Below are 53,286 nucleotides of genomic sequence, written 5' to 3'. Positions count from 1 at the left end.
AAATTATTATATTAACGTCGCGGGGTGGAGCAGTCTGGTAGCTCGTCGGGCTCATAACCCGAAGGTCGTAGGTTCAAATCCTGCCCCCGCAATAAAACAACCGTATAATAAAAAATCCTTAGGATAGCCTAAGGATTTTTTATTGTACAGGAAATTATAAACGAAATAGAGTTGTGGATAACTAAGCAGTATGGTCTGCGTCCAGCTCCAGCGCCTATCGCCTATCAAACTTCAGGTCATCTCCCTACGATAAGTCAACATCGATTCGCTTACGCTCATCGTGTTTCCTTTATCTCAGTCGAAGCCCTTCCAGTTTGTACGGCGATGATCAAGGCGCTTGCGCTTTTGTTCTTGTATAGGAAATGATAAAATTGCTTGTTATGCATCATTTTGATGAAATGTTTGCAACATAACATACAGTAAAAAGAATTTGCGGCAGTTTCACTTTATGCTATTTTCATGCAAATTATATAAATGAAACAATAAAAGCTTATTCTTTCTTTAGACTGACAAATGAATTGAGTATAATAAAGCATATGACTAAAATCGATAAAATTAGGTGGTCGTACATGAAAAAATATGAATGGATTGCAATGAACCCAGAGGATACAATGATAATAGCAGAAAGACTGGCAGCGTTATTACAAAAAGGGGATGTCATAACGTTGGAAGGCGATTTAGGTGCCGGAAAAACAACCTTTACAAAGGGGCTGGCAAAGGGCCTGCATATAACCAAAACCGTAAACAGCCCTACTTTTACTATAATTAAAGAATATTTTGGAAATCTCCCACTTTATCATATGGATGTATACCGGGTAAAGGATTCATTTGAAGATTTAGGGTTTGATGAATATTTTGATGGCAATGGTGTTTGTGTGGTAGAGTGGGCCCATTTAATTCAAGATCAACTCCCAGAAGAATATTTGAAAATTTGTTTATACTATGACAAAGAGACTGGAAGAAAAATTGTTTTTTCTCCAAATGGAACAAGGTATATGCAATTATGTGAGGAGCTATTTTAATGAAAGTACTTGCGATTGATACTTCTAATTTTGTCTTGGGAATATCGATACTAGACAATGGAAAAGTAATAGGTGAATATATAACCAATCTAAAGAAAAATCATTCTGTCAGAGCAATGCCTGCGATTGAACAGCTTATGAAAGAATGTGAGATCAAGCCGAAAGAATTGACTAAAATTGTAGTAGCCAAAGGGCCAGGATCGTATACTGGAGTTAGAATTGGCGTTACAATTGCTAAAACATTAGCGTGGACATTAAAGATTCCTTTAGTAGGCTTATCCAGTCTAGAAGTGCTGGCTGCATCTGCCGGCAGGTATTTTGATGGAAATGTAGTGCCGCTATTTGATGCAAGAAGAGGTCAAATCTATACAGGTGTCTATTATTTTTCAGGGGGAAAATATAAACAGATAAAACAAGATCAATTGATCTTAACGACAGATTGGGTAGAGCAGCTAAAAGAAGATCAGAAGAAGCTATTATTTGTAGGTAATGACCTTCCTTTACATGAGGAAGTTATATTATCCAGTTTGGGAGAACAGGCAATACTGGCTGATCCAATAGATTATAATCCGAGACCATCTGTTTTAGCTATGCTGGGAAAGGATAAAGAAGCTGGAGATATACACACTTTTATTCCTGAATATATTCGAATGGCAGAGGCAGAAGCAAATTGGTTGAAGGCAAATAAAAAAGAAAAAAAGGAAGATAGGGGTTAATGGGTAATTTTGATTTTCGTTATATGACAGTTGAAGATATTGAAGAAGTATATAAAATTGAAACAATGTCTTTTACTACCCCATGGAGCAGAGAAGCCTTCTACAATGAATTAACACAAAATCGTTTTGCTACATATGTGGTAATAGAGCATGATAATTATTTAGTAGGATATTGTGGAGTATGGATTGTGGTGGATGAAGCACATATTACAAATATTGCGATTTTACAAGCATATAGAGGGAAAAAATTAGGAGAAAAACTGTTAAAAAAAATTATGCATGAAGCGAAAATAAAGGGTGCTGTTACGATGACCTTAGAAGTTAGAGTATCCAATAAGATCGCTCAAAATCTGTATAGAAAATTGAATTTTCAAGATGGGGCAATAAGAAAAAATTATTATACAGATAATCATGAGGATGCATTAGTTATGTGGGTGAAGATATAATGACAAAGGATAAGTTGATTTTAGGAATTGAAACTAGTTGTGATGAAACAGCAGTATCTGTAGTTAAAAACGGGTCAGAAATACTTTCAAATATTGTTGCTTCTCAAATTGAAAGTCATAAGAGATTTGGCGGAGTAGTCCCTGAAATTGCTTCAAGACACCATGTAGAACAAATTACCTTGGTCATAGAAGAAGCTATTGCTCGTGCCAATGTTGGATATGAAGACTTGGATGCTATAGCAGTAACCGAAGGACCTGGACTTGTGGGAGCATTATTGATTGGTGTGAATGCAGCAAAGGCGATCAGTTTTGCACATGATATCCCCATTGTGGGAGTTCATCATATTGCAGGACATATTTATGCGAATCAGCTTGTGGACAAGTTGGAATTTCCGCTATTATCACTGGTTGTATCTGGTGGTCATACAGAGTTAGTTTATATGAAGGAACATGGTCATTTTGAAGTGATTGGGGAAACTAGGGATGATGCTGCAGGGGAAGCGTATGATAAAGTGGCGAGAACATTAAATTTACCTTATCCTGGCGGGCCGCATATTGATCTGTTAGCCCAAAATGGCAATCCAACGATTAAATTGCCTCGTGCCTGGATCGAAGGGACGTATGATTTTAGTTTTAGTGGATTAAAATCAGCAGTTATCAACACTGTGCATAACGCAGAACAACGTGGAGAAACAATTAAACCAGAAGATCTTGCGGCAAGCTTTCAAGCAAGTGTTGTGGATGTGCTTGTTTCGAAAACAGTGCAGGCTGCAAAAGAGTTTGAAGTGAAACAAGTTCTGCTGGCTGGAGGAGTGGCTGCAAATAAAGGACTTAGAAATACACTGGAACAAGCTTTTCAGACATTGCCAGAGATTAAACTAAGTATTCCGCCATTATCTTTATGCACAGATAATGCAGCAATGATAGCTGCTGCAGGAACTGTATTTTATCAAAAAGGGCAACGGGCAGCCTTAAATTTAAATGGCAATCCAAGCTTAGATATAACTATCCACAATTAAATAAAAGTAGGACAAAATCCCTGTATAATACAGGGTTTTTTGTGTGGATAATAGTAAAAAAAATTTAGAAAACTGTGGATAATGTGGATAATTTATAAATAAAATGTGGATAATGTGAATAAACATGTGGAAAGCTAATATAATAACTATTATCTTGTGGATAAAGTTGTGGAAAAAAAGTACTGGATAGAATTCTATCCAGTACTTTTTACTTATCTGATAATTCTGTCCACTCATCCATAAGCATCTCTATCTGATTTTTAAAAGTTTCTATTTCCTTATTGAGTTCCAAAACCTTCTCATGATCTTGAAAAATAGAGGGCTCACATAATAGATGTTCATTGTATGTTACCTTTTTTTCTAAATCCTCTATTTTTATTTCGATTTCTTCAATTCTTCTTAATCGCTGACGCTCCAGTTTTTTTGCTTCCTTATCTAATTGATAAGAACTTTTATCATTTTCAGGAGAAGATGCCTTCTTGGTTTCAAGGGGAGATCCTAGTTCTAATAATTCCTCTTGTTCCAGTTTTTTCTCTACATAATAATCGTAGTCGCCTAAAAATTCGGCTGATCCTTCCTGCTGTAATTCTATTATTTTTGTGGCAATACGGTTAATAAAATAGCGATCATGTGATACAAAAAGAATTGTTCCGGGAAAGTCAATTAATGCATTTTCTAATACTTCTTTGCTGTCTAAATCAAGATGGTTTGTTGGTTCATCCAATATTAAAACATTGGTCTGTTCCATCATCAATTTAGCTAACGCGAGTCTGGCTTTTTCCCCTCCGCTTAAGGAACTTACCGTTTTAAGAACATCGTCTCCCGAAAATAAAAAATTTCCTAGTACCGTTCTTATTTCCTTTTCAGGTTTTAGAGGAAATTCATCCCAAAGTTCATTTAATACTCTCTTATTGGAAGAAAGCTCTGCTTGTTCTTGATCATAGTAGCCAATCATAACATTGGAACCAAATGATATAGAACCAGAAAAGTTTGGAATTTTAGAAATGATAGTCTTTAACAAGGTAGATTTACCAACACCATTTGGTCCAACTAATGCAATGCTGTCTCCACGATTAATTTGGAAATTAATATTTTCAGCAATAATATTTTTATCGTAGCCGATTGATAATTCCTTGATTTTTAATACATCGTTACCGCTTTGTTTTGTGATAGTAAATCCAAAAGAAGCTGACTTTTCTTCTCCATCTGGACGATCCATTCGATCCATTCGTTCTAACTTTTTGCGTCTGCTTTGTGCTCTTTTTGTAGTGGAGGCACGTGCCAAATTTTTTTGGATAAAGGATTCCAGCTTTGCGATCTCATCTTGCTGTTTTTCAAAAAGCTTCATTTCACGTTCATAATTTTCAGCCTTTTTGTCAAGATAAGCGCTGTAATTTCCGATAAACTTCTTTATAAAATGCCTCGATAATTCGTAAACTTGGGAGACTACTTTATCCAAGAAATAGCGATCATGGGATACAATAAGCACAGCGCCTTTATACCCTTGTAAATATTGTTCCAGCCATGATAATGTTTCTATATCTAAATGGTTAGTAGGCTCGTCCAATATTAAAATATCCGGTGTTGTTAATAACAATTTTGCAAGGGCTAGTCTTGTTTTTTGCCCTCCGCTTAAACTGGAAATCTTTGTAGAATAATCAAATGCGCCGAAATTTAAACCATGAAGTACAGAACGGATATCTGCCTCATATTGATACCCTCCGCTTTCTTTAAAATCAAATTGTAATTTATCATATTCTTTTAGTATTTTTTCAAACATACTTTTTTGTGCGATAGTATTTGGGTCTGACATCTGTTGTTCTAAATTTCTAAGCTCCGATTCCTGTTTTTTTAATCCTTTAAAAACTGTAAGCATTTCATCCCATATGGATAATGTGGATTCAAGTCCCGTATTTTGGGCTAGATAGCCAATTTCAACTGTTTTCGGTTTTATTATTTCTCCAGCATCATAAGATAAATGACCAGCGATCATTTTTAAAAGGGTTGATTTCCCAGCGCCGTTTCTTCCGACAAGTGCAATTCTATCCCTTGTTTGCACTTCTAATTTTATATTTGATAAGATGAGATCAGCTCCAAAGTATTTGGATAACTGATTTACTTGTAATAAAATCATTTGCTTCACCTCAGACGATATGTATATTAAGTGTAACCCAAAAAAGAGTAATACTGCAATAAAGTGTCATTTCCTTGATCACATTTTGAGCATTATCTTATTCTTTTGGTTGGCTATGCATCTTTTTACTCTTTCTAACATGTTAAAAGAGAAATAGATAAAAAAGGATAATAGTTACACATTGGATGAAAAATAGTGTATCATTTTCCATAGAGGTGTTGTATTATGAGTGAATTTACACATTTTAATGATGAAGGAAGAGCAAAAATGGTGGATATAAGCGGAAAAGATGAAACCGCTCGCACCGCAATAGCGAAATCTAGCATAAAAGTTAATCATGATATATATGAAAAGATAACAAAGCAAACATTTAAAAAGGGAGATGTATTAGCTGTTGCCCAAGTTGCAGGAATTATGGCAGCAAAGAAAACATCGGATATTATTCCAATGTGCCATCCTATTCAATTGACTGGTGTTGATATTTCTTATACGTGGCAAGAAGAAGAATTCAACTACTATACATTGATAGTTACGGTAAAAGTGAAAACAGTAGGAAATACAGGTGTGGAAATGGAAGCATTGACAGCTGCATCTGTTACAGCGTTGACCGTCTATGATATGTGCAAAAGTGTTGATAAAGGGATGATAATAGGAAAAACATATTTAATGGAAAAAACCGGCGGCAAAAATGGCGATTTTAATAGAGAGGATGAATATTCATCCTGATGTTCTGTCTCTAATGAGACGGGCCCTTTTTTAGGGGAGAAATATACTTTATAAAATTAGATAAGTGTCTAGCGCGGACTTACAGGACGTGCAAGTGCCGGTGTAGTCACAGGCTCGAAGGATGCGAGTAAAGAAGCGACAAAGACATAAGGCTGTGGCGCAGTTAGTCGTTATACCTTCACTGCGTACATAATATGCAGCCCGGACGGCAATTACCAAGGCGGCGCTTACGCTTTTCTTATTAAAATAACAGGTAGGGGATAAGCATGAATAATGAGGTAATGAAGATTCCGCAAGCAACTGCTAAGCGGCTGCCATTATATTATCGATTTTTGAAGAACCTGCATTCTTCCGGCAAGCAGCGTGTTTCTTCTGCAGAATTGAGTGAAGCAGTTAAGGTTGACTCTGCTACAATTAGAAGAGATTTTTCCTATTTTGGTGCATTAGGGAAAAAGGGATACGGCTATAATGTTAATTATTTGCTTTCTTTTTTCCGTAAAACATTGGATCAAGATGAGCTGACAAAAGTTGCGTTAATAGGTGTAGGTAATTTAGGCGTAGCCTTTTTGAAATATAATTTTCTGAAAAATAATAATACAAAAATCGAAGTAGCATTTGATATAGTGGAAGAAAAAATAAACGAAAAAATTAGTGATGTCACTATTTATCATATGGATGATTTAGAAAAAGTTATTAAAGAGAATGATATTCAAGTAGCAATTTTAACTGTTCCGGCACCTGTTGCCCAAACCATTACAGATCGTTTAGTTAATAGTTCGATAAAAGGAATTCTTAATTTCACACCTGCTCGATTAAGTGTACCCCCAAGTGTTCGTATTCATCATATCGATTTAGCCGTTGAATTGCAGTCGCTTGTTTATTTTTTAAAACATTATCCAACAATAGATGTAGAAGAATAAATAAATAGAGGCGCACCTAAATGAGGTTGCGCCTTAAAGTGTTGATAACAGAGACCTGCTGTAAACAGTTATTTATCTTTTTTCTTGTTGATAAAATGAAAAGCAATAATTCGAATTCCGGAACCTATATCAAAGGTTGCCAATAAGATTAATACATATGTAAGAAAACCCCATCCATTATTTGTTTGGATATTCTGAATTGCAAAATAGGTAAACACTACTCCTAAAAGGAGATAGATAAAACCAGAAAATAAAGCTGATTGCCTCATCTAAAATCCTCCAATAAAATGTGAAATCTGATTTGCCTGTTCCATCCATTTTTGTAGATGCTCCTGATTTAATTGAATGATCACCACTAAGGTATTCATAGAAACATGAGCAAAAATAGGTACAAGTATTCTTTTTGTTTTTACATATAAAAAAGCAAAGATAAATCCCATACTTGTATATAAAAGAATATGAACAAGCTCACTGTGTGCTATTGCAAAAACAACAGAACTGATTAATGCGGATAAAAAGAAATTTAAGCGCTTATACAGCGCACCAAAGATAATTTTTCGAAAAACGATCTCTTCCAGTATCGGTCCAATAATACTGATAACAATGATGACAACAGGAGAATACTCCACTATTTTCATTAAATGTTCTGTGTTTTGGGAACCAGCCTCTATACCAATTAGCCTTTCGATCATTCCTGCAATACTTTGTGCAAATAAGGAAAGAAAGATGCCTCCTATAGCCCAGATTATGGAAGAATTTATCGGAGCAGCTTCTTGCCGCATCGGATTTTTTATTTCATGGCGCAATAAAAGCAATACAATCAATAACGTGACTGCAAAGCTGAATACGAGCCAAATTACTAATGAGGGCAACTGAATGTCTTGCTGTTTATAGCCTGCTGCTTCTCCAATTAAATAGATAAAAGGCAATCCAATAAGAGAAGAAAACTGCATGGCGATATAGGCAAGCAAAATAATCCAATATTCTTTTTTCACTATATTATGCTCCTTTGTTAACGCGTTCTTTTTAGAATATAAAGCAAGAGCATTAGATCATGCCATTGCAATGGTTGGAAATGTCCGTACTCTTTATTGTACTAATAAGTGGCTATATGTTTCAAATGGAAGCACTTAAAAAGAATAATGCATAAAACAAAAGAACAAGTATATACTCTTAAAGGTGAAAATTGTTAAGGGAGAATGAAATTTGTAAAAAATAGAGCATGACTCTTGCAAAATGAACGAAGATTAATTAATATAATACTTGTGTTAGCACTCGAGGTAAACGAGTGCTAATAAAAAATAATTACATATAATTTGAGGAGGTTGTTTCACTTGTTAAAGCCATTAGGAGATCGTGTTATTATTGAGCTTGTTGAAACAGAAGAAAAAACTGCAAGTGGCATTGTATTGCCAGACTCTGCTAAAGAGAAGCCTCAAGAAGGCAAAGTAGTAGCTGTAGGTACTGGTCGTGTATTAGATAACGGTGAACGAATCGATCTAGAAGTTTCAGTAGATGACCGCATCATCTTCTCAAAATATTCTGGAACTGAAGTGAAATATGAAGGAAAAGAATACTTAATTCTTCGTGAAAGTGATATCTTAGCGATCGTAGGCTAATACATTTTCATAAACTTATTTTGATCAAAAATGAACGAAAAAATATGGATAAAAAATTTGAGGAGGTTTTACAAAATGGCTAAAGACATTAAATTTAGTGAAGAAGCTCGCCGTGCAATGCTGCGTGGTGTAGATGCACTTGCAAATGCTGTTAAAGTAACACTTGGACCGAAAGGGCGCAACGTTGTATTAGAAAAAAAATATGGTTCTCCCCTAATTACAAATGATGGTGTAACAATTGCAAAAGAAATTGAATTAGAAGATGCATTTGAAAACATGGGTGCAAAACTAGTGGCAGAAGTTGCGAGCAAAACAAATGATGTTGCAGGGGACGGTACAACAACTGCAACAGTGCTTGCGCAGGCAATGATTCGCGAAGGATTAAAAAACGTAACTGCTGGTGCTAACCCAATGGGTATCCGCAAAGGAATTGACAAAGCAATTGCAACTGCTATTGCAGAGCTAAAAGCAATTTCAAAACCAATTGAAGGAAAAGCATCTATTGCACAAGTTGCTGCAATCTCTTCTGCTGACGAAGAAGTTGGACAATTAATTGCTGAAGCAATGGAACGTGTTGGCAACGATGGTGTTATCACTATTGAAGAATCAAAAGGTTTCACAACAGAATTAGATGTAGTGGAAGGTATGCAGTTCGATCGTGGATATGTATCTCCTTACATGGTAACTGATTCAGATAAAATGGAAGCTGTTCTTGAAAATCCATATATCTTAATTACAGATAAAAAGATTTCTAACATTCAAGAAATCTTGCCAGTACTAGAACAAGTAGTACAACAAGGAAAACCATTATTAATTGTTGCGGAAGATGTAGAAGGTGAAGCAAATGCTACATTGGTAGTAAACAAACTTCGCGGAACATTCACTGCAGTAGCAGTTAAAGCACCTGGTTTTGGCGATCGTCGTAAAGCAATGTTAGAAGATATTGCTATTCTTACTGGCGGACAAGTGATTACAGAAGATTTAGGCTTAGACCTTAAATCTGCAACGATTGATTCTTTAGGTAAAGCTGCAAAAATTGTTGTAACAAAAGAAAATACAACAATTGTAGAAGGCGCTGGCGAATCAGAACAAATCGCTGCCCGCATCAACCAAATCCGTGCGCAAATGGAAGAAACAACTTCTGAATTTGACCGTGAAAAATTACAAGAGCGTCTTGCTAAGCTTGCAGGCGGAGTTGCAGTAGTAAAAGTTGGAGCAGCTACTGAAACAGAATTAAAAGAACGTAAACTACGTATTGAAGATGCATTAAACTCTACTCGCGCTGCAGTTGAAGAAGGTATCGTAGCAGGTGGTGGAACAGCACTTCTTAACGTATACAACAAAATCGCTGCTATTCAAGCAGAAGGCGATGAAGCTACTGGTATTAACATCGTACTGCGTGCAATTGAAGAACCAGTTCGCCAAATCGCACACAATGCAGGTCTTGAAGGATCTGTAATCGTAGAACGCTTAAAACATGAGCCTGTTGGAACAGGATTCAACGCTGCCAATGGCCAATGGGTAAACATGATCGAAAGCGGAATTGTAGACCCAACAAAAGTGACACGTTCAGCACTTCAAAACGCTGGATCTGTTGCAGCTATGTTCTTAACAACAGAAGCAGTTGTTGCAGACAAACCAGAAGAAAATGCTGGCCCTGCAATGCCTGACATGGGCGGAATGGGTGGAATGGGCGGCATGATGTAATAACGCCCTCAAACCCTTGATATAAGTGGGTTTTTGAGTAAGGTGAGAGTGAAATGCTAACATTTTGCTAACATTGAGGTAAATTAACGGAGGCTTCTCATGAGTTCAGCGAACTTTTGAGAGGCTTCTTTTTTCATTTCTTGGGTTACGTGGAGATACACATTTTTTGTGATTTGATCATCTGAATGACCAAGGCGATCCATAATTTGTTCTAGTGAGACACCAGCTTCAGCAAGAAGTGACGTATGAGTATGCCTTAAACTATGCGGAGTTAACTCTTCATTTAAGCCAGCTAACCTAAGCAACCTTTTCATTCGGTCTCGCACATTTTTTATGACGATGGGATAACCGAATTGACGCTCCATCTTAGCGAAGATAAAGTCTTTGTCATAGTATTGGTTGCCTAATTTTTCAATGACTTTATTCTGAATCACTTTATGTTCTTTCAAAGCGTTGATAACATCTTCATCCACTACAATTTTCCTCCTTGATTTTCTTGTTTTGGGTGGGAGCAATTGATACACCAAGGTATTATTGTTCGGGTTGTAATACGTCTTGGTTATGCTTATCGTATAGTTAATGAAATCAATATCTTTCCACTTGAGAGCAACCAGTTCCCCTACCCTAATCCCGGTATAGGCCAGAATTAAAAACATCAGAGCATCATGCCCCAGACCATAATCTTTGGCTGTTTTTAAAAATAGGGCTAGATCTTCTTTTTCAAGATAATTGGGAATTTCCTCTTCTTCCAACTGTTCAATCGTTTTCTTATCTTTCTTTACATAAGCAAACTCAGTCGGATCCTTTTTGAGCAGCTCCAATTCTAATGCCTTACGAAAAATCATTCTACCTGTACGGTTGACTCCATCTCTTGTACTGTCTGAGTATCCTTGTTCTTTTAGGTCATTTAGAGCATCTTGATACATTTTTCTGTTAATGTCTTTTAATTTCAACTGTGAAAAATAAGGTAACAACTTACTAATTTCATGTTCTCGTACTCGGATTGTTCCGGGTTTTACGTCTTTTGCTTCGCTGTAGACAGGAAGCCACTCTTTTGCAAAATCGCTAAAAGTCTTATCTGTTTCCTCTAGATATGTTCCTTGGTTCAATTCATGAACTAGAGTGGTAGCAAATTCTTCAGCTTCTTGTTTAGTACTAAAGCCGCTTTTTACTTTCTGCTTTCTCTTACCGGTGATTGGATCAAATCCTACATCAATGGTGAAAGCCCACTTTGAACCACAAGTACATTTTTTCTTCTTGCAAGTGCAGTTCCTCCGGTAGAAATGACCTTTCATTTAATTCAATAACCTCGCTTTCTTAATGAATTTTGTTACAGCCATCATTATTCCCACTTTGCAATTGGATAACCCTTCCGCTAAAATTGAAGAAAAATGAAGTAGATTAAGCTCAAAAAAATCACTAGGAGAAGTGCAAATTAATTTTATATATTTTAATGATACTGGTAGAGAGGTAAAGGTACATCCAGCGACTTTCATTAATGGATGTACAGGTTTGAAAGAGCCAATTAAACATTTAGAGCAAAGACTTTTTGAATTACCAGAGGGTACTTTTCCTTGGGTTAAGATGTGGGATTATGGAGAAGTTGGGTTAGTATTTTAGTAACACCAATGAAAGAAGTTGAATGAAATAGCTGTTAGCTTAAAATATAATGAACAATAATTCTATGTAAATGAAAGCAAATGGTAAAATTTGCTTTCGAAGAAGTGAAAAACCTCACTCTTCTAATAAATCACTTAATTTATCTGAAACTGCCCTTTTCACTTCGGTTGTGAAATGAAGATATACTTTTCTAGTTACCTCTTCGTCATCATGACCTAAACGATCCATAATCTCTTCTAGAGTCGCCCCAGCTTGAGCAAGAAGGGACGTATGTGTATGCCGAAGTGAATGTGGAGTAAGTTTTGTGTTTAGTTTTGATAAGTTTAATAACCTATTCATTCTGTATTCAACAGTCTTAATTAAAAGGGGAAATCCCGGATATCGGTGGAAGTTAGCAAAAACATATCCGTAGTCTGAGTACTTCTCCCCTAAACGTCGTATCAATAACTCCTGCTCTGTTTTGTGTTTTTTTAATGCTTTTATTACTGTTGAATCTATCGCTATTTTGCGACGTGATCTTAAAGTTTTTGGTGGAACAAGTTGATAGTTAACAGTATTGTTTTTCTTGTTATAGTAAGTTTTGGTAATTCGAATTGTTTTAGCCTTAAAGTCAATATCTTTCCATTGGAGTGATACCAGTTCTCCGACACGCATACCAGTTCGGGCTAGAGTAGTAAATATAACATCATCCATATATAGTCCCTTTTCTATAGCGGTATCTAAGAATTTTAAAAGTTCTTCTTTTTCAAAGAACTTTGGCAGTTCTTCCTCTTCCTCAATGATTATTTGTTTATCCTTTCTAATAAAGGCATTTACTGCTGGATTTTCATCTAATAGTTTTTTATTTTTGGCAAATTTTAATATCATTCCCCCTGTAGTATGAATACCTTCTAACGTACTTTTAGCTAAACCTTTACTCTTTAGGTCATCCAATGCATCTTGATATTGTTTTTCTTTAATATCTTTTACCTTTAGATAGGCAAAGTAAGGCATTAATTTACTAATACTATATTCCCTATTATCTATAGTACCGGGCTTAGGGGCATTTCTATCAATATAGTATGTTAACCACTTCTGAGTAAAATCTTTAAAGATGATATCTTCATCAATGAAATCCCCGTTTTTTATTTTTCTTAGATATGCTTCAGCAGCCATACGAGCATCTTGCTCTGTCAAAAACCCCCCCTTAGTTTTTTGTCTTCTATTACCATTTTCAGGATTAATACCCACATCAATGACGTAAGTCCACTTCTTGTTACAAGTGCAATTTCCTAAATTGCACTTGCAACCTCTTTTAAAAAAATAACCTTGCAAAGTAATAACCTCTCTTCCTTGTTTTATATAAATAAATTTATTTATCTGTTTTTCAATTGTATAATCCACTGATTAAAGTCTGATTTATCGACTCTTATAGAAGCACCAATTTTGAAGTGTGGGATGCCTCCATCATCTAAGTGTTTTTGACATAACTCGTAAACTCTTCTTCTAGAGATATCTAGATATGAAGCAATGTGCTTTGCTGTAATGGTGTCAGGTAGTGATTCCCAAGTTGTAAATTCTTTTGTTTTTTCCATTATTGTTTTCTCTCCTTAATTTGGTTATTTAATTAATCTTGTTGTTTTGTGAATCTTTGGGGTAATTCTGAAACATTATACTAGCTGAAATTCTCCGTTTTAACCCCAACGATAGACATTTATTAAAAAGTTTTAAAAAAAATTAAGTAATCTAAAAATAAGCTCATCAATTCTCTCAGTCTTTCCCAATAGAGCAGACTGACTATTGAATTGCGCAGTAAACTTTATACTGTGCAGTAATAAGTTTATGAAAGTACGTACTTGAATTATAGATATGTACAGATACAAGTTCCTGTTGTAGTTATATAAAAAAGGTTAATCGGATAAAAAAGTTATGAAGCTTTTCCCCTTCTGTTTTTATTATTTGGCCAAAGGTTGGGGTTGATTAAAGAATTATGAATAACATAGGTCGTTAGGTTTGTGTAAAATAGAATATATAGATAAATCATAAATACAACTAGAAACAGCAATTTGGCATTAAAATTAAGTGATGGAAGATAAATTAAGTGGATCGAGCTTACTCGACCTCATACAAATAGCTTTTATTTACTAGTAATTCAAATAATCACATAGAAGGAAGGTCACGTTTTGACAAAAGATAAATATTTCAAAATTGCATTAAATACTAGCACAAGTAAAATATACAATGAATTAAAAAATATAAAAGAATCTGATGAGGCAAAGAAAAATGAAATTCGACGCAGATGGATATGGGAATTAATTCAAAATGCTTCAGATTGTACACCTAGAGACAGTTCGATTAACATATCTTTAGAAATTGCGGATGGTAGAATATCCTTCAGTCATGATGGAACACCTTTTTCATATGATAATTTATTCTCGTTAATAACTCAGTGTTCTGAAAAACAACTATCTGAAGAAAAATTGACAGGGAAATTTGGTACAGGATTTATGTCTACTTTTTTATTATCAGAGATTGTTGAAATTGAAGGGACTTTTATTTGCGAAAATGGTATCTGGACTGATATGAATTTTACCATTGATCGTACTAATGGAGACTATCTCGATATTAGAAGTAAAACAGAAGAAATGTTAGGTAAGTTGGATATTTTAAACCGTAGCACTAATGAAGCTGTGGAGAAAACAAATAAAACAAAATTCATTTACAATCTAAACGGAACCCCTGAATCACTAGCAGCAGTAAAACAGGGGGTAGAAGATTTAATAGCAACATTACCCTATCTTTTGGCATTTAATCAAAATATAAATTCAATAAATTATAATGGCCAAATTTATGAAAGAGAAACTACCAATTCTTTCCCTTCTCCGTTAGATAGAATTATTTTCTCTATAAAGACTAACAATGTTGATAACGATACTCCGAAGTATATTCTCTATCTAAAACGGAACAACGTAACAATCGCTTGCCCTGTTACATATAATTTCGATACTAAATTATTATCTTTCTTAACTACTCCTGAGAATATGCCTAAGTTATTTTGTAACTTCCCATTAATAGGAAGTGAGGAATACTCATTTCCTATCATTGTGAATTCTGATCTTTTTGATGTTGAAATAGATCGAAACGCTATAAGAGATGGTAACGCAGAGAACAAAAAAATAATTGAAGAAGCTGTTTCTTTATATAAAATACTGATAGATTATTGCACTGATAATGTAAACACTAGAAGTGAATTCAACATATGTTTATTAAAAAATCGCCAGTATTCTGGTCTCCAAAAATATTGCTATGATGAAATTACTGGTTATATAGAGAAAAAGCCGCTTATTCCGATTAACAACCCTTCTTCTGATTACGAAAGAATGTCTTATTTAGATGATTCTGGGGACATTCAGATTCATCTACCGAAAGCAAAAAAGGGAGGCAATGACCTTTTATTTTGGGAATTATTTACTGATGGTGGGTACGTTAATATACCTACAAGAGAGACCTTCTTAGGTTGGAGAAAGGTATTTGGTGGTAACTACTATTTAAAACAGTTTAATTCGATGCTTAAAGAAATGAATATTACGGAATTTAACGGGTATTTCAAAGACGAATTTAAAACATGCGAATGGTTAAATAGATTTTATTCGTTATGGGTTGATGATGAGAGTATGGAAGAGGTAATTATATCTGCATTTGTTCCTACGCAAGAAAAGAATTTTCAGATGATCACCAATGTCTTTTACGATTCAAATATCAATGAAGAAATAAAAGCGATTTTATTTGAGTTAGATTCATCCTATAAAAAGAAGTTATTGAATCGTAACATTTCAGCATTTGATTCCTATTATCAAAATAATCCTTTGAAACTGAAAGATACAAAATCATGTGCTGACATAATAGAACTTAAAGTCACTGCTATTCTTTCAGAAGAGACTGTTAATCAAGCAGAGAGAACCAATGAAGTACAACTGACTTTTAATAAACTGACCGATTTCTTTTTGCAGGAACCTAAATTATCCGAAGATTTCCTTCCTAAGAGTCTATCCAAAAGAATGCTGTTATCTACACCTGAAGAAACTTTAAGAAGAATGAAAATTGCTGAAAAGGTTGAACGAAATGGAATAGATATGGAAGGTTTAGATGAACTCATAAGCAACCACCAGCAAATTAAAAATATTTTAGCAAACCCACAATTAGATCTCGAACAAATAAGAGCTTTATTAAAGCATGTTGTAACCTCTACGCCTGAAATGCGAAAGTATTTCGAGGCCTTATTAGAAAGAAGTGTTTCGAATGTCTATAGCTACTTAAAAAAATCACAGCGATATAGTCTTCCAACAACTTTAGATGAATGGAAAGCTAACCAATACACTGAAACGATATTCCCTATTAAAAAAGATGAAGAAGAACTAACAATTGTCATTCGTCCAACTGATGGTGACCAAATTATTTTTTATGATGAAGGAGAATTAGAAGTTCTTGATAGTACGGAGTATGAGTTATGGACAGATAACGGTACTGAGCAAAAGAACATAACATTGGGTGATCTTCTCAAAACAACAGGTATCTCAAAGATTCCTCTTAGGAAATTATAAAAGTCTGAGGTGTAACAATATTGAGAACAAAAGATGAAATTATACAAGCTATAAGAAACAGCGATAGAAATAACAAAATCTATATACACCCAGTTTTAACTACTGAAAAAGCAGCCAAATATATTGCTGCTTTCTCAAATGAAAACGGGGGCGATATTATATTGGGTGTACATGATGATGGCCAGACGCTGAGAGTTAAAAATTATTCAATCCCTTTCCAAGTAGAAAAAGCGTTAAAACTTTTAAATGTCAACGTAAACTATATATTTGAACCTTTTCAATTGGAAGGCAAGAAACTTGGTTATATTTCTATTGAAAAATCTATGGAGTTAGTCAAAGTAAATGGTACTCCTTATAAAATTCACCCGAATGGAGAATTAGCAGAAATGAAAACAAAAACCGTATTCCTTTCATATTGTCATGCTGATGCTGACCTTGCAAATATTGTTGAGGAAAGTTTAAATAAACATGATGATATTAGCGTAAGTAGAGACATAAACATAACTCAATATAGAGACGATTTGGATGAATTTATGAAAACAATTAGAAATCATGATTATGTCGTTTCAATTGTTACTAGTAAATATTTAGAATCTTTAAATTGTATGTATGAAATTACAGAGTTGATGAAGGATCATAATTTTAATGAAAAGCTATTGTTCATTATTGTTAACAAAGATGACGTTAAATATTATAGGGAAGAGAATGTATATGCAAATTTTGAAGCGGATATTTATAATTTTAATAAGCGTTTATCTTACATAACGTACTGGAATAATAGAGGGAAGGAAATGGAGAATGGCATTAAAAGTGCAGAACTTCCATCCGAAATGATTGCCGAATTTGCACTTGAAAAAAGAAAGTTGGTATCAATAATTCCCTCAACAAGTAGCTTTATGAGCTTATTACAAAATAAAATAGGCAGGTCATTTAATGATATTAAAAAAAATGATTTTAAGGATATTTTAGATGTAATCAAAGATTGATTATTGTAGATAAACCTAACTTAAAAAAACAACGAATCTCTCATACAAAGTGAAATGAAGTAAACCTTATTCTAAAAACTAATTAAAACTAATGTTCAACTAAGTTTTTCTCTTATTTCTATATTCAGATAAATAACTTCCAGTAAGTGACGAGTACCGTGTATATGCTCCAGTGAGAATGCTACTGAGTCCAGTGGGTGATGCTTAGGTCTTATATAGTAATCCAATTATATTTTTGTTTGACTGCTATCATTTACCCCTTTTATATTAAAAACCGCAGGACTACCAAGCCATTATCTTTGACATGGCTTGGTAACATCTGCGGTTTTCGCTTTTTATTTACAATATAATTCATCTTGATATTTTCATATTTGAATACTTTTAGTGAAAAATTATAAATTTATCTTGTGTTTAAAGTTTCGGTTTTTTGACCATAAAGTAAATATATAGTTCGGTTTTTTACCCATCTAAGAATTCTTAGATGGTCAGTTAACCGAAAGGCTACTCCCAAAAAGCGTTGATATCAAGGATTTTTGAGAGTAGGTGACATCAAACGTAGACGTTTAAATTTATTGTTGATATAAATTTCGGTTTCTTACCCAGTCCAATTCTCTCTTTTGCCAATTTATTCGGTTAGCTGACCAGTGGTCGCTTCTAATGTAACAAAAGGCGAAAGACGATAGCTGATTTGGATATCGTTGTTCTTTTCAAAATCAATAATGACTTCATCGAAGTACATGAGGAAGAAGACACGCAACTCTGTATCTGCAAAGTCGTAAAAGCTTTTTTGTATCAATTCTTTCATAAATATAGCAAGATAGTCATCTTCTTGTAACCGATTGATTTCATCCATTGTACTATTGATATACGCGATTTCATCTTGTAAGTGCTTTTGTGAGACAGTAAATGCTTCAGCTAAGAGCTTATTGGTAGCTATATCAGATTTAAGCATATTCTCATTATAAAGAGCTTTATCCAGAAGCTGTTTCAATTTATTTTTTTCCTTATGAAGTTTGGCAGACCAGATCTTCAGCTGCTCTCTGGCACTTGTTGCAAAGGTTGTTGATTGGTTAACCCACTTCCGTTGTAAATCGTTTAAGACAGCTTCATGAACCGGAATAATAGATGAAGTTTTTTTGCATTCTGTACAACGATAAATCATATATTGGCCCTTTTTGCCTTTTGGAGAATTGTCCTTAGCTTGAAGCAAGGAGCCACATTTTTTGCATTTTGCTATACCACGAAGATAATAAGGTGTACTCATTGTACCGAATCGTGCCTTCAATTCGCTGATTTGATTTACTAAATGAACAAGCGTTGGACTCACAATGGGTTCATGGGCATGTTTCAAGAGATCAATCTTGCTCTCTGGTTTGGGTTTGCTGATTCCATAGCTTGTTCTAACATTCCAAACTAGATGACCAGAGTAAACACGGTTAGATAGAACATATCCGATGGTGCTGCTATTCCAAAACTTAATGTTTTTAGTTGTTATCTTGCATTCGTTTAAATACTCGGCTATAAGATCTTGCGAGTGTCCTAGACTTGCAAGATAAAAGATGAGTTCTACAATGGGTGCATCTTCATTAGGATATAGTACTCCTTCTATCATGTTGTAGCCAACCGGTTCACGTGAGCCGGGGCGTTGGTTTTTACCTAGTAGAGTTCCGTGAGCGTCCTTTGCACGAACCGATTTTATTTCTGATTCTTCTGCAGCAAAAACGAGCTTAGCTTGAACAATAGGGTCATTTGGATTCCACTCACCGTCATATTGAGTGCTGAAGAACCTCACATAAGGGTACTCATCTTTAACGGGGATATAGACTTCATTATAGAAGTCAGTGATACTTCGGGTAATTCTGGATTCTTCATAGAAACAGACTGCCTCTGCTCCCTTCTCAATATCCTCAAGAATCAATTGGATTCCTTGACGTTTACTTGCATTATTGTGAAAAGCACTTGTGGCTTTGTCTGTGCGCCAAGCTACAATCTCCAGATTTTCTCTTTCAGCCAAGAGTAGTATTTGGCTTTTCTGAATTTCCAAAGAATGATTACCGTCTTGTTTTTTGTCTGAATAACGTCTATAGCTTGTTGAGGTTGTTTTACTCATGAAATTTCCAATTCCTTAGCAAAAGTTGATAGGAATAATTCAATACCAATATAATCTTCGTGAACAATAACCTCATGAACAAGCAATTCTACTAAGCGATGAACATCTTGTTTAGACAGATTGAGTTTTCCCTGTGACAAAATAGTATTCAGACTTTTAATCTCCTTACTTAGAGATAGTAGATCAACTAAATCTTGCCCTAGCTCTTTAGAGTTGTCCTTTAATAGTTGAATCTGATCCAAGTGTTTTGGAATTGCCGATTTGCCATCTTGGCCTAGTGTACATATCGCAAGTGAAGTATCAAGATATTTAGTTGTGATAAATCCCCTTTCATGTTCCAATCGTTTCTTTGCTTTAGCAATATATTTGGACATGACTTTATTGGCGAACTGTGCTGAAATAAATTCCGTGTGATCAAGTACAACATTGTTTACCGCTGCATTCAATTCATTAATGGTAATCATTATTCTTTTATGGTTAGCACTACATACGAAGTAACCTTCATCAAGTGCATTTTGCTGACGATGTTTCATTTCTTTTCCGCATTTGCCACATAATGCTGTTGTAATGAAAAGGTTACTAACCTCAATAAGCTTTTCTTTATAGATAGTTAGAAACTTATCTATCTGAGCCTTCGCCCCCAAATAAAGTTCCAGCCTAACCATAGGTTCTATATGCGCTAGTGGTTGCAATCCATTTTTCGATTCGTAATGTGCAGCGTAAAATGCATTTGTTAATATTCGCAGTAGTTTATCTGGTTGGTTTAACCCTTTACGACGTTTCATTAGGAAATGAAAGAATTCCTCTTCGTCTTTAACCTTACTAAAATCGGTAAATAACGTAATAATGGAATCGCGCTTTTCTTCATTTACGACATAATACACCTGTTTATCTTCTTTCATCCGTTTATAGCCAAAGATGCTGGAAGGATATTGTTTGCGAGCGTCATTGATACGAGTTCGAATATTTTCGCCTTCCATCTGCCCAAACATTCCATAAAACGCTTCTAGTGCTAACTTGTTACGGAATGGTGGTTCATTACTCGCTGTATAAATAACTTCTACGCTATATTTAATAAAAATCCGGGTGATATCAACGAATTCATAAAAGTTTCTAGCCAAGCGATCTCGCTTATATACAATTACCTTTTTAACTTTTCCTTCTTGTATTAAGCGGAGTAACTCCATTAACTTTAGTCGATCCTTCATTTTCAGCTTTGTAGCTGAAACGTCATGATCGGTTAGCTCAATCACAAAGTCCTCATTTCCATTTAGTCCTTTTGATTCAAGGTATTTTTTCGCTGCAGATAGCTGCAGTTCAAGACTTTGTGCAGCGGAACTTACCCGACCATATTTTGCAATTAAATTGTAATCCTCCATTTTTATTTCCCTTTCTATTATTATTTCTTACTAATAAATAAAGCCCGAAGTCTATAATCATCTCTGGTAATATGGTCCAACAAAGCCTTCTCAATAAAACGTTTGAACCATAGGTCCGAGTCTGATGATAGTTCCTCAGAGTAACTGACTCTTACGACACGATACTTCTCGGTCATACTTTCCCCTCCCATCAAGTATTTGCTAATCATCATTGACGGGAGGGGAAGTGTTTATACTTTACTTCTTTGAAACTTGCTTAATTGATTCCAGTTCTATATCAAGTGATAATTGAATGCCAGTCGGCACCTTTTCAGTTTGAAATTCTGCATTCTTCCGAGGTGCAATTATCATTTTTGTTTCATATCCGGGAATTTGAAGTTTTTTTATTATCTTGTTCATGCTTTTGTTCCTGTAAGTGGATGAACACATTTATGATAGATTTTGAGATTCCTAGTGATTCACAATGCTCTAGATATGGTTTTATCCAGTCCATATTTGATTTGAATTTCTTGTTCTCCACCTTGGGAGTCCTCCTTTCTGCTTGTTAATAGTGCAAATGGCCATTTACGAAATACATAATAGCTTGGGTTTTTCACCATTCAAAGACCTTTTAAGGCATTTTTTTAAAGATATTAATATTTAATGAGGTTAAAAGAGAATTTCCATTAAAACTTTTTAGTCAAAGCAAAGAGGATGATATGTGGGAGGAATTTCTCACTTTTCATTGGTCAAGTATTGAACAAGAAATAAAGCTACGAAGAGCAGAAATTGAAGAGAGTCAAATCGATGAATTATAGGTTTGTATATTGAAGCGGGGATTGATAATGAGTTTATTACTAATCCCTTTATAGAGAACCTAAAGCATTTTTTGTTAAAGGAAGTAGATGGTTAACGGTTGAAGCAATTGTAGATCTAGTACGAACCTACTCACAAAATGAGAGACAGGAACTTTTTGAAGAGGTAAAAAGTTATATCTAATATATAACGACGGATATGTAATGAATAATACAAAAAACAGAAGGAGTATTTTTATCTCCTTCTGTTTTTTTGACATACAAATTGCGCTAACAATTATGTTATTGTCAAATCTTGATAAAATTATACAGAAATCCACGTTTTTTATATGTGTGTAGTATTTAAATGGTATAATATTCCTATCAAATAAAACCAAGATAAAATGATAAACAACTTTAGCATAAACTTTGAGCTAAAGGATGATTTTGACCCTAATGAGTAGAAAAAGAGACATAAGTTGCGAAGATAATTTGTATATAAAGAAAAGCAAGAACCTAGTAAAATAAAATGCTAATAACTTATAAGAATGGTGGTTAATTTGGATTTAGAATTTATTCTTAGTGAATTACAAACACAAATTTCTGAAAAAAACGTGAATTTTTTAATTGGTTCGGGTGCATCTGTACCTTATTTTCCTTCACTTGGTAATATAGAAAAAGTATTAACAGATAAAGAGTGCAGTAACTCCGTTCGACAATTGATTTATTTACACTACTTTAATAACGTAATTGAGAAAAATTATGATTTAATAGATGACTCTGTTAAATGTGAATACCTTGTTACTAGTAACTATAAGAGGTTTATCAGAGGATTAATGAACACTATGAATTATAGAAATTCAAGATTATCTCCTAAACGAGCTAATATTTTCACGACTAATTACGATATGTTTTTTGAAAGAGCTATTGATTATGAACAGAGGAACAATTCATCGATAATACTTAATGATGGTGGAAATGGATACTTTTTAAGAACTTTGAGTTCGGAAAATTTCCACAAAACTGTTTCGCGTAATGGTGTATTTGATAATTATCATAAGGAACTACCTACTATTAATTTGATTAAATGTCATGGTTCAGTAAATTGGCTTAATCAATTGTCAGGAAGTCACGAAGTAATAGAAATTCGTAATGATTTAAAATTATTGGAGATAATCAGGAACGCTGCTAATAAGATAACTTTAGAAGAAAAAGATAAGAATTGTATAGATGATTTTCTCTGGGCAGATGAAATTAATGAGAGTTTAGATCTAAAAATCCATGAAATTGCTGAGATGAATTGGAGAACACTGGATTCATTTTTTAATGAATATAAAAAGCTTATGATTATTAATCCGGAAAAAAGCAAATTTAAAAATACAGTTCTGGATGAGTATTATTATAGTATGTTGCGGTTGTTAAGTTATGAGTTGGAAAAGCCCCAGACTATTCTAATAGTTTTTGGCTTTTCATTTGCGGATGAACACATCAGGAATTTAATTAAGAGGTCTTTTCATAATCCGGAATTACGAATTTATATATTTGTGTTTAAACATGGTTCGGGTAAGGGAATTACCCAGTTGTTAAACTGCGAATATCAAAAAAATGTTGTAATTATTGAACCTTCAGAAGATATGCCTCCAATAGACTTGTCGCAATTGAATAAACTACTATTTGGAGGTTAAGAGAATGACAATGTCACTTGAGGTAGGAAGTGTTATTGAAGTTAAGGGAACTAGGGTAAAAGTTCAAGTCTACAAAGAGATGAATCAATCATCCTTTATTTTTCAAGGTGAAGTAATAAGTAATATTTCTGTAAATGCATTTGTTATTATCAAAAAAGGATTTTTAGATTTGGTTGGTAAAATTGATGCTGAATATATTGAGGATTTATTAAATAATAAGAAGAGCCAAGAAAAAGATTATCGATATAACAAAGGTACAATTTCTAGAATACTTGAAGTGCAAATTTTAGGTTACTTGGACAGAAAGTCATTTTATAGTGGGGTAAAACAGTTACCTATGATTGGCAACCTCGTCTATGTACCTACTAAGCAAGAAATCTTAGATATATATGCAGGAATCAAGTCAGATATGTCAATAGGTAGTGAATTTAATATTACAATAGGTCAATCAATTTACGAAGATATTCCAGTGTCTTTTTCAATTAATTCTTTTTTTGCATCGCACATAGGGATTTTGGGTAATACAGGGAGCGGAAAATCAAATACTTTGGCTAAATTGTTCTATGAGCTAATTAATACCGTTGGTTCCGAAAGGTTAAGAAATAAAAGTTCATTTCACCTCATTGATTTTAATGGTGAGTATGCGCATAAAGGTGTTTTTGGATTAAGTGAATATGAATTAAAACTAATTGATCTAAGTAACAATGAAGAGGATAGAAGAGATAAATTAAGAATTATTCCAAGTTATTTTTATACTCCGGAGGTTCTTTCTGTCTTATTTAGTGCTAAAGAACAGACTCAAAAACCCTTTATTAAGAGACTTTTAAAAAGGATGAGTTATGCCCAAGAGAAAGGTTGGGGGTTGAAAAATTACTTTCCTAATTTATTTGCAAAATCCTTAGTACATTCTACAAAAGAGGTCTTTGAATTTATCAAAGAAGTAATTGAATATTTATCAATTGACTGGATGAGCGATGAGCACGAAAGCTTTCTAAACAAAATGAGAGCAATTGAATGGAATTCTAAATATAATAAATATTTTATTGGGTCATGTTATTTCGATACAGTCGATAATATTAAGAATACCTACAGTGATGAATCGGGGTTTGATTATCTAGTTCAATGGTGTACTGACATAGACGAGAAGGGCATGGGATGGTGTGATGATTTTATCATAAATTCCAAGCTACAGTTAGTAAATGATTTGTTAAACCGTTATGCACAGTTTGATCATATAAATCCTTTAATTCATAGGATTGAATCTAAAGTTAAGGAACTAGAACAAATTATAGAAATTACTGAAGAGGATAGAGATGAACATACTCCTATTATGACAATATACTCATTTAGGGATTGTAATTCTGATATTAAAAAAGTCATCCCCTCGTTGATTGCCAAAATGCTTTTTGATAACCAAAAGAAGCAAACTAAACAAGAAAAAATTGATAAAACGGTGCATTTAATTATTGATGAGGCACATAATATTCTTTCTAATCAGATAATGAGTGAGGGAAAAGGTTGGCAAAATTATCGTTTAGAATTATTTGAAGAAATCATAAAAGAAGGCAGGAAATTTGGTTTCTTTCTAACTATATGTAGCCAACGACCATTTGATATTTCACCGACAATTATTTCGCAAATTCACAATTATTTCATTCATAGACTAGTTAATAATAAGGATTTAGAAATGATTGATAATACTATCCCAACCCTAGATAGGGTCTCAAAGGCAGCAATCCCTTCTCTCGCAAGTGGAACTTGTATAGTTTCCGGAACAGCATTATCTATGCCGGTATTTATTCAAGTAGATCGTGTGCAAGAAGTAAAAAATAGGCCGAGAAGTGAGAATGTAAATCTTTACACACTTTGGGAAGTAAATTAGAAGTCCAGAATATAAGTTAGAGAATAGCTTGAATTTTAAAAGGAAAAGTTAAATATGGCTGAGGTAGAGATATATGCATGAGCAATTAGAATTAGATTTACTATTCAACAAGATAATAAGTAATTATAAAAGTTTAAGCGATAATGAATTAACAAGGCTAGTCCAATTAATTAACTATAAGTATTCGGGTAATGATCTTATTTTAAGTCAATTAACGAGAGTCGAATTGATTAGCTGCCTTGATGCCATTACTCGTGCAACATACGAGTTAACAAAGAGGAAAGGACTGTTTGATACATCATCAAAACACTACATACTATCCAATCTTGCAAAAGTAAGAGTGGGGTTAGAATCTTCCTCACGCAAAGAAATCTTTGCCAAGAACAATTTACTTATTGAGAATGAAATTGACTATAGAGGGACATATATCCTATTTAAGTTTTTTAATTTAGATGCAAAGCCAATACTTCTATTAAAACATGCTTATGGTTACGGTAGTATTACAAATTGGATAGAAAAAATACTGAAAGAAATAGAAGAAAATTATCTTACTAATATCGGATACAATATTATTCAAGACAATATTTCTATCTACTACAGAGATATACAGATAAGCGGGATGAATCCAATGTACGACAAAGTGATAGTTGAAGAGGATCTGAAAAATCCACAATGGGAAACTATAGATTCCGATTGGTTTGAAGAGATTTGGGCATCTGTAAGTATGGATCCTCCTGCAGCAGAGCCTATTTTCATACAAAAAAACCATCCCTACACTGCATATAAAAAAGTTAAAGAAATTCTGAATACTGCCCATAAGAAAATTGAACTAATTGATCCTTATATTGATGGCACGTTGTTTTCATTATTGGAAGAATTAAATTACAAGGGACCAGTTTGTGTTATCACTGAAAAGTTTCAAGGAGACTCAAAAATATTGTACGAAAAGTATAAAAGAGAGCGTAGTAATTTAGAAATTCAAATAAATAAGGGAAATCATGATAGATATGTAATTATTGATAGAAAGTTCGTATATTTATTCGGATCTTCAATTAATTCAATTGGAAATAAATCAACGACTATTGTTCCAGTAGAAAATGAAACTGTAAAGAGTAGTATTATAGAATATTTTGATGTCTCATGGAATAAGGAATAAGCTTATGAAAAAGCAAAAAAGCGTTCCCCGTATAATTGCAGTAACAGGTGAAGTAGGACTCTTTATGATGAATTTTTTATATTGAGTGTTTATATCTTTTCTAAAAGTAAATTGTTCGGTCACAATTTTAACAAGGAGAAATTTAAACTCCTTGGGTATGTAACTGTCAAGTAGTTTTGAACAGTTTTTGCTTCAAGAATTGTTCTTCTATTTACAGTATGTTTTATTCAAGAGAAATCTTATTTAACAGGGTCTGATTGTTATTGACAATTTTCACCAAGGGTATCAAAATAGTAATAAAGATACATATTCAATAGATTAGAATCCATCTATAAAAGCAGAAGTTTTAACTCCAATGGGAAACTTCTGCTTTATTTTTTGAGGAAATTAATTAATGGTTAAATAAAGGGATACGAGTAACTTATAAATATAGATTATGTGCGCTTGAGATTACAGACTTAGTGGCTTATTTTGTTACGTACTAACGTTGAAGACTCTCAAGAACTACACTTTGTTTATGGTACAGTTTAGTTTAAAGAAATTGGTGAGGGGATAAAATTTGATTAATGTAAAAATGTATCCTGCTGAAAATGGAGATTGTTTTTTAATCTCTCTAGGTGATGAAAACCGTAAACATTTGTTAATTGATTGTGGATATGCAGAAACATACCATAACTATTTAAAAGAGGATTTAAAAGAATTAAAAAAGCTAGGTGAAAAAATAAATTTATTTATTGTTACGCATATCGATGAAGATCATATATTAGGAGCAATGGCTTTTATTGAAGAAAATAATAAGTCTAAAATTATAGAAATAGAAGAAGTCTGGTATAACTGTTATAGACATTTACAAATGGAGAAGAACCACGGGGATTTAAGTGATAAAGAAAAAAGAATATTACAAAGAGAAATTGCATTAGGAGAATCATATGTAAAGAGAGAGTCAACTAGTGAGGTTAGTAAATCTGAAGTAAGCATAAGACAAGGTTCTACATTGGGTGCGCTATTGTTAACAGGGGGATATAAATGGAATAGTAGTTTTGAAGGTACAGCTGTATCACAAGATAATATTCCCAAACTTAAATTTGATGATGTAGTAATTAATATAGTTTCACCTAATAACGATAAATTAGAGAAACTGAAGAAAAAGTGGATAAAAGAACTTACAGACAAGAAATGGAATTTTAAAATTACAAAAGATCAGATATTTGATGATGCTTTTGAGTTTATGTTGCTAATGTATGAAGAGTTACAAATTGATAAAACAGAAGTTTCGTTAGAAGAAAGCATGCATACTGAATCAATAGAAAAAATTATTCAAAAGAAAATGAATATTGATAAATCACCTACAAATGGATCCTCTATAGCAATTTGTATTAATTATAAAGGGAAAAATCTTCTTTTTTTAGCTGATGGACATCCAGATATATTATATAAGAATTTATATAATTTAGGTATTGAAAAATTCGACTTAGTTAAAGTCCCGCATCATGGGAGTAGCAAGAATATGACGCTTGAACTATCAGAAATATTAAAAAGTAATAAGTACTTAATTTCTACTAATGGTAGAAAACATGCACATCCCAATGTAGAAACATTAGCGAAACTTATTTTTGCAAATAAGGATATGAAAAAAGAACTTTATTTTAATTATGAAACAAGCACGTCTAAATGGATTTGTTCAGAAGAAATTAAAAATATCTATAATTTAGAAGTGGTTGTGGGAAATGGTTCATCACCTATGAATATAGTTGTAGATTAGGAGTGAAGTAATGGAGTTTTTATCTAGAGTGTCTATACCAAGGATTGAATGTGGTAATTTAACTTCGAGTGGTTTTTTAGTCTCAAATGACAAAGTTATTACGGCACTACATGCCATAAAATCGTATTTAAAAAATGAAGTTGATGCTATTAAAGTAGTTTTTATCAATGAGCAAGGAGACGAAACCGAATTTAATGCTAAACCACTATTGACCTTAGATGGTTGGGAAGAATATGAAATTATTTGTTTGCAATTAAATCATCAAGTTAATAATATTGAGTATTTTAAATGTATAGATTATAGGTTTTATTCTACAACCGAAACTTTCACTTATGGTTATCCGGCTGTTGCAAAAGAAAAAGGTACATCAATAGATTTAGAAATTAGAAACGAGTTTCAAGATGTAGATATAGACTACGGCTCTAATTTAGATATAAAGGTGAAATCAGATTCTATTAAAAATTATAGAGGTTGCTCAGGAGGACCACTTCTTTATAACAATCAAGCGGTAGCAGTTATGTTAGAACAAGTTAGTGAAGGTAATGAAGCTAGCCGATTGTGTGCAGTAAGTTTATATATTTATAGAGAATATTTAAATTCAATTGGTGTTCTAATTATTACCAAAGAACATGACGTAGAGTACGAAGAGTATATCTTATCCTTAAAGAACTCATTACAACAACAATTAGAAAACAATTTAAAAAGAAGTATTGAAAAAAATAGAGTTAATCCTTTAGGGTTTCCCATATCTGTTCAACCTAAAAAAGCTGCAACAGAAGATATTAGCTTTAATAAAATTTTAGAAGATGATCAATCTTTGATTATTTTATCAAAACCCGGTGGTGGAAAAACGTATTTATTGCATATGCTTATGTTAGAAATTATAGAAAATCCACAGGTTTCTATTGGAAAGATACCAATTTATCTGAAAGCCAAAGAATGGTATAGGGGATATGAAAATATTGTAGAAGGAATAAGAAAAGAATTAGAGTATTATTCACCAGATATCAATGATCATCAAATAATTGAGGGTTTAAAAGCGGGAAAATACATATTACTAATAGACGGATTTGATGAAGTACTTAATAATAAAGATTTACTCATTAGAGAAGTACAGAAAGTGTCGCAATTTAGGGAAACTAAAATTATAATGACTTGTCGACAGCAAAACTACCATAATGAATTTCACAAAGTTTTGACAGAGTATAACCTGAAGGCTTTATCGGATACACAAATTCAAGAGTATGTTGAAGCTGTATTTGGAGAAAAAGTTCACTTTGGTTATATTCACGAGTTGAAGAAACAGTTAAAGGATTTAATAGAGAATCCGCTATTTCTTTATATGACTGCACACATTATGAAAGAATTGACAAATAAAGTCATACCAAAGAATAAATCTGAGTTATATGAAATGTTTATATCTTATATTATGAACGATAGATTGTTACAAGATGGAACAGATATAGACTTACTACTTGAATTTGAGGTTAAAGAAGAAATTTTAATGGAATATGCTTACTTAAATTTCAGAGAAAAAAATAATTCGGTAAAGCTTAGGGATGTGATAAATAGTCAAATTGAAGGGCAAGAGAATTTTAACTTAATTAAAAAGGAAATATTACAAACTGGGGTTCTTTTAGAAGAAAGAAATCGTATTGAATTCTTCCATCCCTCAATTGAAGAATATTTTGTAGCTCTTAAACTTTCGAGATTTTCTAAAGATGAGATTTCTGATTTTATTGAAATGAATTATTTAAACGAAGGTTATTATGAGGTCTTTAAATTTACTTCTGGGCTTTTAAGAAATTATGAGCAGCAAAATTTAATTCTAGACAAATTAGAGACAAAAGATATTTATTTGTATCGTCAATGTCTAGAAACAAGGTTTAACTTTAATAATAACGAAGATAAAATTTGGAACAAAGACTATTTAGAAGAATATTTTACGCAGATACGAAGAAGTTATTTGAACATCATAGATAGCTTTTTTCAGAATATAAAGCAAGAGTTCTATCCTTGGTGTGAAGAAAATGTATTCAGCGATGATAAAGTTGCTATTGTAGGAGCCTTAGATAGATCCAGATTAACCCTAAGTATAGAAATAATAAGAAATAATATAGATGAAAGAACCATTATTGTAAGTGAAAAAGCAGGATCTGCTACAATGGAATACAGAGATGACGAAGGAAACGCAATAAGCACACCAATAGTATCACTAAATTCATCAAATCATTGGTATTTTAATCTTCAACAAACAGACTTTGGATTAGATTCAGCGAGAGAAGTTTCATTGTATATTATAAAAAAGCAGTTAAAAGAAATCTTCAATAAACAAAGACTTTTTGAACACGAATCTCTAAAAGCACTCGTCCCATGTATAGAATATGTATTAACAAGTTTACCTAAACAATACTTTTCAATAGGTCAAGAAAAGGTTAGTCTTTATAAACATTCTAATAAAGAAATACAAGAAGTGCTACTTTACGGAGATAATATCTTTAAATATGTGCAAACAAGTGGTTATTATGGAAGTTTAAATAGGGAATATATTGCTCCTTTAGTATATAAGTTATTAAAGTTTATCGAATTAGAGGTTAATTTTAAAGAATATTTATTACCACAAAGTGATTTAAAACCACAAAGTAATAGTTATTGGGTTTGGGAAGTTTGGAGTGATGAGAGACTGACACAAAGAATTTCTGAATTTTTTGATGCTTTCCAAATTTCATATAGAAGCTTGGTCGAAAATTGCTTTGCTACAATTAGCAGAGTAATGCCTTTATATTCAATGGGACCTGTTAGATACAATGTTAGTCTTGAAAGAGACAATGAAGGTTTTGGAGGGGGAGGCATTAGTTACAGCTGGGAACCTGTAGAAACTATGGATGATGCTCAAACTATTGTAAAAATTGGTAGGGAATTAAACCCGGATTTCGAAAAAATGAGAATAGAATTAGATATTTCCTTAAAGCAATTAGGAAGAAAAGGAGTTGGAGGTTTTAGTTATTCAGACTCAGCTTTGAGTAATTATATTGGTGATGATAGGGAACTAAGGAATCAAGTATATAAAAAAATTATCGAAGATATAGAATATGTATTAGGAAAATTAAATTAAAATAGCTTTTTTAAACTGTAAAAAAGAAAAAGGAAATTTAATAAGGTGATCAAATTAGTCTAAAGATTTTATACCATACCAATTAGGTTTCTAAATTGTTTTATTTATTTAAGTTTAAATGTCGTTAAAGTGATTTGCGTTTGATAAATGCTAACATTTTGCTAACGCCTTCCCAACGCACTCTTATAAAAGACGGTAAATCCCCGTTAAAGATGTTACACCCAAAAACATCCAAAACGTTGATTTACCGCACTTTTTGCACACAACGTTAACAATATTACACTCTAGCAACCTACGGGCGGCATGATGTAATCTGCCCCTCAAACCCTTGATAAAAAAGGAATTGTTGGTAAGGTGAGAGTGGTTTGCTAACATGGAGATAAATTAACGGAGGCTTCTCGTGAGTTCATTGAACTTTTGAGAGGCTTCTTTTCGTTTCTTGAATTACATAGAGGAACACCTTTCTTTATCAAGTGAAAGGTGCTATCTGATTAATGAATTCAGTTATCCAACAGTTTGTCTATCATTCTTCTGAGCGTTCTCCAAAAGCCTCTGGAATCATCGTAAATCCTTCAATGACTGTATTTTCTTCCACCTCGATCATCAGATAACGTTTTCCGCTTAACTCCACTTGTTTAACGTACTTTAAATCTGGTGGACTAATCGAAATGTTAGCGATTTTGGTGCTGATTTTAATGGATTTGGAGGTGAATTTTGGCAGGATGTTACTTGCCTTTATCTCATATTTGTCATCATCAATAATTTTTTTGAAGGCTGTTTCTACCTTTTCTGAGCTTATCTCTTCCAGGCCGCTCATTCTTAAGACTAGTTCGATATCTTTTGAATCTAATTTTGGTTGTTCTTCCTCTTCGTTTTCTACGATCATCCGATTAATTTCTTCATAGACATTCGAGAGGGAGGAAGTATTTAATTGATCTCCAGTTACGTCTTTAATGATTTCTTCAAATACAATTTTATCGTCTTGGGCGGTCATTATTTCTTCGCCATTTAATACTTCTTCAATAAATTGGTAATCTGGTTCGTGAACCTTGCCTGCTGAATACAATATGTGGTTAACATCTGCTGTATTGTCCGTAAAGCAAGGGAAGAGAAATCCTGCCATTGGAGATTGAAGGTTAATGATTGGGTCAACAACAATATTGTATTTAAACTCTTTATCTACATAGTCAAAAAGCAGTTCTTTTTTTGGCTCTTGTGTATTATTTATGCTGCATAAAATAAAGGGGTGGGAGTAAACAGTATCTCGTTCACTCATCTCGCTCTCTTCATTGCGGCGTTTCGTTGGCTTCAAATATTCTCCGTGAATGAATGTGATGACAATATCTTTCTCATATTGTCTACTTGCAAGCATTTTGTCTACCACTTGAAGCATTTGCTCTTTCCAAGTATCCGCGTCATTGCTAAGTAATCCTTGGTGTAAAATAAGCTGACTGTTATTTTCAGCATCCCTTTGAAACTTTAATTCAAAAAGCTTCTCATCCAATTGACCAGCAAGCAATTTTTTAAAGTTATTCAAAAATAATTCTTGCTGATCTTGGTCAAGCATGCCAAATGGCTGACTTTGGTAATGATAAATGTCACTTGATTCCTTCATGATATACACATTAAAAATGTCAAAGATTTTGAGTAAATCATTGTTTATTTTAAATTGTTTTCGAATATTTGCTATATCTTTCTTGTTCATGTTTTTTTACACTCCTAAGCTAACCCGATTGCATTTCTAGAGGTTGTTCAAAAAGTCCGGTAAAAATGACACATCGAATTTCTTCGTTGACTTATCTTTCGCTTCTCACGTATTCTTACCATACGTTTCGATGCTCAAAGCTAAGTCGCCTCGAACTTCTTGGTCCTTTTTATTCTCCTTTTTGAACACTCATTTCTAGGAAAAATATAAATATTTTCTAACTTCTAGCAATTTATTTTACCATATTTGTTTTACGGATTATAAGAAAATAAAGGAATACGCATTTTTTACAGGGGGATAAAATATGAAAGAACTTAAGGGGCTTTAATAGGAAAAGCAGTAATCTATAATAGTGTTAAAAACCATTCTCTATATAAATTAGAAGTGGTTTAAATTTAGTAAAAACTCAGGAGGTAGTCTTTTTATTTTGCTAGGAAAAATTTTCTCCATTTCAAACAAATTGAATAAATGCCGGAATAGCTGTAATTTTGTATAGGTCTATTTTGTCAGATTTTCTTCCAATTCTATTCCTTGTATTTCCACATATAATCCGAAAATAAAGGATTATCCGCGATATGGGGAATTTGGGTGCTAAATGGAACCTTACATTCACTATCTCGCCCCTTTCCTCACCAATTGGCAATGTTCCCTTGCATCTATTTTTGAGCATGTTACGATAAAAAACGTTGGAAAAAGAGCGGAAAATGAGAAATAACAAGTAGGAGGAATGGCTGTGTTAGAACAAAAGACAGTAGCTTTTTTAGGGGCAGGATCGATGGCTGAATCGATGATCGCTGGGGTAATCGAAGCTGGGAAAATGCCTGCTGAAAGCATTTATACCACAAATAAAAGCAATAAAGAAAGACTGCAGGAATTAAAGAATAAATATGGAATCCATACTGCATCTAGTGAAGAATTGCCGTATGAAAAAATAGATTTGTTTATTTTGGCGATGAAGCCAAAAGGAGCAGCAGAAGCGTTGTCTGCCATAAAAGATAAAGTAAGACCAAATCAGGTTATTATTTCTGTATTAGCGGGTATATCTACTACCTTTATGGAGGAACATCTGCAAGATGGCCAGCAGGTTGTTCGTGTGATGCCGAACACTTCAAGTATGATTCAGGAATCGGCAACGGCATTATCAGCTGGAAGAAACACAGAAAAGGAAAATATAGAAGTAGTAAAAGAGCTGCTGGAATGCATGGGGAAGGTCTTCCTAATTGAGGAAGAGCAAATGGATCTATTTACTGGATTAGCTGGAAGCGGTCCTGCATATTTCTATTATTTAATGGAGCATATGGAAGCAGTTGGCATACAAAATGGCATGAACGGGGAAATGGTTCGGGAGATTATTGCACAGACGATATACGGAGCAGCGAAAATGGTGATGAATACGAAGGAATCGCCGACTGTTCTTCGTGAAAAAGTCACTTCTCCGAACGGAACGACCGCTGCAGGCTTGCAGGCATTAAATAGCTACAATGGTGGCGATGCCATTTCACAAGCAGTTTTTCATGCAGCAAAACGTTCAAAAGAGATAAGCAATGAGCTTGGTGGAAAGCTAATCACAAATTAACATCGAATGATCATTAATAAGAAATAAAATCATAAACATTACTGAAGCACGGAGTAGTCTGAATACATGTAGGCTCCTGTGTAAAAAGGGAGAAGGACGAAACTCGAAGGAACTGTGCTAGGTCACTGAAAATGTGTGTTTAATGAGATAAATGATAGGTAAAATCCTTGAATGTAATAGAAAAAATGGTTGAAAGGTGTAAAAAAACACTACCCTGTTGGCAAGCCTCGGAAAACCGAGAGAAAACCACCTTTTGGGTTGTCACGAAATATCGTTCCCAGCATTCACTTTTTCAGTGGCTTCAGCAAAGTGACGAGGAGGATCGGCACTCGCTAAGCGGAAAACGAAGTGTATTCAGGCTGCAGGTTAATTAACAATAATCTATACGAAAAGAGCTTTTTAAAAAACAAACAGATAAAAAAATTTCAGGAGGCATAAGAATGTCAGACGGAGATAAACAGGCAAATCAGATAAAAAGAGTTGTTATTAAGATCGGAAGCAGCTCGTTAACAAGCACGCATGGAGAAATCAGCCGCAAGAAGCTGGAGAAATTAGTAGAGCAAATTGTGGAATTGAAGGATGCAGGCTACGAAACAGCGGTAGTATCATCTGGTGCAGTAGCAGCTGGATACCGTAAGCTTGGCTGTATTGAGCGCCCTACAACTTTGCCGGAGAAGCAGGCAGCGGCTTCCATCGGTCAAGGACTATTAATGGAATCTTACTCAGAACTCTTTTTATCTCATGGATATGTCGCTTCGCAAATATTAATCACAAGAAGCGATTTCTCGGATGAAATTCGCTATGAAAATATGAAAAATACGTTAAATGTATTATTAGACCGTGGAATTATTCCGATTATTAATGAAAATGATACGGTCACAGTCGACCGATTGAAATTCGGCGATAATGATACACTGTCAGCAAAGGTTGCAGCGTTGATTGATGCGGATCAGCTCCTTATTTTATCGGATATTAATGGACTATATACGGATAATCCAAACAAGAACCCAGATGCGAAAATGCTGGAAAAGGTATTTTCCATTACACCGGAGATTGAAGCGGCAGCAGGCGGATCTGACAGTTCCGTTGGTACTGGCGGCATGAAATCTAAAATAGCAGCCTTTAAAATTGCGATGGCTTCTGGCATTCATTCCTTCTTAGGAAAAGCCGGCACACCAGATATATTAATGGATGCGGTACAAGGAAAAGCAAAAGGAACGTATTTCGAGATAAAGCCAGATGCTTTTAACTTGGATCATGAACAGCAGTGGATTGCTTTTCATTCAGGTCCTGAAGGGAAAATATTCATTAATCAACAGGCGAAAAGCAATATTATTAATGAGAAAATTTGTATTGCTCTGGAAGATATCATCGAAGTAAATGGCAGTTTTGATGAAGGAGCGGTAGTACGAATTTTTGATGAAACGAAAGAGGAGATTGGACTCGGCAGAATAAACTATTCGAGCGATGCGTTAATACAAAAGAATGTGCAGGAAAAGCCAGTGATTGAACAAGAGTCATTTGTCTATGCAAAAGACTTTATGGCACTGGAGACGGTCTAATTTTGGAGGAGGCAATTTAATGACGGAAACAATCATAAAAGCATATACCGTAGAGGAACAGGCAATCGCTGCTAAACAAGCAGCAAAAACACTTAGCATGCTTAAAACAGACGAAAAAAACGAAGCATTAAGAATAGTGGCTGATGTCCTTGAAAGCGATTATGAATCCATCTTAGCTGCAAATGAAAAGGACTTGCAAAAAGGAAGGGAAAGTGGATTTGAGCAGGCATTTATGGATCGTTTGGCGCTTAATCGTGAACGTATCTTTGATTTTGCAGAAGGGCTGCGCACAGTAGCAGAACTTGCAGATCCGGTAGGAGATATTCTTTCCAGCTGGACATTGGAAAATGGCTTAAAAGTAGAGGAAGTCCGCGTTCCCCTTGGAGTGATCGGGATGATTTATGAAGCTCGTCCGAATGTTACCGTGGATGCTGCTGGACTTGCCTTGAAATCAGGGAATGCGATTGTGTTAAAAGGTGGTTCTTCTGCCATTTCTTCCAATAAAGAGATTGTTCGCATTATGCATAAAGCACTTGAGGGTACAAAAATACCAAAAGAATCTATCCAATTTATTGCTGATACGAATCGAGAAGCGACTAGACAGCTATTTACGATGAAAAAACATATTGATGTTTTGATTCCGAGAGGCGGGGGTTCGTTAATCCAGACAGTTGTAGAAAATGCTACGGTTCCAGTTCTAGAAACAGGTGTAGGAAATTGTCATCTTTATGTAGATAAAGAAGCGGATGTAGAAAAGGCATTAAACATTATCATCAATGCAAAGACAGACCGTCCGGCTGTATGTAATGCGGCAGAAACGCTAATCGTTCATAATGAATGGCTGACCCGCTATAAAGAAGAGCTGGCAAAATCGCTTGAGGAACATAATATTACGGTTCATGGTGATCAAGCGGCAGCTGATGCACTGGCAAATGTACTCCCTGCAAATGAAAATGATTGGGCAAATGAATATTTAAGTCTAGACATTGCGGTGAAAACCGTCAGCTGTATGGAAGAGGCAATAGAGCATATCGATCGATACGGTACGAAACATTCAGAAGCCATTATCACGGAAAACCAAGAGACAGCTAAGAAATTCATGCAGTTAACCGATGCAGCAGCATTATACCATAACGCTTCTACAAGGTTTACTGACGGTGGAGCCCTAGGATTTGGTGCTGAAATTGGCATTTCCACTCAAAAGCTGCATGCTCGCGGACCAATGGGATTGCCTTCTTTAACTACGATTAAATATATGATGAGCGGAAATGGGCAAGTGAGATAAATAGGTTTTATAAAAAGGTTAACCAGTTATTACTGGTTAGCTTTTTTTATCGTCTAGGAAATTATAAACGAGATAGAGTTGTGGATAACTTAGCAGTTTGGTCCGCGTCCAGCTCCAGCGCCTATCGCCTATCAAACTTCAGGTCATCTCCCTACGATAAGTCAACATCGATTCGCTATCGCTCATCGTGTTTCCTTTATCTCAGTCGAAGCCTTTCCAGTTTGTACGGCGATGATCAAGGCGCTTGCGCTTTTGTTCTTTCTGCTCTTGCAATACAAAGGAAGTTTTATGACATATGAGAGGAGTAGTTTATCCTATCCGCAATTCTAAATAGCATGTATAATATTCTATAAATAGTATAACCTTAGGTGTATTTTGGGTATTCTTCTTACTTAGATACCAATACCTGTCCTCCTCGATAAGTACATAATCGGTTAACGACAACCATTTTTATCATTCGCAAAATAGATAGAACTGCATTTGAAAATATTATGGATTTTTTATCAATATTATGGAGGAGATTATGAAGAAAGATTTGGTGTATCTAGGAAAAAAACTTTCAGAAAAAACACAGGATATTGCTATTAATGTTCATAAAGAAAGATTGGCTGATGTTAGTAAGGAAGAGCTGGAAGAGGTAAAAAGGGTGGAAGATGAAGTGATAAAAATCCGTGCTGGTTTTATTGCTTTGTTTGGAGAAAGTCTGCAAAATTACGTCGATATAAAAACAGCATACCGGAAATTCTCTGATTGGGGAAAAGCAACAGGGAATATGTTTTGCCTCCGTGGAGTGCCATTAGATGAAGCATTAAAAGATGTCTCTTTTTACAGAAGAGCTATGTGGAGAGTCTTGCAAGAAGAAATAAAAGAAAAAAATATGTCAATATATACTGTATTTGAAGCAAAAGAAATTATTGATCCATTATTAGATCATGCTCTTCATTGTTTTAGTATATCGTATGTTCAATCTTATTCGGAAACGCTAACCAATTCTCGGAAAGCATTTTTGGAATTATCGGTACCGGTTGTTCCCATCACCGATAAAGTTGCTATCTTGCCGATAATTGGCGATATTGATACAGAAAGAGCTCAATTATTAATGGAAGAGACTTTGGCGAAAACACGAAAAATGGGAATCTCCCATTTGATTATGGATATTTCAGGTGTAATGATTATCGATACGATGGTAGCGAATGAGTTGTTTAAAATAACAGATGCGCTAAATTTGCTGGGCATCGAAACAATATTTTCTGGGATCCGTCCAGAAATTGCCCAAACAATGGTGAGCTTAGGCCTTAATGTAGAAAAATTAGTATTTAGAGCGAATCTTAAACAGGCATTAACGGCATTGAATAAAGAGCATAATATGAAAGTTGAATTAAATTGATAATTCATAGTCCTAGGAAAAGCGCAAGCGCCCTTGGTTATCGACAGAATAAGCTGAGGTCCACAGGATGTGGATTACACAAACGTTGCCACAGGACGTGGCGGTTTTAGTTTGTGTTCCTTGAAGAGATAAAGGAAACACGAAGAACGTAGTGATTCGATGTTGACTACGCAAGCGAGGTGAGGGAAGCGTTGAAGTCGATAGGTGCTTGCGCTAGACACTTGTCAGACTTCAGAACTTATCCTTTCTTATCTTTAAATAAAAACTGCACAGATAATTTTAAACAATTATTCTGTGCATGTATTATCTATATTTTTGGATATATTGAAAGGGGGACAACTTAGAGCATGAGGGGATATAGGTTAAATGAGCCTGCCAGCTCATTCATTAATAACGGTCTCTTTCTTTTCATTCAGTTGGTTGTTTTCTGGCACTTTTTCTTGTGACTCTTTTCTCATTTCTCCACATGTAATACACTGGCCGCTGTAATAATAATTAAACTTATGATAACCGCGCAGCTTGCATATTAACTCTCCGAATACCACATAGATCACTCCTTTATATTACTACATACACATTTTACAATAAGCGGTTAAAGCGCGAAGGTTAAATAACTGTAACGTAGCTAGCAAGTTTATGACAATAAGACAATCCATTTAATTTTTCACTACTAATGAAGCAAAAACATTTCGAGAATAATTCAAATTAAAAATACATTATTTTTTGAAGAAGCATAGTAATAGAAACATCGGAATTTTTATTCCAACAAAAATGGATGCAATAGAAAATATAAAGTGAACCTTCCATCAGTGGGGGTCTTACTGCCCGTTAAGAGTGGGATAAATAGGAAGCTCTTGTTGGGTTTTTGGAACTTTTTTTCATCTCAACCGTATGCAATAGGGTCTTTGCAACACATCATTTTTTGGTGGGAAATCAGAAATTTTCATTAAAGAAATTATTCATGTAAAATAAAAGAAACATGCAAATAAATAGTATAGCTGGTTTAGTAGTTAAATAGAGGAGGAAGACGGATGGGAGTAATGTTAAGCAAAGGGCAAAAAGTAGACTTAACCAAAACGAATCCCGGTTTAAGCAATGTGGTTGTAGGATTAGGTTGGGATATTAACCACAATGGAGCAGATTATGATTTGGATGCATCTGCTTTTTTACTTGGATCAAATGGGAAGGTGCTTAGTGATTCAGATTTTATTTTTTATAATAATCCAAGTGGTGCAAATGGTTCTATTATGTATAGCGGAGATAATAGAACTGGTGCTGGCAATTTTGATGATGAACAAATTAGGATTGATTTAATGCGTGTTCCTTCCACTATTCAGCGAATTGCTTTTTCTATTACCATCCATCATGCTTATGAAAAGGGGCAAAATTTTGGGCAGATCTCGAATGGATATGTCAGAGTATTTAGTGAAATGGGAAATGAGGAATTAATAAGGTTTAATCTTGGTAGAGACTATACAGTAGAAACGGCTGTAGTTGCAGCGGAGTTATATCGGCATAATGGTGAATGGAAGTTTAATGCAATAGGAAGTGGATTTCAAGGCGGACTTGCCGCTTTATGCCGGAATTTTGGAGTAACTGTAGATGATGAGCCGGCACCGCAGCATAGAAATAGCACCAATACACAGCCAAATTATTCTCCATCGTACCAAACAACTACTTCTTCACAGCCTTTTAATCCAAATCAGTTTGGCTCGCAGAATCCAAATTATGGACAGGCTTCCCCGTCCCATTATGGAGGAAGTGTTGGTTATCCGTCGCCAATGAATGGACAAGCAAATGCCAATCAAACCTATAGTGGAGATAATATAGTTTGTCCACGATGCAATAGTACAAATGTTCGAACAGGCGAAAAGGGATTCGGCTTGGGAAAAGCGGCAGTTGGAGGTTTAATATTAGGTCCAATTGGGTTGCTGGGCGGCTTTATTGGCAAGAATCAATTGAAGTTTACATGCAACAGCTGCCGAAACAGCTGGTCGCCTTCCAATACAGATTATGCAGAATGGGGAAGGCAGCAAAAGCAAAAAGCAAAAGAATTGTTCATGCGATTTAAAAGTCCAGACGTATTAGATGCGGTTGTGGCTGCATGCGCATTAGTAGGAATGGCTGATGGAAGACTAGATCCTTCAGAAGAAAGAAAAATGATGGAATTTATTCACCAAAGCGAAGAATTGCGCGTCTTTGATACAAATAAAGTGCAGCAGCAATTTAATCAATTTGTAAGAAAAATTGAATATGATCAAATTATCGGAAGAGCTGAATGCTTTAAGGCACTCGGGAAAGTCCGGTCAAAGCCAGAGATTGCAAGACTTGTTGCGAGATACTGTATTGCTGTTGGATATGCCGACGGTCATTTTGATCCTAGAGAAAAACAAGTTGTCATGGAGATTTGTCATGAACTAGGGTTAAATGCAAATGAATTTTTATCTTAAAAACTAGAGAAATCAGAGTGGAAGTTTAGAAAGCTGATAATACTGCGATAAAACAGAGTATCGACAAATTAGTATTTCAGTAACTTCAGGATGGTCGAAAACGTTTATCACACTCTTAACTGGCAGTAAGCCCCCCACCTCAAGATGCTGAGAAACCGAGGAAGCTAGGTGGGGGAAAAGGTCCGAGGGAGGTACACAAACTAAGGTCGCCGCTTCCTGTGGCAACGTTTGTATGATCCACTCCCTGTGGATCGCAAGCTTTCCATCAGTGGGGATGAAAAAACCCCACTGATGGAAGAAGGGTCACTTTATATTATGTGGCTTGATGCTTTGGTCGGAGCTAAAAGCTTGGCGTAGGCAATGAGTACATAAGTAAGGTGAGTTTTGCATAAAGTGAACGTTTATCGACTGCCTGGATTGATTTCCGCCCTGTTTTTCGCCTATATCTCTAAATAGTTGCATATAAAAAAGGAAAACAGGAGGAGAAGCATGTCTTTATATGAAACAAACGTAAAAATTAACAGAATAATTGAAAATATCGAAAAGGTTATGATCGGAAAGCGTGAAGTTGCTGAATTAAGTTTAATTGCATTATTGGCCCAAGGGCATGTTCTTTTAGAAGATGTACCTGGTGTCGGAAAAACAATGATGGTCCGTTCCTTGGCAAAATCAGTTGGAGCGAATTTTAGAAGAATTCAGTTTACGCCAGACCTGCTTCCTTCTGATGTTACAGGTGTCTCCATTTATAATCCCAAAGAAATGGAATTTCAATTTGTTCCAGGACCGATTCTTGGAAATATTATTCTGGCAGATGAAATAAATAGAACCTCTCCTAAAACACAATCCGCACTATTAGAAGCAATGGAAGAAAGCAGCGTAACCATCGATGGAACTACTCATGAATTAAACAAGCCTTTTTTTGTTATGGCAACACAGAATCCAATTGAATATGAAGGAACTTATCCTCTGCCAGAAGCGCAATTAGACCGGTTTTTGTTAAAAATGAAAATGGGGTATCCTTCCGTTCAAGAGGAAATGGAAGTGTTAACGAGGGTGCAGGTGCAGGCGCCAATTGAAAATTTAAGGCCAGTGGTGTCATTGGAAGAATTAGTTATGCTGCAAAAAGAAGTGAAGCAAGTATATGTAGATGACACGGTCAAAAGTTATATCGTCCAGCTTGCTAATGAAACGCGAATTGATGCCAGCGTTTATTTAGGGGTTAGCCCACGGGGATCAATCGCATTAATGAAAGCAGCTCAAAGCTATGCTTTTATACAAGGGAGGGAATATGTAATCCCTGATGATGTTCAATATCTTGTGAAATCAGTATTTGCCCACCGAATTATTCTTAAGTCGGAAGCAAAATTTGAAGGGATTTCAGCAGAACAAATTATCGATCGAGTTGTATCAAATGTTTCTGTTCCTGTACAAAGGCTTGTGAAATAAATGAAACTATTTTTAAGAAAACTGAGTCCCATTTGGAAGCTAATTCTATTGTTTGTACTAATTGGCATAACTTTTTCTTATGCCATGTTTCAAGGCGGATTTGTCAGCTGGTTTTTATTTTACAGTTTTCTGCCGTTTGCTGTATATGGTCTCTTTTTAGCCATCTATTCTGTTAAAGAGTGGAAAGTGGTCCGCAGAATAGAAAAGCATGAATACAATGCAAAGGAAACAATGAAGGTAGAAATTGAATTAACAAGAAATTCTTATTTTCCTATTTTTTATTTGCTAGTAGAAGATGCTTTAAGTCTTTCCTTAACAGAAGAAATTGGCAGCAAAAAACTGTTTCTGCCTGCATTTAAAAGGCAGATAAAATATAAATATGAATTAAAAGACCTGCCTAGGGGAGAGCATATTTTTTATCATACAAACTTGAAGATGGGTGATCCTTTAGGGTTAATGGAAAAAGAAGCTGCTATAGCAAATATTGAAAAAATAATTGTATATCCCACATATGAAGAGAGGATTTATAAACCATTCCAAAACCATTTTGATCAAGGAATGACCACATCCAAAGAAAGAGTGCAAAGAGATACAACAATGGCTGTAGGGTTAAGAGAATATCAGCCTGGTGATCGTTTTTCTTGGATCAATTGGAAAGCAAGTGCCAAGCGAAATAATATGATGACAAAAGAATTTGAACAGAGACAGTCCCATGATATTTTGCTTGTAATGGATAGTGAAGAAAATCCTCGTTTTGAAACGCTTGTTTCCTTCACGGCTACGCTGATTCGTGCGATTTTAAAAAAAGGAGCGCAAGTAGGGCTGTTGTCATTTGAGAAAGAAAAAACGTTTTTTCCAATACGAGGGGGAGAAAGCCAGCAGCGATTGCTTTTTTATCATTTGGCAAGTGTTAAAAGCGGCAGAAAGATTTCCTTGGCGCAATTAATAGAAAATGAGACACCTGCTTTAGAACAGAATGCTACACTGCTGCTGGTCACAGCTAACCTATCAAAGGAACTAGTGGAAAAAGCAAGTTTTCTTTCCAGCAAAAAATTCAATATCGGCATTTATTTAATAAAAGATTCAAATGAAAAACTGACAATGAATGAAAGAAATTTTCGTGTTTCTTTATCTTCAAGAGGTATTCGAGTAATTCCAGTGTCAAATGGAAGATTTCAGGATGCTTTTTCGGAGGTGAGAACAGGTTGAGCAAACAATTCGAACATGCAAGAACTTTTTCAAACTTCATTCTTTATATTCTTGGTTTTTTTCTTATTTGGGAATGGCTGCGACCGATCGAAGAATTAACGAATACAGGAAATGTACAAGTATTTATACTTTTTTTGGTTCTTTCTTTTCTACTGGCTTTTTTTCGTGTCCCAGCAATTTTTAGTGGTCTTATTAAAGGGATATATATTGTATATACACTGCAGAATTTATACGATCCTGCACCTTTTTTCGCTTTTAATTGGATAGGGATATTCTTTTCTGAGATTATGCAAAATATGAAGATTATGTTTGATACAAATTGGCCTGAAATGACCGATATGTTTAAAAGTTTATTGTTTTTTGTTTTATTATGGCTGATGGCATATTTAATCGATTATTGGCTTATTAAAAAAAGAAGGGTTTTTACCTTCTTTTTGATGACGATGATTTATATTACTGTGTTGGATACCTTTACTCCATACAATGCAGAAAGTGCGATTATGCGTACTGTTATATTCGGATTTATCGTAATGGGAATGTTGACTTATTTCCGTATAAGAGATAAAGAAGGATTAGAGAGCAATAACCGTTTTTTGCTGAAATGGATGGTGCCGCTGCTGTTCTTTGTTGCAATTAGTGCGGCAATTGGATATTTGTCACCAAAGGCTGAGCCAATTTGGCCCGATCCTGTTCCTTTTATTCAATCCATGAGCAACAAAGGGCAGAATGAAGGGGCAGGTGGTCCGAAGCGGATTGGATATGGCGTGGATGATTCTAATTTAGGTGGTTCTTTTAAAGGGGATGATACCGTTGTATTTCAGACAGAAGGACAATTTCCTCATTATTGGAAAGTAGAAACGAAAGATACTTATACTGGAAAAGGATGGGTTCAGTCTGAGGAATCAGTAGAGTTAAATCGAACAGGAGGCAGCAGAATTAGAGATGGAGCTGATATTCCTTTTCAATCTTTTGAAGAAGGAGATCCTGTTAAGCTTACAGAGTATCGAAGCAGGATTGAATATGTACAGCCTTTTTCCTATCTTTTATATCCTCTTGGCATTAAAGATGTCTTAGGGGATCTTAACTTTATGATAGAAAAAGGGAACGAAAGAATATCCATTGGTCAATTTTCTGGTTCCTATGTTGTACGGTATAATAAACCTGAATATAGTCTAACGGCATTGACAACTGCTGATATGAAGAAGTTTATTAATGATAATCAGGATATGGCTAGGCGATATTTACAGCTTCCTGATACATTGCCCCAGCGTGTAATGGATTTGGCTGAAGAGATTACAAAGAATGAGGATAATGGTTTTAGCAAGGCGAGAGCAATCGAAAAATATTTTTCGCAAAATGGTTTTGTCTACAGTCAAAGCGATGTTGCTGTGCCTGGTGAAAACGATGATTATGTAGATCAATTTTTGTTTGAAACGAAAATAGGCTATTGTGATAATTATTCTACTTCTATGGTGACATTATTACGTTCGATTGGAATCCCTTCAAGATGGGTAAAAGGATTTACCGAAGGAGAAGTAATTAGAAGCAGGGCAGAAGGCAATGTGTATGAGATTTCGAATAATAATGCACATTCCTGGGTAGAAGCTTATTTTCCAGAAGTAGGCTGGGTAACTTTTGAGCCAACACAAGGTTTTTCGAATGAAAATACTTATCTAAATGATGTGAAAAATGAAGCGAATAATAAAGAAGAGGAGGAAGATCCACAGAAAAAAGAAGAAGTCAAACAAACGGAGCCCAAGCAGACACCTGAAAAACAATTGGATGGATCACAAAAGGAGACATGGTCTTTTGCAAAATGGTGGAGCATTGTAGAGCAAAATTGGAAGGGGATTTTCGGTATAATACTGGGTATTGCCTTTGTCGTTTGGCTGTTATATTTATACCGTAATAAATGGCTGCCGCACTATTTTATTTGGCGGTTTAAAAATAAAAATAAAGAGGAGGATTTTCCGAAAGCCTATGTAAGCTTACTGAAAGTACTAAAAATTGTGGGCTTAGGAAAAAAAGAAAATCTTACATTAAGGGAATATGCGAAACAAATTGATCATCTGTTTGAATCGAATGAAATGGCTATTTTAACGGCAAAATATGAAGAGTATTTATACAAAGGCAGTAAAAATCAAAGTGGTTGGAATGAATTAAAAGAATTATGGGAAAATTTAATTAAAAAAACTACGTCTTGACCATTAATTCGACATGTTGTTACAATATTCACATCTATATATATTACCTTCATATATCCTCGATAATATGGTTCGAGAGTCTCTACCGGATCACCTGAAATGGTCTGACTATGAAGGCAGATGAAGTCTTCATGATAGAATTAGGAGGATTGCTTGCGGCAAAACTCTTATTATCGTTAATTAAGACTAGAATTCTGCCTTCGTTTATTGGAGGAGAATTCTAGTTTTTTATTTATCCCACTCTTAACGGACAGTAAGCCCCCACCTCGGGGATGCCGAGAAATCGAGGAAGCTAGGTGGGGAAACTCGCCCGTAAAGATCCGAGTGAGAGGTACACAAACTAAGAACGCCACTTCCTGTGGCAACGTTTGTGTAATCCACATCCTGTGGAACTCAACTAACCATCAGTGGAGGATGAGGAAAAACCCCCACTGATGGAAGTTTACTTTATTCTTAATCGATAGAAGAAAAAGATAGGATGCTTTACTGCAGTGAATGTGGTATTTGCAAAAAAAATATCTTTTTAGCATGATTTTATCGTATTTTGAAAAAAATAGTAAAAAGATTATGATTTAAAATAGACTGATGGGGTGAAAATGATGGGGAAAGCAAGTATTCAAGATCAAGAAATGATTGTTGTTCTTGACTTCGGTAGTCAATATAATCAATTGATTACAAGACGTATCAGAGAATTCGGTGTTTATAGTGAACTACATCCACATACGATTACAGCGGAAGAAATAAAAAAATTAAATCCATCTGGAATTATTTTCTCTGGTGGTCCAAACAGTGTTTATGACGAAAATGCATTTGGCTGTGATGAAAAAATATTCGATTTAGATTTGCCTATCTTTGGTATTTGCTATGGGATGCAGCTTATGACAAAGCATTTAGGCGGGAAAGTAGAAAGAGCAAAGCATCGTGAATACGGTAAAGCAGTATTAACAATTGAGCATGATAATAAACTTTTCTCTGAATTGCCAAATGAGCAAACAGTATGGATGAGCCATGGAGATTTAGTGGTTGAAGCACCAGAAGGATTTCGTGTGGATGCAACAAATCCATCTTGTCCAATCGCATCAATGAGCAATGAAGAAGCAGGATTATACGCTGTTCAATTCCACCCGGAAGTTCGTCATTCTGTATATGGTAATGATATGCTGAAGAATTTTGTATTTGGCATTTGCGGCTGTAAAGGCGACTGGTCTATGGAGAACTTTATTGAAATTGAAATGGAGAAAATCCGCCAAACTGTTGGCGACAAAAAAGTTTTGTGTGCCCTAAGCGGTGGTGTAGATTCTTCAGTTGTAGCAGTGCTTATTCATAAAGCAATTGGCGATCAGTTAACATGTATATTTGTTGATCATGGGTTACTTCGCAAAGGTGAAGCGGACAGTGTAATGAAAACTTTTGCAGATGGCTTCCATATGAATGTCATTAAAGTAGATGCGAAAGAACGTTTCTTATCTAAGTTAGAAGGCGTAAGTGATCCAGAGAAAAAGCGTAAGATTATCGGCAACGAATTTATTTATGTGTTTGATGATGAAGCGACAAAATTAGAAGGAATCGATTACCTTGCACAAGGGACACTTTATACGGATATTATTGAAAGTGGAACAGCAACGGCTCAAACAATTAAATCGCATCATAATGTTGGCGGCCTTCCTGAAGATATGCAATTCCAACTGATTGAACCGTTAAATACTTTATTCAAAGATGAAGTAAGAGCATTAGGATCAGAATTGGGTATTCCAGATGATATTGTTTGGAGACAGCCATTCCCTGGACCGGGTCTAGGCATTCGCGTATTAGGTGCAATTTCGGATGAGAAATTAGAAATTGTTCGTGAGTCTGATTATATTTTACGTGAAGAAATTAAAAAAGCTGGTTTAGATCGGGATATTTGGCAATACTTTACTGTTCTTCCGGATATCCGCAGTGTAGGAGTTATGGGGGATGCTCGCACGTATGATTATACAATTGGAATCCGTGCTGTAACGTCCATTGATGGCATGACATCTGACTGGGCAAGAATCCCGTGGGATGTATTGGAAGTAATTTCAACAAGAATTGTAAATGAAGTAGACCATATCAACAGAGTAGTCTATGACATTACAAGCAAGCCGCCTGCAACAATTGAGTGGGAATAAAAAAAAGAACCTAGACATTTTTGGATTTCTAGGTTCTTTTTTATTTTTGGCTCTGTTAAACGTTCATGTTGATTTTGGAAGGAAATTTGCGAGACTCCTGCGGAAAAACGGGCAGGAAAGACCCCGAAGGGAGGTACGACCGAGGAGGCTTGCCAGTTCGTCCGCGGAAAGCGAGTGAATTTCCTGACCATTATAAATCAACAATGAAATTTAACAGTGCCTTATTTTTAAATAGGTTGTAAAAGTCGCTTAATCACTTCGTATTATTTAAGTATTTAGAAAGATACTAGGGGAAAAGATAAAAGTCTGAATGAGATTTGACCAAAAAACGAACATTTTATAAAATATAAATAAAAACGTCCGTTCTATTTATTGACGGATGAAAGACATGTTGATACACTGTACAAGCAGCTGAGAAATTTTATACTCGTATAATATTGGAGAATATGGTCCAAAAGTATCTACCGAGCTACCGTAAATAGCTTGACTACGAGGTAAGTGTATTTATAGGGATTTATATGAACTACTACTATTTATAATAAATATCATCCCTATTTCACAAACCCTTAGTCAACGCTCCTTCAATTTTGGAGTGTTTTTTTCGTTTATTCAACAAAGAGAAAAGGGAGACATCAATAAAATGAAAAAGTTTTTTCAATTCGAAGAATTAGGTACAAACTATCGCAAAGAATTTTTAGGTGGTTTTACTACATTTTTAGCAATGGCATATATATTGGCTCTTAATCCGTTTACATTAACACTAGGAGATGTAACAGATCTTAGCCCTGCATTAAGAATGGATTACGGAGCAGTATTTGTAGCAACAGCATTAGCTGCAGCAGTTGGATCTTTAATTATGGGGATATTTGCTAATTATCCAATTGCGCTGGCTCCAGGATTAGGGTTAAATGCATTTTTTGCCTATACGGTTGTTTTAACACAACAACAGCCATGGCAACATGCTTTAGCTGCTGTTTTTATCTCAAGTGCATTTTTCTTATTATTAACGATTTCAGGTCTGCGTGAAAAAATCATAAACGCAATTCCAGTAGAGTTAAAACTGGCGGTAGGTGCTGGAATTGGTTTATTTATAACATTTATCGGGTTGCAAAACTCAAAAATTATTGTGGATAATCCAGCAACACTTGTTCATATTGGAGATTTAACAGACCCAAAAACATTGTTAGCTATATTTGGCATTTTTGTAACAATCATTCTAATGGTAAGAGGGATTCATGGCGGAGTCTTTTATGGAATGATTATTACAGCAGTAGTTGGAATGATTTTTGGAGTAATTGATACTCCTACAAAAGTTGTTGATGCAGTTCCAAGTATTAAACCGACATTCGGTGCATTATTTTCTGCTTTTGGAGACAGCAGTTTTTATACGCAAAATATGCTGGTTGTAATCCTGACATTTTTATTTGTTGATTTCTTTGATAATGCAGGAACGCTTGTTGCTGTAGCAAATCAAGCTGGATTAATGAAAGATAATAAATTGCCAAGGGCAGGGAAAGCTTTGTTTGCTGACTCTATCGCATCTATGGTAGGATCTATATTTGGTACATCTACTACTACTTCTTACATTGAGTCTTCTGCAGGCGTTGCCGCTGGAGCTAGAAGTGGATTTGCAGCAGTCGTAACTGCAGGATTTTTCTTATTATCATTATTCTTTTTCCCATTGTTATCCGTTGTTACTTCTGCCGTTACAACACCTGCTTTAGTAGTAGTGGGGATATTAATGGTCGCTTCTTTAGGAAAAATAGAATGGACAAGATTTGAAATTGCTGTACCAGCGTTTTTAACGATTGTTGCCATGCCATTAACATATAGCATAGCAACAGGTATTGCTGTTGGGTTTCTTTTCTACCCAATAACCATGCTGGTAAAAGGTCGTGCGAAAGAAATAAATCCGATAATGTATGTATTTTTTGTAATTTTCGCCTTGTACTTTATTTTCTTGCAATAGGGCTATAGGAGAAAAGGGATCGCTTATAAGCGGTCCCTTTTCTATAAGAACAAAGGAGGAATTTCCAAAGAAAGAAGGAAGAACCAATCTTTCTAAATAAGAAGAGTACTAGTCTATATGAAGCTAATCAGGTTCTTCCGCTTTTCTTTGTTTTCAATTTTTTTCGTTGACTTCCTATTAAGACTTTAATAACATTAAGAGATCTAGAAGTCTGTCGGAGCGAGGAAAAGAGTATGTCTAAACTACTAATAAAAAAAGTGTTGAACAATAATGTGCTTATTGGTGAACACCCTTCCTATGAAGAAGTAGTTCTAATAGGAAAAGGGATAGGGTTTAATCATAAAAGAGGAGACTATATTGATACGGATATAGTGGAAAAATTATTTGTCTTAAGAAATGAAAAGGAACAAGTTAATTATTTGAAACTTCTCCCTCACGTAGACAATGAATTACTAGAAGTCATCATTTCTGCGATTGAACTAATTAAAATGAAAACAAATGCAGTGTTAAATGAGCATATTCATGTTGCTTTAACGGATCACATTATATTTGCCGCTTCTAGATTATCGAATGGATTAGTGCTTAATAACCCATTTCTTATAGAAACAAAAGCGTTATATCCTTTTGAATATCAAATTGCTGAAGAGGTAGTAACGTTGATAGAAGAACAGAAAGGACTCCATCTACCTACGGGTGAAATCGGTTTCATAGCGCTCCATATTCATAGTGCTATGATGAATAAAAATCTTTCAGAGGTTAATCAGCATTCGCAGCTAGTTACCAATTTGGTCAATCTAATTGAGGAACAATTAGATATAAAAATCGATAAAGACAGCATAGACTATATGCGGCTTATTCGGCATTTGCGATTTACTATAGAACGAGTTCATGATGGTGAAAAGGTAGAAGAGCCAGAAAAAATAACTTCTCTATTGAAAGATGAATACCCAGTATGTTATAATCTCTCATGGAAGCTCATGAAAGTGATGCAACAAACATTGAAAAAACCAGTCTATGATGCAGAAGCAGTATATTTGACTATGCATTTACAGAGACTTCAAAAGAAAGTTAAATAGCCATTATCTTATAACGTGTTACTGATTCGATCAGGCATGAGTGAAAAAGATGATTGATATAAAAGTTTTAGGGAAACTTATCCCTATAGCTTCTTTCAGTTATCTTCACTCATGCCTGTTTTTATTTTGACTTTTTCGATGATAACGCTTTTATGGGCGAAAAAACTTAGGAGGTAAGCGGAATGTTTAAAAAGTTGTTCGGTGTTTTACAAAAAGTTGGTAAAGCACTTATGTTACCGGTTGCTATTTTACCAGCTGCAGGTATTTTGCTTGCATTTGGTAATGCTCTTCAAAACCCTGCTTTGTTAGAGTTAGTACCATTTTTCGGAAATAGTGGAATAGTGATGGTTGCTTCTGTTATGGAAAATGCGGGTAATATTATATTTAGTAATCTATCCTTCTTGTTTGCCGTTGGAGTTGCAGTTGGTCTAGCTGGTGGAGAAGGAGTTGCGGGGTTAGCTGCTATTATTGGTTACCTAATTATGAATGTGACTATGGGGACGGTGCTTGGAATTGAAGCGAATGAGTTAAAAGGAAGTACAGAATATGCTTCAATTCTTGGGATACCGACACTTCAAACGGGTGTGTTTGGAGGGATCATCCTTGGTATAGTTGCTGCTTCCATGTATAATCGTTTCTTTGAAATTGAACTTCCTTCCTATTTAGGATTTTTTGCGGGCAAACGTTTTGTGCCGATTGCAACAGCTGTAAGTGCTGTGATTTTAGGGTTGATTATGATTGTTATTTGGCCTCCGATTCAACATGGCTTAAATGCTTTCTCTGAAAATATGTTAGGAGCTAATCTAACACTATCTGCTTTCATCTTTGGTTTAATTGAACGTGCGTTAATTCCTTTTGGATTACATCATATTTTCTATTCGCCATTCTGGTTTGAATTTGGTAGCTATACAACACAAGCTGGCGACATAGTTAAAGGTGATCAAAAGATTTTTATGGCTCAAATTAAAGATGGTGTTCAAAATTTAACAGCGGGTACGTTTATGGTTGGTAAATTTCCATATATGATGTTTGGATTGCCTGCTGCAGCATTAGCAATATACCAAGAAGCACGTCCGGAAAGAAAAGCAGTTGTTGGTGGATTAATGCTATCTGCTGGTTTAACTTCTTTCTTAACTGGTATTACAGAGCCATTAGAATTCTCGTTCTTATTTGTGGCTCCAGTATTATTTGGTATCCATGTTGTTTTTGCAGGGTTATCTTTTATGACGATGCAATTATTAAATGTTAAAGTTGGTATGACTTTCTCTGGTGGTTTAATTGACTATGTATTATTTGGTTTAATTAATCCTCAAACAAATGCATGGATTATTATTCCTGTAGGTATCGTGTTTGCGCTAATTTACTATTTTGGCTTCCGTTTTGCGATTCGCAAATTTAACCTGAAAACACCTGGCCGTGAAGATGAAGTGCAAGAAGAAGCATCAGATGGTGCTGCTAATGATCTTCCATACGAAGTGTTAAAAGCAATGGGTGGACAAGACAATATTGCTCATTTAGATGCTTGTATTACACGCCTTCGTGTTGAGGTTAAAGATAGTAAAGAAGTTGATAAAGATCGCTTGAAACAACTAGGTGCTGCGGGTGTGCTTGAGGTTGGTAATAACATTCAAGCAATATTCGGTCCTCGTTCTGAAACTATAAAAGGTCAAATGAGAGATGTCATGAGTGGGAAAAGGCCACGTCCAGTTACGACGCCATCAATGGATAAAGAAGTGACACAACAAATTGAAGATGTAAATCCAAAACCTTTACAAAGTGCTGGCGGAAATGATTCCATTGTTGCACCAATCAAAGGACAATTAGTACCAATTTCAGAAGTTCCGGATCCGGTTTTCTCCGGGAAAATGATGGGGGATGGATTTGCGATAATCCCATCGGAAGGTACTGTT

General features: G+C 34.9%; 40 protein-coding genes, 1 tRNA gene and 2 riboswitches. Of the genes, 29 read left to right on the top strand and 12 right to left on the bottom strand.

The genetic code is table 11. From position 1 onward, the window contains the following. Positions 1-18 precede the first annotated feature (18 nt). The 5 genes from ACTYBU_RS21990 to tsaD all read left to right on the top strand — a co-directional run bounded on the left by ACTYBU_RS21990 (position 19) and on the right by tsaD (position 3,203). Positions 19-92, top strand: a tRNA-Met gene (locus ACTYBU_RS21990). 477 nt (positions 93-569) lie between these two features. Beyond that, a complete protein-coding gene (gene tsaE / locus ACTYBU_RS21985) occupies positions 570-1,022 on the top strand; it encodes a tRNA (adenosine(37)-N6)-threonylcarbamoyltransferase complex ATPase subunit type 1 TsaE (RefSeq protein ID WP_445493139.1) in 453 nt (150 codons plus the stop codon). Further along, positions 1,022-1,738 carry a tRNA (adenosine(37)-N6)-threonylcarbamoyltransferase complex dimerization subunit type 1 TsaB gene (gene tsaB / locus ACTYBU_RS21980; RefSeq protein ID WP_445493137.1) on the top strand — a complete coding sequence of 239 codons (717 nt, stop codon included), beginning with the start codon at positions 1,022-1,024 and terminating at the stop codon, positions 1,736-1,738. The genes tsaE and tsaB overlap by 1 nt, the downstream gene beginning before the upstream one ends. Beyond that, the gene (gene rimI, locus ACTYBU_RS21975) at positions 1,738-2,184 is read left to right on the top strand and encodes a ribosomal protein S18-alanine N-acetyltransferase (protein ID WP_445493135.1); all 447 of its coding nucleotides are present in this window, start codon (positions 1,738-1,740) and stop codon (positions 2,182-2,184) included. Before tsaB ends, rimI begins: the two co-directional genes overlap by 1 nt. After that, on the top strand, positions 2,184-3,203 hold the full coding sequence (gene tsaD, locus ACTYBU_RS21970) for a tRNA (adenosine(37)-N6)-threonylcarbamoyltransferase complex transferase subunit TsaD (protein WP_445493132.1): 1,020 nt from the start codon (positions 2,184-2,186) through the stop codon (positions 3,201-3,203). Before rimI ends, tsaD begins: the two co-directional genes overlap by 1 nt. A 208-nt stretch (positions 3,204-3,411) precedes the next feature. Here tsaD and ACTYBU_RS21965 read toward each other — a convergent pair whose 3' ends face one another. Continuing rightward, on the bottom strand, positions 3,412-5,337 hold the full coding sequence (locus ACTYBU_RS21965) for an ABC-F family ATP-binding cassette domain-containing protein (protein ID WP_445493131.1): 1,926 nt from the start codon (positions 5,335-5,337) through the stop codon (positions 3,412-3,414). 225 nt (positions 5,338-5,562) lie between these two features. On the opposite strand from ACTYBU_RS21965, the gene moaC reads away from it, so the two are divergent. Together moaC and ACTYBU_RS21955 are read left to right on the top strand one after the other, a co-directional pair. Beyond that, entirely contained in the window at positions 5,563-6,063 is a 501-nt protein-coding gene (moaC, locus tag ACTYBU_RS21960) for a cyclic pyranopterin monophosphate synthase MoaC (RefSeq protein WP_445493130.1), read from the top strand. Between the two features lie 266 nt (positions 6,064-6,329). Beyond that, on the top strand, positions 6,330-6,983 hold the full coding sequence (locus ACTYBU_RS21955) for a redox-sensing transcriptional repressor Rex (protein WP_445493129.1): 654 nt from the start codon (positions 6,330-6,332) through the stop codon (positions 6,981-6,983). A 68-nt stretch (positions 6,984-7,051) separates the two neighbouring features. Here the strand turns inward: ACTYBU_RS21955 and ACTYBU_RS21950 are convergent, their stop codons facing one another. Continuing rightward, positions 7,052-7,252: a YdiK family protein gene (locus ACTYBU_RS21950; RefSeq protein ID WP_445493128.1), complete on the bottom strand. Its 201-nt coding sequence runs from the start codon at positions 7,250-7,252 to the stop codon at positions 7,052-7,054. Beyond that, positions 7,253-7,978: a lysostaphin resistance A-like protein gene (locus ACTYBU_RS21945; RefSeq protein ID WP_445493126.1), complete on the bottom strand. Its 726-nt coding sequence runs from the start codon at positions 7,976-7,978 to the stop codon at positions 7,253-7,255. Between the two features lie 339 nt (positions 7,979-8,317). Here ACTYBU_RS21945 and groES point away from each other — a divergent pair, with 339 nt between their 5' ends. Both groES and groL read left to right on the top strand, forming a co-directional pair. Beyond that, positions 8,318-8,602: a co-chaperone GroES gene (gene groES, locus ACTYBU_RS21940; protein ID WP_445493124.1), complete on the top strand. Its 285-nt coding sequence runs from the start codon at positions 8,318-8,320 to the stop codon at positions 8,600-8,602. Between the two features lie 75 nt (positions 8,603-8,677). Continuing rightward, positions 8,678-10,309, top strand: a complete 1,632-nt coding sequence (gene groL, locus ACTYBU_RS21935; RefSeq protein WP_445493122.1) for a chaperonin GroEL — start codon at positions 8,678-8,680, stop codon at positions 10,307-10,309. Positions 10,310-10,392: 83 nt separating this feature from the next. Here the strand turns inward: groL and ACTYBU_RS21930 are convergent, their stop codons facing one another. After that, entirely contained in the window at positions 10,393-11,604 is a 1,212-nt protein-coding gene (locus ACTYBU_RS21930; RefSeq protein WP_445493120.1) for a site-specific integrase, read from the bottom strand. 133 nt (positions 11,605-11,737) lie between these two features. Between ACTYBU_RS21930 and ACTYBU_RS21925 the strand changes: the two genes are divergently transcribed. Beyond that, positions 11,738-11,929, top strand: coding sequence for a hypothetical protein (locus tag ACTYBU_RS21925; RefSeq protein WP_445493119.1), 192 nt, complete (start codon positions 11,738-11,740; stop codon positions 11,927-11,929). Between the two features lie 114 nt (positions 11,930-12,043). Here the strand turns inward: ACTYBU_RS21925 and ACTYBU_RS21920 are convergent, their stop codons facing one another. Both ACTYBU_RS21920 and ACTYBU_RS21915 read right to left on the bottom strand, forming a co-directional pair. Then, positions 12,044-13,312: a site-specific integrase gene (locus tag ACTYBU_RS21920; RefSeq protein ID WP_445493117.1), complete on the bottom strand. Its 1,269-nt coding sequence runs from the start codon at positions 13,310-13,312 to the stop codon at positions 12,044-12,046. Continuing rightward, entirely contained in the window at positions 13,285-13,503 is a 219-nt protein-coding gene (locus ACTYBU_RS21915; RefSeq protein WP_445493115.1) for a helix-turn-helix domain-containing protein, read from the bottom strand. Before ACTYBU_RS21915 ends, ACTYBU_RS21920 begins: the two co-directional genes overlap by 28 nt. Positions 13,504-14,091: 588 nt before the next feature. Here ACTYBU_RS21915 and ACTYBU_RS21910 point away from each other — a divergent pair. Both ACTYBU_RS21910 and ACTYBU_RS21905 read left to right on the top strand, forming a co-directional pair. Next, entirely contained in the window at positions 14,092-16,509 is a 2,418-nt protein-coding gene (locus ACTYBU_RS21910) for a sacsin N-terminal ATP-binding-like domain-containing protein (RefSeq protein WP_445493113.1), read from the top strand. A 20-nt stretch (positions 16,510-16,529) separates the two neighbouring features. Further along, on the top strand, positions 16,530-17,495 hold the full coding sequence (locus ACTYBU_RS21905) for a TIR domain-containing protein (RefSeq protein WP_445493112.1): 966 nt from the start codon (positions 16,530-16,532) through the stop codon (positions 17,493-17,495). A gap of 625 nt (positions 17,496-18,120) precedes the next feature. Here ACTYBU_RS21905 and ACTYBU_RS21900 read toward each other — a convergent pair. The 4 genes from ACTYBU_RS21900 to ACTYBU_RS21885 form a co-directional block, all read right to left on the bottom strand. Further along, the gene (locus ACTYBU_RS21900) at positions 18,121-19,605 is read right to left on the bottom strand and encodes a recombinase family protein (RefSeq protein ID WP_445493110.1); all 1,485 of its coding nucleotides are present in this window, start codon (positions 19,603-19,605) and stop codon (positions 18,121-18,123) included. After that, entirely contained in the window at positions 19,602-20,984 is a 1,383-nt protein-coding gene (locus ACTYBU_RS21895; RefSeq protein WP_445493108.1) for a recombinase family protein, read from the bottom strand. Before ACTYBU_RS21895 ends, ACTYBU_RS21900 begins: the two co-directional genes overlap by 4 nt. A gap of 237 nt (positions 20,985-21,221) precedes the next feature. Beyond that, a complete protein-coding gene (locus ACTYBU_RS21890) occupies positions 21,222-21,383 on the bottom strand; it encodes a hypothetical protein (RefSeq protein ID WP_445493106.1) in 162 nt (53 codons plus the stop codon). Between the two features lie 59 nt (positions 21,384-21,442). After that, entirely contained in the window at positions 21,443-21,583 is a 141-nt protein-coding gene (locus ACTYBU_RS21885) for a hypothetical protein (RefSeq protein WP_445493104.1), read from the bottom strand. 734 nt (positions 21,584-22,317) lie between these two features. On the opposite strand from ACTYBU_RS21885, the gene ACTYBU_RS21880 reads away from it, so the two are divergent. The 5 genes from ACTYBU_RS21880 (at position 22,318) to ACTYBU_RS21860 (ending at position 31,357) form a co-directional block, all read left to right on the top strand. Then, entirely contained in the window at positions 22,318-23,442 is a 1,125-nt protein-coding gene (locus ACTYBU_RS21880) for a hypothetical protein (protein ID WP_445493103.1), read from the top strand. Positions 23,443-23,446: 4 nt separating this feature from the next. After that, on the top strand, positions 23,447-25,324 hold the full coding sequence (locus ACTYBU_RS21875; protein ID WP_445493101.1) for an ATP-binding protein: 1,878 nt from the start codon (positions 23,447-23,449) through the stop codon (positions 25,322-25,324). A 73-nt stretch (positions 25,325-25,397) separates the two neighbouring features. Then, complete coding sequence (locus tag ACTYBU_RS21870) at positions 25,398-26,480, top strand: hypothetical protein (RefSeq protein WP_445493099.1); 1,083 nt, start codon at positions 25,398-25,400, stop codon at positions 26,478-26,480. Between the two features lie 559 nt (positions 26,481-27,039). Continuing rightward, positions 27,040-28,242 (top strand): MBL fold metallo-hydrolase, encoded by a 1,203-nt coding sequence (locus ACTYBU_RS21865; protein ID WP_445493097.1) that lies wholly within the window; start codon positions 27,040-27,042, stop codon positions 28,240-28,242. Between the two features lie 10 nt (positions 28,243-28,252). Next, positions 28,253-31,357 (top strand): NACHT domain-containing protein, encoded by a 3,105-nt coding sequence (locus tag ACTYBU_RS21860; protein WP_445493095.1) that lies wholly within the window; start codon positions 28,253-28,255, stop codon positions 31,355-31,357. 523 nt (positions 31,358-31,880) lie between these two features. Here the strand turns inward: ACTYBU_RS21860 and ACTYBU_RS21855 are convergent. Further along, the gene (locus ACTYBU_RS21855) at positions 31,881-33,062 is read right to left on the bottom strand and encodes a DUF4317 domain-containing protein (protein WP_445493094.1); all 1,182 of its coding nucleotides are present in this window, start codon (positions 33,060-33,062) and stop codon (positions 31,881-31,883) included. 727 nt (positions 33,063-33,789) lie between these two features. On the opposite strand from ACTYBU_RS21855, the gene proC reads away from it, so the two are divergent. The 4 genes from proC to ACTYBU_RS21835 all read left to right on the top strand — a co-directional run bounded on the left by proC (position 33,790) and on the right by ACTYBU_RS21835 (position 38,872). Continuing rightward, complete coding sequence (gene proC / locus ACTYBU_RS21850) at positions 33,790-34,638, top strand: pyrroline-5-carboxylate reductase (protein WP_445493092.1); 849 nt, start codon at positions 33,790-33,792, stop codon at positions 34,636-34,638. A 440-nt stretch (positions 34,639-35,078) separates the two neighbouring features. Beyond that, positions 35,079-36,200, top strand: a complete 1,122-nt coding sequence (gene proB, locus ACTYBU_RS21845; protein WP_445493091.1) for a glutamate 5-kinase — start codon at positions 35,079-35,081, stop codon at positions 36,198-36,200. A 19-nt stretch (positions 36,201-36,219) separates the two neighbouring features. Next, complete coding sequence (locus tag ACTYBU_RS21840; protein ID WP_445493089.1) at positions 36,220-37,485, top strand: glutamate-5-semialdehyde dehydrogenase; 1,266 nt, start codon at positions 36,220-36,222, stop codon at positions 37,483-37,485. Positions 37,486-38,008: 523 nt separating this feature from the next. Next, on the top strand, positions 38,009-38,872 hold the full coding sequence (locus tag ACTYBU_RS21835) for an STAS domain-containing protein (protein ID WP_445493087.1): 864 nt from the start codon (positions 38,009-38,011) through the stop codon (positions 38,870-38,872). A 380-nt stretch (positions 38,873-39,252) separates the two neighbouring features. On the opposite strand, the gene ACTYBU_RS21830 is transcribed toward ACTYBU_RS21835, so the two are convergent. Then, complete coding sequence (locus ACTYBU_RS21830; RefSeq protein WP_445493086.1) at positions 39,253-39,417, bottom strand: hypothetical protein; 165 nt, start codon at positions 39,415-39,417, stop codon at positions 39,253-39,255. 486 nt (positions 39,418-39,903) lie between these two features. Here ACTYBU_RS21830 and ACTYBU_RS21825 point away from each other — a divergent pair, with 486 nt between their 5' ends. The 8 genes from ACTYBU_RS21825 to ptsG form a co-directional block, all read left to right on the top strand. Then, positions 39,904-41,322, top strand: coding sequence for a TerD family protein (locus ACTYBU_RS21825; protein WP_445493084.1), 1,419 nt, complete (start codon positions 39,904-39,906; stop codon positions 41,320-41,322). Positions 41,323-41,811: 489 nt separating this feature from the next. Further along, complete coding sequence (locus tag ACTYBU_RS21820) at positions 41,812-42,768, top strand: AAA family ATPase (RefSeq protein ID WP_445493082.1); 957 nt, start codon at positions 41,812-41,814, stop codon at positions 42,766-42,768. A 48-nt stretch (positions 42,769-42,816) separates the two neighbouring features. Further along, positions 42,817-43,977, top strand: coding sequence for a DUF58 domain-containing protein (locus ACTYBU_RS21815; protein ID WP_445493080.1), 1,161 nt, complete (start codon positions 42,817-42,819; stop codon positions 43,975-43,977). Continuing rightward, positions 43,974-46,181, top strand: coding sequence for a transglutaminase family protein (locus ACTYBU_RS21810; RefSeq protein WP_445493078.1), 2,208 nt, complete (start codon positions 43,974-43,976; stop codon positions 46,179-46,181). Before ACTYBU_RS21815 ends, ACTYBU_RS21810 begins: the two co-directional genes overlap by 4 nt. A 29-nt stretch (positions 46,182-46,210) precedes the next feature. Then, a riboswitch (purine riboswitch) is annotated at positions 46,211-46,312 on the top strand. 465 nt (positions 46,313-46,777) lie between these two features. Beyond that, on the top strand, positions 46,778-48,331 hold the full coding sequence (gene guaA, locus ACTYBU_RS21805) for a glutamine-hydrolyzing GMP synthase (RefSeq protein ID WP_445493076.1): 1,554 nt from the start codon (positions 46,778-46,780) through the stop codon (positions 48,329-48,331). 407 nt (positions 48,332-48,738) lie between these two features. Continuing rightward, a riboswitch (purine riboswitch) is annotated at positions 48,739-48,841 on the top strand. Positions 48,842-48,971: 130 nt separating this feature from the next. Continuing rightward, entirely contained in the window at positions 48,972-50,300 is a 1,329-nt protein-coding gene (locus ACTYBU_RS21800) for an NCS2 family permease (protein WP_445493074.1), read from the top strand. A 233-nt stretch (positions 50,301-50,533) separates the two neighbouring features. Continuing rightward, complete coding sequence (gene glcT / locus ACTYBU_RS21795; RefSeq protein WP_445493072.1) at positions 50,534-51,376, top strand: glucose PTS transporter transcription antiterminator GlcT; 843 nt, start codon at positions 50,534-50,536, stop codon at positions 51,374-51,376. Between the two features lie 182 nt (positions 51,377-51,558). Next, a partial coding sequence (gene ptsG, locus ACTYBU_RS21790; protein ID WP_445493070.1) for a glucose-specific PTS transporter subunit IIBC occupies positions 51,559-53,286 on the top strand: 1,728 nt, incomplete at its 3' end.

It is taken from the genome of Niallia sp. 03133 (genome assembly GCF_052663225.1).
The sequence above is the reverse complement of the archived record's forward strand: the minus strand, read 5'-3'. Positions and strand labels throughout refer to the sequence as shown.

What these genes read in the sequence shown, in the direction of transcription:
- tsaE (WP_445493139.1), top strand. Translation starts at nt 570, where the DNA reads ATGAAAAAATATGAATGGATTGCAATGAACCCAGAGGATACAATGATA.
- tsaB (WP_445493137.1), top strand. Translation starts at nt 1,022, where the DNA reads ATGAAAGTACTTGCGATTGATACTTCTAATTTTGTCTTGGGAATATCG.
- rimI (WP_445493135.1), top strand. Translation starts at nt 1,738, where the DNA reads ATGGGTAATTTTGATTTTCGTTATATGACAGTTGAAGATATTGAAGAA.
- tsaD (WP_445493132.1), top strand. Translation starts at nt 2,184, where the DNA reads ATGACAAAGGATAAGTTGATTTTAGGAATTGAAACTAGTTGTGATGAA.
- ACTYBU_RS21965 (WP_445493131.1), bottom strand. Translation starts at nt 5,337, where the DNA reads ATGATTTTATTACAAGTAAATCAGTTATCCAAATACTTTGGAGCTGAT.
- moaC (WP_445493130.1), top strand. Translation starts at nt 5,563, where the DNA reads ATGAGTGAATTTACACATTTTAATGATGAAGGAAGAGCAAAAATGGTG.
- ACTYBU_RS21955 (WP_445493129.1), top strand. Translation starts at nt 6,330, where the DNA reads ATGAATAATGAGGTAATGAAGATTCCGCAAGCAACTGCTAAGCGGCTG.
- ACTYBU_RS21950 (WP_445493128.1), bottom strand. Translation starts at nt 7,252, where the DNA reads ATGAGGCAATCAGCTTTATTTTCTGGTTTTATCTATCTCCTTTTAGGA.
- groL (WP_445493122.1), top strand. Translation starts at nt 8,678, where the DNA reads ATGGCTAAAGACATTAAATTTAGTGAAGAAGCTCGCCGTGCAATGCTG.
- ACTYBU_RS21930 (WP_445493120.1), bottom strand. Translation starts at nt 11,604, where the DNA reads ATGAAAGGTCATTTCTACCGGAGGAACTGCACTTGCAAGAAGAAAAAA.
- ACTYBU_RS21915 (WP_445493115.1), bottom strand. Translation starts at nt 13,503, where the DNA reads ATGGAAAAAACAAAAGAATTTACAACTTGGGAATCACTACCTGACACC.
- ACTYBU_RS21900 (WP_445493110.1), bottom strand. Translation starts at nt 19,605, where the DNA reads ATGAGTAAAACAACCTCAACAAGCTATAGACGTTATTCAGACAAAAAA.
- ACTYBU_RS21895 (WP_445493108.1), bottom strand. Translation starts at nt 20,984, where the DNA reads ATGGAGGATTACAATTTAATTGCAAAATATGGTCGGGTAAGTTCCGCT.
- ACTYBU_RS21890 (WP_445493106.1), bottom strand. Translation starts at nt 21,383, where the DNA reads ATGAACAAGATAATAAAAAAACTTCAAATTCCCGGATATGAAACAAAA.
- ACTYBU_RS21885 (WP_445493104.1), bottom strand. Translation starts at nt 21,583, where the DNA reads ATGGTGAAAAACCCAAGCTATTATGTATTTCGTAAATGGCCATTTGCA.
- ACTYBU_RS21875 (WP_445493101.1), top strand. Translation starts at nt 23,447, where the DNA reads ATGACAATGTCACTTGAGGTAGGAAGTGTTATTGAAGTTAAGGGAACT.
- ACTYBU_RS21870 (WP_445493099.1), top strand. Translation starts at nt 25,398, where the DNA reads ATGCATGAGCAATTAGAATTAGATTTACTATTCAACAAGATAATAAGT.
- ACTYBU_RS21860 (WP_445493095.1), top strand. Translation starts at nt 28,253, where the DNA reads ATGGAGTTTTTATCTAGAGTGTCTATACCAAGGATTGAATGTGGTAAT.
- ACTYBU_RS21855 (WP_445493094.1), bottom strand. Translation starts at nt 33,062, where the DNA reads ATGAACAAGAAAGATATAGCAAATATTCGAAAACAATTTAAAATAAAC.
- proC (WP_445493092.1), top strand. Translation starts at nt 33,790, where the DNA reads ATGGCTGTGTTAGAACAAAAGACAGTAGCTTTTTTAGGGGCAGGATCG.
- proB (WP_445493091.1), top strand. Translation starts at nt 35,079, where the DNA reads ATGTCAGACGGAGATAAACAGGCAAATCAGATAAAAAGAGTTGTTATT.
- ACTYBU_RS21840 (WP_445493089.1), top strand. Translation starts at nt 36,220, where the DNA reads ATGACGGAAACAATCATAAAAGCATATACCGTAGAGGAACAGGCAATC.
- ACTYBU_RS21835 (WP_445493087.1), top strand. Translation starts at nt 38,009, where the DNA reads ATGAAGAAAGATTTGGTGTATCTAGGAAAAAAACTTTCAGAAAAAACA.
- ACTYBU_RS21825 (WP_445493084.1), top strand. Translation starts at nt 39,904, where the DNA reads ATGGGAGTAATGTTAAGCAAAGGGCAAAAAGTAGACTTAACCAAAACG.
- ACTYBU_RS21820 (WP_445493082.1), top strand. Translation starts at nt 41,812, where the DNA reads ATGTCTTTATATGAAACAAACGTAAAAATTAACAGAATAATTGAAAAT.
- guaA (WP_445493076.1), top strand. Translation starts at nt 46,778, where the DNA reads ATGATGGGGAAAGCAAGTATTCAAGATCAAGAAATGATTGTTGTTCTT.
- ACTYBU_RS21800 (WP_445493074.1), top strand. Translation starts at nt 48,972, where the DNA reads ATGAAAAAGTTTTTTCAATTCGAAGAATTAGGTACAAACTATCGCAAA.
- glcT (WP_445493072.1), top strand. Translation starts at nt 50,534, where the DNA reads ATGTCTAAACTACTAATAAAAAAAGTGTTGAACAATAATGTGCTTATT.